This is a genomic window from Vibrio sp. Vb1554 (genome assembly GCF_033344235.1).
In genome coordinates this window covers 57,672-115,342 of the sequence record NZ_JAWPOJ010000002.1, presented here as the reverse complement: position 1 = coordinate 115,342, position 57,671 = coordinate 57,672, and the positions used below count along the sequence as shown (strand labels likewise).

The window sequence follows — 57,671 nt, the reverse complement described above, 5'->3', positions numbered from 1 at the left end:
ACCGCTTAAAAGCCGACCCTCGCAAATACCGTCACGTTATAGAGTTTCTCTATTTATTGCTTCAACTTGGTTTCCAAGGCAAGTACGGCCGTGAAGAGCGTGGTAACGAAAAGTTAGCGGAAATTGGCAGCACCATTTATCGATTAGTGCGAGATGACCGCCTAGCAGAACAAGAAAAAGTTTCTTTAATCAACCTTAAAGCTAAATATCTAAAGAAGCCGTTAAAAAGGGTAATTTCACCCAAGCTGATCTTAAGTCTTAGTGCGATGACGTTTGCGCTTATGTATGCGGCAACCTACATCGTCATAGACTTAAAATTTCAGCAACTGCTTGAAATGTATAGATAACCAGAGATCTAAAATGAGATCTTCTGCCAGTTTTAGGGCTTATTGTGAATATCACTGGTCTTTTAGTGAAATTCACTAGTTATTTAGAGAGATTGCAGTTTGCGATCTCTTTTATCATTCAATCAATAAAATTCAAATGGATTGGTTATGGGCGTAACAGTTGGTGCGAATGGACTTTCGATAGTTCATAAAGGCTCAGGTGGTGAAGCGAATGCAACGCTCCCAGATGTTTGTTTAACTAAGGTCGGCAAACCAGTCGTCCCTATCCCTTATGGCAACAATGCTAAATCAGCAGACCTTGCTGGTGGGACTACGACAGTCTCTATGGATGGCGGTAACAGTGTCGCTATCAAGGGCAGTACGTTCTCAAAAAGTACCGGCGATGCGGGCGGTGATAGAAAAGGCGTTGCCTCAGGCACGATAGAAGCCGAAGCAAAATTCATTTCAGCCTCACCAACGGTTAAATTTGAAGGTAAGGGCGTATGTCGTCTGTCCGATCAAATGACCATGAACAAAGCCAACACTATGTGTTTGGGTGGCGCACAAAACCCATCGGTTTCTGTGACTGAAGAGCAGGAAGGGACGTATACGCTGGATATAGAATGCAAATATCCAAATGGGCTCCCTTACTCTAATGCACAATTTTCTTTAGTCGAGCCTTCAGGTGCTGTCATTGGGAGTGGAGTGCTGGATTCTAGCGGAAAAGCATCTGTTAATGGTCTCGCTCTAAAAGAATGCAAGTTAGTGCTCAGCGAAACTCAAGACTCTTATACGCCGAACCAATCTTTAGCTGAAAATATTGTGACGGAAACTTACCCTGATCCGAATGATTTTTGTACGTTTGTCGCAGGTCGCCGCTCGCCATTTTGGGAGGATCGTGTTGGGGTTGCTAATGACTGGGGGATATTGATGTCCCCATCCTTCAGTGATGATGACTTTAAAGATATTGTGTTAGAGCAAAGCCGTATATCGTCTCCTTATGCGATTAGTCAAAATCACTCTAAAGATTTTTCTGATGCTTATGTTTCGGCACTTTATCACATCCAAACTGATACTACTGCGCTAGAGAAATATGAACCTTTAGTTGAACTGCTCTTGGAGCAAGTGCACGAAAATGGCGATATATTGAGAGTCTTATATCAAGCTGATGTGTTTGAGCCTCCCTATGAATTATTAGCGAAGCTTCGCTTTTTAGGGACTGGGAATACTGTGAAGTATTTGCAGTTTGTTTTATGGATGTTGATAAACAATCAAATCTGTTCATACATCGATGAGCTAAACAGTGAAATCATCGGTCGTTTAGATTTCATACAAAGCCAAGCTTCTGCAAGGTCGTTGAGTTCTGTTGAAGAGGGTATAAACGGTTATAAAAAAGCACTTAACCACTTCAAACAAGCACTTCCTGACGTCATTAGCCAAATTTTCGAAACCAAAAATGACACCCTAATTTCTATATCGGCAATGGCCCTTGGGAGTACCGTTAACATAGCGAGCCAATCTAGCTTTGCTACTAATTTAGGTAGGGTTAATGCGGTGGTGTACACGAAGTCAAACAACTTGAACCGCCCATCATTTGTCACTTTTGACGATAACTTTTCTGACTAGGACATTTAAATCATGGATGCAGTTTTTCCGATAGCGCAACGAGAAGGTGACGCTTACTACACGCTCAGTGATTTTACGAAATTGTTTGATCAAGCTAAGAGCGGTCGTTATTTAATAGGACAAGGGTACGGTTGGCATAGTGGCATTCACTTAACATCAAAAATGTTACCGTGGGGGAAAGGGCTCAGACCTATTCAAGCGATGCTTGATGGAAAAATAGTGGCATTTCGCATAAATCCTGATTACCTAACATCAACGTACCAAGAGCAAGAGTTTAAGTATAGTAATAACTTTGTGCTTATCGAGCATGAGGCTGTAAACCCCGAAGATAATGAAGATGTATTTAAGTTCTATACACTTTATATGCACCTTGCGCCACCTTCAGATATTGGCGCCAATTCATCTATAACCACGCGTTACCGTTTACAAGAAGCGAGAAATGTACGCACTTTCAAACATAGTGATGTGCCTACTAATTCTGGTGAAAAAAAACAGTCGATGTCTAAAGGAACATTACTTGAATACCTGTATGCAGAAGAGAAGGAGACCCATCCATACCAGATCGACAAAAATACCTACAAAATGATAAAGTGCCGTGTGGTAGAGAATGGTAAATCGGCAAGTGGTAGCGAAAAAGCACTGTTAAACAAGATTGTTTGGTTTGCTTCGGGTCTCAATAGTGACTTTGACATTTTAGAAGATTCCTCTGCTGTCCTATCAGAACCAGTTTCAGAACCTAAATGGATGTCGGACAAGGCGGCAATGATTAGGGACGGTAGTGTGGTTTCTTTACTCCCACTCCTATTTAGAGAGGGGATAAAGGTTTCAGCTGGGGAAGATATCGGTTACATGGGACTGCATGAGTACAGTAACGATGCAATTGGAACTAAGAAAGAAGATAATCGTGTGCATATCGAGATGTTCTCTTTTGAGGAGCCGCCCGAATTTTTCAAAAAACAGATTTCTCCCAAAAATGCGGAAGAAAATCCACTTGTTGTTCTCGATGGGGCCGATAGTAGCGGTGCCGTTGATATGAGTAATTCGTTTATTCAGCAATTACTTGAATCTGTGACAGAAGATCAAGTAACGGACTTCTCCTCGTTCACTGCTCGCGATGCCAAAGTATACTTAGACGGTAAGCGTAAACACTTTGAGCGATTTATTGTGAAACATCCTACAGATTGGCATACAGAGTCGTCACAAAGTCTTTATGAATCAATCCATCAGACCGCAAAGGAAGCTCTAGATATTAAGTGCTCCGCTGGTTTTGTGACTATAGAGGACTACCGTAACTCCCCATGGCGCGATCAAGTGATGGATAGCTTTGATCTTTTCTCGCAATTCGAACTGGAAAGAGCAGATAAGTTCTCATGGATGCAAGATTTACAAGGTGATTTGCAACTAAGCGATGATAAGAGCCTTTGGCATTATTGGCCTTTTGTTAATTCTTTTGTTTCGGGTTACTACGTGACTCAAAAGCAAATGAACCTGATGTTTCCAGATTCTTCCCTCAGTAAAAGAGAAGAAGTGCGTGACTTATTTAATAAATATGCTAGTAGCTTTGAAATAAATACCAATGAACGAGCAGCACAATTTTTTGCTCAGATAAGAGCTGAAGTTGGTTCGAAACTAGAAGGTAATGAAGAGGACTTATGGTATTCTGTCGATAGGTTAAAAGAAATGTTTAAGCGTTACTTCAATAAATACCCTGAAGAAGCAGTTAGTCTTGGCTATATACGAATTGATGAAAGTGAATACAAAGCACTTTCACAGGCGGATAAGAAAAAGTATGTGAGAAGAAGAAGCTATTATTATAGCCAGCTTCCTCAGGAAGATGAGATAGCGAAACGTGTTTATTCTTGTGACTCACCAGATGGCCATTTTGTACTCGTCAAGGGAGGGGACGTTTCTGGATTGAGGTATAAGGGGAAGGGGTTTATACAGTTAACTTGGAAATATAACTATGACGCTGTTCAAACTAGATTGGAAAATAAAATTCAAGACTTGGGTTTTAATATTTCAGATGACCCTTACTCGGTTTTGAAAACCAAAGAAGGTTTTTTAGCTGCTCTTGGCTTTTGGGATGTTAATAATTTGAATGAGAAAGTGTCCGGAACTATAGCTAGTACAAATAGTATCACTAATGTTGTTAACTCACGCCTTCCACGTTCTGACAAAGAAAAAAGAACAAAGTATTTTTTGGATATATATGAGGTTTTATGTAATGAATAAATTTTTAGTAAGGTTGATCGTATTTATATCCTCAGCTTTATTTAGCTTTAGTTCTTTTTCTCAAGTTGAAGATTTATTTTTAATAGATCTTAAAAATAAAAAAGTTGAAATTGAGGTAAATAAAATTGATGGAGATTATTACTTTTCAAAATCTGAGCAACGTTTTTTAGGTCAAGATATATTGCTTGGTGATAATCAAATATCAACGATTTCAGGCAATGAGAGTAATTATCCTGATATTTTAGAAGATGATATTAATTATAAATTGATTATATCAAATACTCTAGTAAAGAAACTGGGTTATTCAGTCGACCAAAATGTTGGAAACAATATTATATTAACAACAACACAGGAAGATAATTCTAATTATAGTTTTGTTTTGGTTTATTCTTACAAAAATAATAAAATTGTTCTAACCGATGTTTTATATCTCGAAGAGAGTTTTGATAAAAGAGAAGGAAAAAAAACGATATATAAAGTCAATGTGCAATCTCCAGAGAGTATTATTAATTTGGAAAGTTATGATAGAAGAGCACTCTCTGATTTTATAGTTAACAATTTATATAAATCTGTACAAGATATGACGATCGACATTAACTTATGAACAGTATAGAAGACTAGAGTAGTTGTTGATGAATGTTTCATTTTTTGGAATGTCCGATGTATGTTCGCGTTCTCTATTTTGACAAGGCTCAGTATTGTTTTTATTTTTAAATTCAGTCGATAAACTTAAGTTTAATATGGTTTGTAAATTTATTAAGGTAGTGGGGTTTTTATTTATTTTTCCGTTACCATTTTTTGTAAATGCAGACTGCGAACAAGACCCTGTTGTATTTACATGTAATTTGGAAAATAAAGACGGTGGCTTGAAAGCTTGTTTTAATCAAGCCGAGAATTCGATGTACTTCGTTGTTGACGAAAATGGGTTGAAAACAGTTTATGCCCCACGAAAGGGGAAGAGTTTAGATAACTATAAATGGATAGATATTTCTCTTGAAGAACCTGAATTCATTCCTTTGAAATTTGAAGTAAATGAAAACAAGAATGCGTACTTTTCATTGACTAGAGGTGGTGGACGGTTGAGTGTCGTTGCTAGCTTCGTTGACATGATTGAAGATGAAAATGCTGTTGAGTACTACTGTGAATTGGGAACTGAAACAGCTCTGGATCCCAACGTTAGATTAAAAATAAAACACGTAAAGCCTAATGAGTTTGAAGCTTGGGGTTAAATAGCAATAGATTCCGGTGAGAGCCTAAATAAAATTCATTGTAATAAAAAGTTAGCTTTTCTAGAAAATCTACTCGAGACGTTTGGATAAGAAATGTTCAGATAAAAAGCGCCGAAAGGCGCTTTTTATTTTCTTTAAAATAAAGTATGGTCTCCCTCCTTTTAAAATGGTAAGTGTTGAATAATTATACAGTGGTTAGGTAAATGAATAAAATAACTAAACTCGCTTTGGCTTTGTCCGTATTGACATCTGTTGTTGGGTGTCAACTGGTCTCAAATACGCCGATGCAATCGACAGCAACGAAGGAAATAATTGAAAAAGCAAAGGCAGAGTTTGATGGACAACGTTTTTATAAGTTGAATGAATATGATGAAGAAATCAACGTTTCAGATGACGGGGTCATTACCTTCAAGTCTTACTTACCACGCAGCGGCGGTTATGAATGGGTACCAATTGTTATACGCGATACTAGTTTTCGTGTTTCTTGCGATTATTTCAGTGAATATGTTGAAGCTGGAATGGTTGTTCAGGTTCAGTTTGTAGGTAAACGCGGGCGCATTGAAAATTACGACAAGCAACGTTGTGAAGAGTACGGTGAGCCAACATGGCAATAAGAGCTGTAGACAATTAAAGCGCCGAAAGGCGCTTTTTATTTACGTTTTAGTTAACTGTTAGAAAAGATGTAGACCAATCTTCGGAAGATTAGGCAAGCAATGTGTAGTATCTGGTCACAAGTTGGTATGAACTTGCCTTTTAGAAAACGCTAATAAAATCGCTAAACAGCTACATGATAATAGAACGACACCTAAGTTTTGTACTGTTCCAGCCATCGCTAATCCCGTCCCGATCATGATGTAGTACATGAGCCCAAATAAAGCGCCTGCGCTACCTACCTGTTGTTTATAATCAACGAGTGCGTCACTGAGTGTATTGGGTATCGCAATCCCATAAGACATGACGACTAACACCATTGGAGCAACAAACCAGATTGATTGGCTCAGAATCAACACACCGACTGATCCCAAACTAAGCAATACTGCTGAGAGCCAAAGTAGTTGGCTTTTTCGAACATTTTTAGACACTAGGGATTTGTTTAAATAACTCCCAAGCAGAGTGCCTAACCCCAGTACCATGCCACTGTATCCAAATTGTTCGGAGTTATACCCAAGTGCTGAGAAAGTAAATGCGCCAAGCTGGTAATAAGAAAATAGAGCAATGTTATACAAAGCAACCAATAATCCTGAGCGCCAAATTCGCGCGTCTCTTACCATTTTCCAGCTAAGTTGATGCAACCGTACTGGTGTCTGTTCCTTCTGTGTTTCAGGAAGCTTAATAACGTTATAAGCGAGCAATACTAACGCGATTAAAAACAAGGCAAAAAACACATAACGGTATCCACCAAGCGCTGTAAGCTGCCCGCCTAATAGCATGCCAACTACCGGGCTGATTGATATACCCATCCCCATTAAGCTAAAGACTTTACTCAGTTCTTGACCGTCAAACGCGTCACGAAGCATGGTCTGTGTGACAACGGATCCTACCGCGATACCAAATGCGCTTAGGGCTCGCGCGGCCATGACAACAGCAAAGCTTTCGGTTTGAGTTGCGAGTAAAGATGCGCAACCATAGATAAAGAGCCCAATAAGCATGGTGGGCCTTCTTCCCAGTTTATCTGCGAGAACTCCCCAAACTACAACGCCAATGGCAAAAGCTAGGAAGTAGATCGACAATGTTTGGGCTGCTTGTGCGTGGTTTACATCAAATGATAGAGCGATTGAGCTCAACGCTGGGCTATAGATGGTTTCTACAATTTGCGGAAACATCAACATAACCAGCATGAGCCATAAAGAGGGCTTAGTATTCATATTGTTACCCATCGTTAATGAAGTTGGCGGGCAGTATAAATGAGGCTATGATTGATCTAATAACAACATAAAAACCAAATACATCAATATTCGGACAAAATGGCGCTTATTAACGAAAGAACACAATTTGATGCAGACAAGATTACTAATTATGTAGTGGGAATTGCTGCGGATATTGGCAAGCACGACTCAGGTATGCATATGCACAAGAAAGGGCAGTTATTGTACGCACCTCAAGGTTGTATGAGTTTTGCTCTGGAAGACTCGATTTGTATTTTGCCACCGACAAAGGCGGTTTGGATCCCACCTAATACGCCGCATCGCGCACTAATGACGAATGTGGTGGCGTATCGATCTTTGTATTTTGATTGTGAGGAGTTTGCCTGTCCAAGTAAGATCACGATGATAGAAGTGAATAATTTACTCCAAGCTCTTATTGATAAAATGTCATTTTGGGAGTGGGATAAGCCTAGCAGCGAGATGGTAAATACGACGGCGCTTTTTTGGGAGGAGTTTTATGCTGCGAAACGTTATTCGTTTCAGTTGCCTTTGCCATCGCATCGGCGCTTAACAACGTTTCGTCGAGAGTTGGTTGAACCTTCATTTCTAGCTCCTTCGCTTATTACTCTTGCAAACAAAGTAGGGGCGAGCACCAAGACGGTAACACGATTATTTAAGTCGGAAACGGGCATGAATTATCAAGATTGGCGGCAACAGTGGAGGCTTTTAAAAGCATTTGAATTGTTATCAACGGGCATGCCAGTCAGCGCAGTTGCCGATTGGCTGGAGTTTTCGTCAGACAGTGCTTTTATTGCATTTTTCAAAAAGCAAACTGGACAAACACCTCTGACGTTTATGAAAACCAAGCCTTAAGCGTCAAAATGCTCACACTCTTTCTAGAACAAACCCCAGGTTCACAGGCTCAGCCTATAAAGCATACATAGACAGGTACCAACGTGCAGGTTACTTGTCTTTACTCTGCAGTTTGCGAAAGTATTGCGTAGTAAAATCAACAAAGGCTCGGATGCGTTTTGGTTGATGTCGGTCGTGATGATAAAGGAGTGAAAATTCCACACTCGGAATGCTCCAATTGGTAAACACTTCTTTTAGCTTGCCTGTCTGGAGTTCTTGTTGACAATAAAGTGCTGGCACACGGATGATGCCATTTCCCGCCAAGGCTGCTTTTATCATTACTCTGCCACTCTTACATCGTAACTGTCCACGTATCTGGTGTTCCGTTGACTGCTTTGTATTCGTGTTCTCAAATGCCCACCGTGTCACACTACCTGTCAAACAAACGTGTTTTTCTAAGTCCTTTGGATGAGAAGGATAGCCATATGTTTCTAAATAGTTTGGGCTTGCGTATGTCCCCATTTCCACATCGATCAGTTTGCGAGCGATAAAGTTGGAGTCGTCTAACTTTCCCATTCGAAAAGCGATATCGAATTCATCCGCGATTAAATCGACACGATGGCTACTAAAATCTAAGTTAATGCTCACTTGTGGGTGTTGGATTAGAAATTGAGCAACGATATCTGCGACAACGTCTTCTCCTAAATAGCCCCCCACACAGTTGATACGAATGTCACCTCTTAAGTCTTCTACATCATCAACCACTGCCATAACAGCTTGATCAATATTGTGAAGGGCAGTTTCACACTGTTTATACAGAACCTTGCCTGCTTCGGTGAGGTTCAGTGTTCGAGTGGTCCTTTGTAGCAAAGTGACACCAATCTGTTGCTCCAGATTTGTTATTTGACGTGAAACGTGTGAGCGAGAAACGCCAAGTTGCTCTGCTGCTTTCGTGAAGTTTCCTAGTTGAGCGATTAGGACGAAAGAGCGAATATCCGCAAGGTTGATGTGTGTTTGCATGATGACTTCTTCATAATTCAAAAAAGTATTGTTGCAGTATAACAACAGTGTTTCAACTAGGCCGGTATATATCAACAAACAAAGTTTTCTTAAACTTACCGCCACTGATGTAAACCGTTCGATTAAGGATTCAAAATGAAAAAGTTAATTGTTATTACAGGCGCTAGTTCAGGCATTGGTGAAGCGATTGCACGTCACTTCAGTGAACAGGGCCATGCTCTTCTTTTGTTAGCAAGACGTGTAGAACGTTTGGAAGCATTAAACTTACCAAATACGCTTTGTGAAAAGGTAGATGTGACCGACAAAGCTTCTTTTGAGGCTGCAATTGAGAAAGCTGAAGCGTTGTATGGTCCGGTAGATGCACTTGTAAATAACGCAGGCGTTATGCTTCTCGGTCAGATAGATACTCAGGAAGCATCGGAGTGGAAGCGCATGTTTGATGTGAACGTAATTGGTTTGCTCAATGGCATGCAGTCCGTCCTAGCACCTATGAAAGCACGTAACAGTGGTACGATCATTAACATCAGCTCTATCGCGGGCAAGAAAACATTCCCTGATCATGCTGCTTATTGCGGTACCAAATTTGCGGTTCATGCTATTTCTGAAAACGTACGTGAAGAAGTTGCGTCATCGAATGTTCGCGTTACGACGATTGCACCTGGTGCAGTGGAAACGGAATTACTTTCACATACAACGTCTCAAGATATTAAAGATGGTTATGACGCCTGGAAGGTGGATATGGGCGGTGTGTTGGCCGCAGATGACATCGCACGCGCAGTGCTGTTTGCTTATCAGCAACCGCAAGGTGTATGTGTTCGTGAAATTGCTTTGGCACCGACAAAACAACAACCTTAACATTGAGTTACGGCGATTTTAGGTCACTAAAGCCGTAAAACTTTGCATATCGATTCGTGATTGAGATGGCATCTTTAAACTAAGTTGCGTGAAAATTTAGGTCATCCATTTAAATCCGGACACTAAGTGTGTTATTGCTTATACCCAAGTTACTCAAGGTGAGAAAAAACTTTGAGTAATTTGGGTTTTTATTTGGTCTCAATTTTAGGTAGCGGAATTTATTTAGGTCGAAGGCGATAGTTGTGAAGAAAGGAGAGTGTGACGTAAAACAAAATGAAGCAATATCCGTCTCTTAATGAGAATTGATTTCATCAACGTCACAAGCCGTTACAATTATCCGTTAGGTATTATACTTTGTGGGTGGTTAATATTTAACCAAACAAGGAGGTGTGTATGAAACGATTCGCAAACATACTTTTTGCAACACAAGGATTGCCAGGCCATAGTGACGCCCTCGAACAAGCGATGAGGATTGCATCTAGCAACAAAGTGCCTGTCTCAGGGCTAATAGCGTGTCCTGATTTCCCAACAGACATGATCCAGTATCAGCAAAGTTATGAGCAATCGCTGCAAGACTCCCTCAAACAAAGTATTCACGAATACAGACAGAAGCTGGGACTCTCTGAAGAGGATCTCGCATTTCCTCTTACTGTGAAAAGCAGTGAAAAGCCCGCTGTCTGTATTATTCAAGAAGCATTAGCTGATAACAAAGATCTCATCATCAAAGAAGCTGAACCGCTCGGTGAAGGTGCTGAGGGTTTCAAAGCTATTGATATGACTCTGTTACGAAAATGCCCTTGTCCGCTTTGGTTGCACCGACCAATTGATAAGCCAAGAGATAAGCGCCGTGTTGCTGTGGCTATCGACCCATTAACGGCAAGCGATGAACAGCACTCATTAGCCGTGCGTTTACTCGAATTATCGCGTTCGATAGCCGACACCTGCGATAGTCGTTTACACGTGATTTCTTGCTGGGAGTATTACTTAGAAAACTACCTTAATGGTAACGCTTGGATTCAAGTCGATGATGCTGAGTTGAAACATGAACTCGACAAAGCAAAAGCCGATCATAAACAAGCTCTGCAACAGCTGTTGGAGGAGTCTGGGATTACAGGTGAAATTGTGATTCACCACCTGCATGGAAAACCCGACGAAAAGATTCCAGATTACGTAGAGAGTATTGAGGTAGACGTGCTGGTAATGGGAACCTTAGCGAGAACTGGTATATCTGGCTATGTCATTGGTAATACGGCTGAAAATATTTTGCAATCGATTAACTGTAGTTTGGTCGCTCTTAAGCCCGATGGCTTTGTCTCACCGATTCAGTAATTGGGGTGTAACAAAGTTGGGTTTAAGTGATGTTTTAGGTAAAGGAGGGAGATGGATCTCTAGAACATGGAATTATCAATGTATCAATAAGTTATCAGAGGAGAGTGACATGAAAAACCTATGCCCGAAATGCCACACAGAAATGATAGAACGTTCGAATGTTTATGTTTGTCCGAGAAATGATATCGGTGACTGCACCTACGATGCATTCGAGTTAGCTGATGACGATAATCCATATACATTCAGCCAAGAACACGTAAGTAGTGACCTACGTTCTTATGCCGTAGCAGACAGCAAATAGCGGTTTGTATCGGCGTTCCTCTAAGTAGCACTCAGTGATTACTGTTTGCTACTTTTCCCTTGGTTTCATGATCGTTTTTGAAGCGCTTGGGTTAAAACAATACAGTGGAGTTTGTCATTTGCGCCGAATAGGGCGTACCTTCTTATAATAACGAATGGGCTGCGATGTTGAATAACATAACGGGTAAAGAAAACCTGCCGAAAAACCTAGATAATCAGTTGGTCTTACTGATTTTCCCTGCGCTGCCAGTTTTAATCTTCTCTTTTCTCTTCTATATCTATACTCCTGCAGGCGTGAGCTGGAATGCGGAATGGATACCAAGCCTCGATATCAACCTTAGCTTTAGATTAGATGGTCTTTCATTTCTTTTTGCGGGACTGATCAGTGGGATTGGCGCACTGATTCAAATCTACGCTTTGGCTTATTTACGAGAAAGTGATAGCCGGTTTTCCTTTCATTTGTATCTAACCCTATTCATGCTTGCCATGCTAGGGATTGTGATGAGCGATAACATTCTGTTGTTATTTGTTTTCTGGGAACTCACCACCATCACTTCTTATTTACTGATCGGGTTTAATCACGAAAATAAAACGTCTCGGAAAAACGCCTTGCAGTCGCTGATTGTTACTGGTGCTGGTGGACTAGCGTTGCTAGCTGGTCTTATCTTGCTGGGAGCAATGGCAGGGAGTTATGAGCTAAATACCATTATCGAGCAGGCAGACACTATTGCGCAGCATGAATGGTTTATCCCATCTCTAGTGCTCATACTACTCGGTGCATTTACTAAATCTGCGCAATTCCCGTTTCATTTTTGGCTACCTAACGCGATGGCAGCTCCCACTCCGGTCAGTGCGTATTTACACTCGGCAACAATGGTAAAGGCAGGCATTTACCTATTAGCACGTTTATCGCCAGTTTATGCCCACAGCGAGATCTGGTTTTATGCTTTAGTCATCACTGGGAGTATCACGGCCATTTGGTGCACATTTGTCGCATTAAAACAAACTGACTTGAAGCTGATGCTAGCCTACAGCACGAATGTTGCTTTGGGTAAATTAACATTATTACTAGGTATGGGCACAGATTTGGCTGTTAGTGCAGTATTGATGTTTATTCTCGCTCACTCTTTCTATAAAGCTGCGCTGTTTATGGTGGTGGGTAATATCGACAAAGCGACAGGAACACGAGATATTGATCAATTGTACGGTCTGAAGTCAGTTCTCGTCATCAGCATGGTTGCGGGGAGTTTGGCTGCATTGTCTAAAGCGGGGTTCCCGCCGTTTTTAGGCTTTTTGAGCAAAGAATATATGTACAAGTCCGCAGTAGAGCTCAATAACTGGATCGCCTTTGTACTATTAATCGTGAATATACTGATGGTCGCGCTAACCATTATGCTTATTGCGAGACCATTCTTTGCTCGCCGTGATCTCGCGCCGATTGAAACTAAGCCAGTTGAGACAAAAAAAGCCATGTGGATCTCGCCTTTGCTCTTGGCAGTTGGCAGCCTCCTAGTTCCGTTATTCGGTTTGAATTGGTTAGATCGCAATATTATTTTTCCGGGCTCTGCTGACATTCTGCCCACAGCAACTCTTAAAGAGACATCACTATGGCATGGCGTGAATGTACCGTTAGTGTTAAGCGTTATTACGCTAGCGTTGGGGTATGTGGTGTACCGTGTTTATCCTACTGTGTCTGCATTTTTTCAGCGGCTACATCTATTCGTCCCCAAAGCGGAGAATATTTTTGAACGACTATTAGATGGCATGATGACAGTGGCGAAGTGGCAAACGGCGCGGTTACAGCAAAAGAAATTGAGTCGCTATGTCCTATTATTTTTCACGGTACTTGCCGTTGCGTTACTGAGTCAGGTAGCGCTTATTCCTCTGCCTTTGGTTGGCGAACTTTCAAGTGTCACTTTCTATGAGATTGGTATTGCCTTATTGTTGATTGGTGCTGCGCTCGTATGTACGTTGTCCCACGCAAGACTTCTTGCGATTTCTGCGCTTGGTATGATTGGCTTCATGACCACGCTTGTTTTTATGATTTATAGCGCCCCGGACGTTGCGAAGACTTTACTGTTAGTGGAAACATTAATGGTGGTCTTTCTTGCATTGTTAATGCGTCATATGCCACGTCTAACCACCGTGCCTAAGCATTCAATAAAACGTAAAGTAGCGAATATTTGCATAGCAGGTGTGATAGGTGTTTCGGTTACTTTACTTTTGTTAGGAATCACGTCTCAGCCGATGGACTCTTCGGTGTCAGATTTCTTTGCAGAAAACAGTGTCCCGGGTGGACATGGGCGAAACATTGTTAACGTTATTCTGGTCGACTTTCGCGCATTTGATACATTGGGAGAAGTTGTTGTCGTTGTTATTGCAGGGATTGCTGCAGTGAGTTTGCTTAAGACAAGAGCGAAAAAGCAAAATCGTATCCAATCATTAATTTTTGCAACCACGGCACACATTGTTTCGGCACTCATGCTCGTATTTTCAGTGTATCTGTTGTTACGTGGTCATAACGAACCGGGTGGTGGCTTTATTGGTGCGTTGATTGCCGTTATTGGTTTATCACTTCTCATGTTCGCGGAATCACCGAAATACGTTCGTTCTAGGTTGTATTTCAAACCGTTTCTCATTGCGTTATCTGGCATCGCATTGAGCTTAGTTTCTGGTGCTTTGAGCTTTGCGTTTGATAAACCGTTTTTGACCGGACTGTGGTGGAAAGACGTGATACCACTAGGGACGCCATTGGTTTTTGATGTTGGTGTTTACCTTGCCGTTATAGGTGGCGTGATGGGTATGCTGCTTCGTATTAATGAGGAGCTAGAGTGATGGAAATAGTCTGGAGTGTTGTCGTTGGAGTATTTGTCGCAGCAGGTGTTTATTTAATGCTTGAAAAGCATATCTTGCGCCTTTTGTTCGGCATCATGTTACTCAGTAGTGCGGTTAACCTTGCTATTTTTACCGCTGGAAGGCTGACGCCCGGAGAGCCGCCATTGATTGGCGATAATGCTCTTTTACCACCAGATAGCGCGGCAAATCCTTTACCTCAAGCGCTTATCTTAACTGCGATAGTCATCGGTTTTGGACTACTTATTTTTGCTTTAATGCTGTTCTATCGAGCTTATAAAGACACTGGAACTGCAAACGTCGATGAAATGCAACGTTCTGAGGAGGGTCAATGAGTTCGATTTTGCTTACGTTACCGGTTGTTCTCTCGCTGAGTACGGCGTTGACTATCTTCTTCGTCCGTCGCTCAACAAAAAGTGTTGAGTGGTTGAGCGGTGTAAGTGCGATTTCGAACCTTTTCGTTGCGGGCTTTCTCACAGAAAACATCATAAGTAATGGTATTCAAGCCGTTGCTTTTGGTCAGTGGAGTGCGCCATTTGGTATCGTGTTTGTCGCAGATTACCTCAGCGTTGCTATGGTGATGATAACGGCGGTGATTGGTGCGATATGTGTTTTCTACGCGATGGCGGACCTTCACCGAAAGCCCTCCTATAGCAATTACCATGCGTTAATGCACGTGTTGCTTGCTGGCGTTTATGGTGCTTTCCTGACTGGAGATATTTTTAATCTGTATGTTTGGTTTGAGGTCATGCTCATTTCATCATTTGGTTTAATGGTGTTAGATGCAACGAAAACTCAAGTTGATGGTGCAGTAAAGTACGTGATGTTGAACCTGATTTCGACGCTGGTATTTTTGCTTGCTATCGGTTTATTGTATGGAGCAACGGGCACCTTGAACTTGGCCGATCTCTACACCAAAGTAGGGGAAAATGAATTGAGCATCAACATGATGCTGTCCGCGCTATTTTTGTTTGCCTTTTCTATTAAAGCGGCACTCTTTCCTTTATTTGCTTGGTTGCCAGCTTCTTATCACACGTTACCAAGCGGTGTGGTGGCACTGTTTGCCGCGTTGCTTACTAAAGTCGGTGTATACGCGTTGATAAGAGTCTTTACCTTGGTATTTCCGCTCGCCGAGAGTGGTTGGCAACCGACGTTAATTTGGGTCGCAGGGCTAACCATGTTAACGGGCGTTTTAGGAGCGGCTAGCCAATTCGACATTAAGAAAATTCTTTCTTTTCATATTATTAGCCAAATAGGCTATATGATCATGGGGTTGGCTATTTACACTCCCTTAGCTTTAGCCGGTGCCATTTTCTACATTGTTCATCACATCATTGTAAAAGCGAATTTGTTCTTAATAGGTGGATTCATCGAGCGCAAATATGGCTCTAGTCAACTTGAACATTTGGGTGGGGTATACAAAGCTATGCCTTGGTTAGCGTTCTTGTTTCTTGTCCCTGCGTTTTCTCTGGCCGGTTTCCCACCGCTATCGGGTTTCTGGGGAAAGCTATTGGTCATCAAGTCGAGCATACAGGCTGAGTATTACTGGTTAGCAGGTACCGCGTTATTGGTGGGGTTGCTTACTGTCTACTCGATGACGAAAATTTGGAGTGAGGCATTTTGGAAAAAGCCATTTAGAGAGAAGCCAGAACAGACTCTGCAGGCCAAAGTACATTGGTTGTACTGCGTTCCAATTATTGTATTGACAACGTTGACGCTAATCATTGGCTTAGTGGCGGAGCCTTTTTATCAATTTTCCGTTCAAGCTGCAGAACAACTGTTAAATCCGACTGAATACATCAGAGTGGTGTTAGGAGGAAATGCATGATCTATCTATTCCTCAATTTTTTCTTAGCGTTAGCGTGGATGATGCTTAATGGCAGCTATTCGAGTCTGAATTTTGTTGTCGGATTTACGGTCGGCTTTTTTGCTTTAAGGTTGAGTCAACCATTTGGATTGAAAACGAGCTATTTTCAACGTTTTGCATCTGCATTGAAGTTATTGGTGTACTTCGCTTATGAAATGGTTATATCGGTTGCGAAAGTGGTGTGGGACGTCGTGACACCTACTCATTTGAGTCAGCCTGATATCGTTTATGTCCCTCTGGAGGTCGATTCTGACCTAGAAATCACATTACTGGCGAACATGGTTTCTTTAACACCGGGTACGCTTAGTTTGGATGTTACGGCTGATAAAAAGTATCTTATCGTTCATGCCATGTTTGCACCTGAACATGAAGAGGTTATTCGCGGAATTAAAGATGGGTTAGAGCATCGAATTTTGGAGGTGACGCGTGGATAGTTGGCTGCAAATAACGGTCACTTTTGCCTATTCTGGGCTACTACTCAGCTTTGTTATGGCTTTTGCTCGTTTAATTCTAGGACCAACGCTAGCTGATCGAGTTGTGGCGTTAGATCTGATTTCATTTATCACTATCGGATTTATTACGGTTTACACCTTAGACAGCGGTGAGGACGCTCTGTTAGACATCGCCATTACATTAGGTTTGGTCGCATTTCTCGGCACGATCGCATTTGCACGTTTGATCGTTAAAAGAAAGGAGAAAGAATAATGGACGTGTTGATTGGACTATTTTTATGCTTAGGAACATTGTTGACCTTGGTTGCAAGTCTAGGTGTCCTGAGGCTTCCTGATTTGTATACCCGAATGCATGCAGCGACCAAAGCTGGAACTGTCGGAGTGAGCTGCTTGTTATTAGCGGTCGCTTTCTCACTCCCTGAAGTTACCGTGATCTCTCGGGTTATCGGTACGATGTTGTTTATCGTTCTCACTGCGCCAGTCGCCTCCCACCTGCTCGGCAGAGCAATGCGAGAGGTCGGATATAAGATTTGGCGCAATGATTAACCATTAGCGTCGAATAGTACTACGTCCTAGTTGAAATAAACTCGAAGCTGTATTGATGAAGTCGGAAGTAATTGACGGTATATTCAAATGCACGACCATCTTCTAGGTAACCAGTGGACTCAACTTTTAGAATAGGGGAAGCTTCTGATTCATTCAGGTATGAGGCCGTCTCTGTATCTAACAAATACGGTTTGACAGACTGACTGCTTTTCGCAATTTTCAATCCTTTGCTATTTTCAATGTACTCATATTTAGAACCATTCATTATGGCTATGCTCAAGTCTGGAAATAACATTGCTGGCATATGAGTGACTTCGTAAATTTCAGGCTCATCATTAATACATCTGAGTCTATGTATTTCATATGTATCATCATTGGGCGAGAGATTTAACTGCTTAGCAACCTGCTCATTCGGCTTTTTAAGTTCGAACTTTATGACTTGAGAGCTAGGCGTTTTCCCCTGTTTACTGACTTCCTCGATAAAACCCAGCAAATGTAAGGCATCATGTTGGGCTTTTAGATCGTTTACATAAGTTCCACTACCTCTTGTCCGACTAATTAAATTATTGTCGACCAGAATTTGTAAGCTTTTTCTGATGGTTACGCGGCTTACGGAAAACTCTTCTTGCAAATCACTCTCTTTTGGAAGCATCGATTTAGGTTGTAGTTCCCCATCTTTGATCTTTTTTTCTAATCGTTCCGCAATGTCTATGTATTTGGGTTTCATAATACCTCGCTAAGTCTTGGATCATGATAGCAAGAATGTGATCTGAGATGTAGTTAATACTTTTCCTTAGGATCTTTGTGTGATTTTTATCTCGTATCTTTGTGCTTACACTTTAAATGTATCATAAAAGTATTAATACTTATTTTATACATTTGCAGGGTAAACATTTGAGGTAGCGGAATGAAACGTCAAAAATTAACGATTGTTGGTGCTGGCAGTACATACACACTTGGTATGATGAACAGCCTTATTGCTGAAAAAGATAACTTTCCACTCGCAAAAGTCGTGTTTTACGACATAGATGAGAAACGCCAAGAGTCGAATGCATTAGCTACTGAAATTCTATTGCGAGAACACTATCCAGAAGTTGAAGAGTTTGTTTATACAACGGATAAATCTGTCGCATTCTCAGATTCGGACTTTTTCTTTATACAGATCCGCACTGGTGGGTTGGCCATGCGCGAGCGCGATGAACAGATCCCGCTATCCAACTCTTGTGTTGGGCAAGAGACATGTGGCGCGGGAGGAATGGCATATGGACTTCGCTCTATCGGCGACATGATCCAGCTAGTGAACGAGATCCGACAAACGTGTCCAGATGCGTGGATTCTTAATTACACCAACCCGGCGGCAATTGTCGCTGAAGCTTTAAATCGTGAATTTCCGCATGATAAGCGAATTCTAAATATCTGTGATATGCCAGCAGCGATTATGGTCAGCTATGCGCAATTGTTAGGATGTGAAATTTGGGACTTCGTTCCTGAATATTTTGGGCTTAATCACTATGGCTGGTTTACCAAAATTCGTAACAAACAGGGTGAAGACTTAACGGACAAAATTAAAAATATCATCCTAAAAGAAGGGATCAGTGCGGTTGATGCGGAAATAGCGGATGACCCATCGTGGCAAGCCACATTCAAAAACATGAGAACAATGCTTGTTGATAATCCAGAGTTTTTGCCGAATACGTATCTTCAGTACTATTTGTACCCTGAAAAAATGGTGGCGAAAGAGGATATCAACAATACCCGCGCAAGGCAGGTAATTAACGGCCGTGAGAAACGAGTGTTCGAATTGAACGCAAGAATAATTGAAGCGGGCACCACGAAGCACGAAACACTGCATGCCGATATCCATGGTCGATACATGGTGAGAGTCGCGGCTTCGCTAGCCTACAACTTGAGCGATGTGTATCTCGTCATCGTACCGAATAATGGTGCTATTACAAATTTACAAAATGACGCCATGGTAGAAGTTCCAGCTGCGCTAACTAGTGATGGACCGAAAGCTTTTACTGTAGGAAAAATCCCAACCTTCCAAAAAGCCATGATTGAAAGCCAACTTGGTTACGAGAAATTAGTCGTGGATGCTTGGTACGAAGGAAGTCAGCAAAAGCTGATTAATGCACTCACACTTAACCGTACCGTGGTTAATGTGCCAAAAGCTAAAGAAATAACAAAACAATTACTAGAAGAAAATAAAGCCTACCTTCCTCAATTTTTTCAATAACAACTGGACGTTCGGGGCCTCCTTGTAGGCTCCGTGAATGAAACAAGAGGTTTATATGAAAGACATTATTCAAAGGTTCGGGGCCGCGATGTTTGTACCCGTTCTATTATTTCCAGCAGCGGGCATGTTATTGGGTTTCTCTGTTGTGCTGTTAAATCAAGAAGTGTTTCCTTGGGCACTAGAGGGGAGTGCTTGGGTTAAAGTCTCGACGATCATTTTACAGGCATCTCTCGCTGTATTTAAAAATATGGCACTTATTTTTGCCGTTGGGTTACCTATCGCTTTAGCTAAAAAAGCATCTGGTCGCGCTGTACTTGCAACACTTGTTTCCTACATTACGTATAACTACGTTATTGGTGGAATCCTTCAATTTTGGGGGCCAGAACTGGGCGTTAACTATACGGAAGGTGAGCGAGGTTTGACTGAAGTTGGTGGCATTCTAACGCTTGATACCAACTTGCTAGGTGCGATTTTAATTGCAAGTCTCTCTGTTTGGGTTCACAACCGATTCTTTGATAAAAAGCTACCGGATTGGGCGGCTGTATTTGGCGGAACGCCATTGGTTGTGATCATTAGCTTCCCAATTATGGTCGTGATGGCAATTCTAACTTGTTTGACTTGGCCAAGTATTCAGCATGGTATTAACAATCTGCAATCATTTTTGGTTTCTGCTGGATCGTTAGGGGTATGGCTATTTACGTTTTTAGAGCGAATCATGATACCAACGGGGTTGCATCATTTCGTATATGGTCCCGTTTTTTATGGGCCTGTTGCAGTCGATGGCGGAACGGTTTCCTATTGGATTCAAAATATACAGACATTCGCCCAGAGCTCGGAAAGTTTAACGACACAATTTCCTCAGGGTGGTTTGATGTTGACGGGAATGGGTAAAGTGTTTGGTTGTACGGGTATCGCACTAGCACTCTATTCAGTTGCGAAAAAAGAAAATAAAAAGATGGTGATGGGGTTAGTGCTCGGAGCCGCAATCACAGCAATTCTTACAGGGATCACCGAACCAATAGAGTTTACATTCTTATTTATCGCACCTGCGCTGTTTGCTTTGCATGCGTTGTTATCTGCGACAATGGCAACGATCGCCTTTATGTTTGGTGTTTCCGGTAACTTTCAGACTGGCTTGATAGACTTCATTTTCCAAAACTGGTTGCCTTTGGCTGGTAACCATGCAGGAACATACGTGATTCAGATTATTATTGGTCTCATGTTTACTGGTGTTTACTTTGTTACGTTTCGCGCGCTTATTTTAAAATACAACATACTTACTCCGGGACGTGAAGGTGCAGATAGTAAGTTGTATTCCAAAGCTGACTACAAAGAAGCGAAAGCGGTCCATAACAGTAGCGCAAGTCCGTCACAAGCTAGTGCCTTTATTGAAGGTCTGGGTGGAAAAGAAAACATTGAATTGTTAACTAATTGCGCGACGCGTTTGCGTGTTAAAGTTAAAGATGTCTCTCTTGTAAAGGAGAACGCATTTTTCACACAGCACGGAGCGGTGAATATTGTTAGAAATCAAGAGAGCCTTCAAATCATCGTTGGTTTAACGGTGCCACAAGTTCGCGAAGATATGAGCCAACTGATAAAAGCTTAACCCCCAAACTAATGCTCCAGCTCATATGGCTCAAAGGTGAGATATAATTATCTCACCTTTTTTGTGTACATGAAGCATATTTCGCGCAGTTTCCACGAAAGTGGGGAGGAGTTATCGAGCGAGCTAAAAATACAGTTAGGTTATACCCGTCTGTATTGTTGGAAGACTTGTTGAGTCTCTAATTGACAGTGGCGCCACTTTCTATGTTGAAAAGCGTTTTAATTTCTTCCAGCACTTCTGGGTTAGCAATAGCACCAATGTTTTTTACAGCTTGTCCGTTTACCAATTGTTTCACTGCTAGCTCAACCAATTTGCCTGAGCGCGTTTTAGGAATATCACTGATGGCAAAAATTTGTCGTGGGACATGGCGCGGTGAACATTTTGTTTTCAATGTTTGGCGAATTGAATCGGTGAGTTGTTGGGTTAACTCGACGTTGTGAGCGAGTTTTACTAGTAACCAGATTTCTTCAGACTGCTGGTTTAACTTGCCGACAGCGATGGAGTCTTCAACCTCGGGTAACGTGTTCACTTGCTGATAGATTTCAGCGGTACCGATGCGTACGCCGCCTGGATTTAAGGTTGCGTCACTACGGCCATAAAAAATGAAGCCGCCATGTTCGGTTTGCATCACATCGTCGCCATGGTGCCAGATATCGGTAAACTTGCTCCAATAAGTGTTGTGATAGCGTTCGCCGTTGTCGTGCCAGAAGCCAATAGGGAAGTTAGGTAGTGAGTTATTGCAAGTTAGTTCGCCGCGTTGCTGTGTAATGGTTTTTCCCTCGTCGTCCAAAACACGCACGTCGATTCCCAGCCCTGCGCCTTGGCATTCACCTTTGTAAACTGGTGAGATAGGGTTTCCCAGTACAAAGCATCCGCAAATATCCGTGCCGCCAGCGATAGAAGCGAGATGCAAGTCCTGCTTGATGTGCTGATAGACATAACTAAATTGTTCTGGGTAAAGCACCGAACCAGTTGAGCAAAGAGTTTTGAGTGACTTCAGGTTATGTTCTAGTTTTGGAGAGCAGTTTGCCTGTTCCAGTGCTTCTAAGTATTTCGCTGAAGTACCAAACAGCGACACGCTATGTTCTTCTGCTAATTGCCATAAGATGGAGTGATCAGGGTAAACCGGACTACCGTCGTAAATCACTAAGGCTGCACCACTCGCAAGAGCGGAAACATGCCAGTTCCACATCATCCAACCACATGTTGTGTAGTAGAAAACCTTGTCTTGCGATTTGATGTCGCAATGCAGTTGATGTTCTTTGAGGTGATTGAGCAAGGTACCGCCTGCGGAATGGACAATACATTTAGGTTGACCTGTTGTACCAGAAGAATACAAAATGAATAACGGGTCATTAAACAGCGTTGGTTGATATTGAATTGATTGTGGAGAAAAGTGGTGAGTAATATCGGACCAAGAAACAAACTCAGAAGTGCTAGCACTCTCAGCGTTTTGTAAATATTCGATTTGGCATACGCTAATAGTAGTCTCTTCGGAGGCACTGCTTAACTTACTACTAAGAGTGGTGTTCTTGTTCGTCATATCGAAAGCTTTGCCTCCGAACTGGTAGCCATCACAGCAAAAAAGAACTTTCGGTTTGACCTGACCAAAACGCTCTACGACGCTATCGATACCAAAATCAGGAGAGGTTGAAGTCCAAATGGCACCAAGACTGGTGGTGGCCAGCATGGCAATAACGGTTTCAGGAAGGTAGGGCAAATAACCCGCAACGACATCGCCTTTACCGACACCACAATTGAGTAGCCATTGTTGAATGGCAGAAACTTGTTCAAGCAACTGTTTACCGGTGAGTTGTCGGTGTTCACCGCTTTCATTGCTAAAAACAATAAACTCACGCTCTGGTGATTGTTCAGCCTGAGATAGGAGGTTCTCTGCGTAGTTCAGCGTGGCGTCAGCAAACCATACTGTGTCTCTATTTACATGATGATGATTAGAACCTGTTGGTGTCCATTTGGGACTGCCAAGGCTCTTGACTTGCGAACCCATATCTCCGATTACGTTGCAAAACTGCCAAGTATGTCGCCAAAATTCATCATTGTGCTCAATGGACCACTGGTGTAGAGACGTGTAATTGTTGATTACGGTACCTTCGGCTTTGTCTTTATTAACCTTTTCGATGAACCGTAATAAGTTGCTATTGCTGACGCGCTCAGCAGATGGTGACCAAATAGGTGCAGAATTTGGCATAGGTCCCTCTAATTTCAATTCTTTTGAATATGACCAAAAACAAAATAAAGAGGCGAACATAGCAGTGTTCGCCCCTTATCTGATCGTTTAAAGTTGTTCGGCAAGCTGAGGTAGTACCTCAAATAAATCACCAACCAATCCATAGTCGGCAACTTCAAAGATAGGAGATTCTGGATCTTTGTTGATCGCGACAATCACTTTGGATTCCTTCATTCCTGCAAGATGCTGGATGGCACCGGAAATCCCAACCGCTATATAAAGCTTAGGTGCAACGATTTTACCGGTTTGACCCACTTGTAAGTCGTTGGCAACAAACCCGGCATCAACCGCCGCGCGAGAAGCGCCAATGGCAGCACCTAGTTTATCGGCAACTTGTTCGATCAACGCGAAGTTCTCTTTGCTACCGACCCCGCGTCCACCTGACACAACCACCTCTGCCGCGCTTAATTCAGGACGTTCTGACACGGTTTTATCGACAGAAACTAATTCAACCATTGGAGCTGAGATAGTGACCTGCTGATGCTTAATATCAGCTTGGTTGTGACAAGTAACCGGCTCAAACGCAGACGCGCGCACGGTGATGACGCGAACCTTGTCGCTGGTGGTCACTTTGGCAAATGCGTTTCCTGCGTAAATAGGGCGGATAAAAGTGTTTTCATCGATAACTTGGACAATATCGGAAATTTGCCCAACGCCGAACTTCGCAGCTACTCGAGGTGCAAGGTCTTTCCCTTTTGATGATGAGCTAGCCCAGATTGCGTCAAAACCTTCAGCAATACTCACTACAATAGGTGCGATACTCTCGGCAAATTGATGCTTAAGTTGCTCATCATCGACACAAATTACGTTTGATATACCATCAACGCGACAAGCTTGCTGAGCGACTTCTTCACACTGGTGGCCCACTACGATCAAAACATTGTCTTGGCTGACTTGTTTTGCTGCATTAACCACTTTGAGTGTGTCCGCATGCAATTGGTTATTGTCATGCTCTGCTATGATTAAGTTCTTCATGAAATCACCTTCGCTTCGTTACGCAGCTTATCGAGAAGCTCTGAGACAGATTCAACCTTGATGCCACCTTTTCTTTGCGCTGGCGGTGTGACTTCTTGAATGGTTTGGCTAAATACCACTTCAACACCCAGACTGTCAGGTGTGATGGTATCTAACGGCTTGCGCTTAGCTTTCATGATATTAGGCAAAGAGGCAAAACGCGGTTCATTCAGGCGTAAGTCAGTACTGATCACCGCAGGTAAGTTCATCGCGACTGTCATCAAGCCGCCGTCCACTTCTCTCACGACCTGAACTTTTTGATCTTCAATCTTCACGTCGGAAGCGAAAGTTGCTTGAGGCCAGTCAAGTAGGGCGGCCAGCATCTGAGCCACTTGGTTGTTGTCCGTATCAATGGATTGTTTACCCGTAATCACAAGCTGTGCTTGTTCTTGCTCAACTAGAGCTTTGAGCAGCTTAGCAACAACTAATGGCTCTATTTTGTCTTCAGTATCGACATGAATAGCGCGATCGGCGCCTAATGCAAGCGCGGTACGTAGTTGCTCCTGACACTGGCTACCGCCGGCACTGACAACGATGACTTCATCTGCAATACCTTGCTCCTTTAGTCGTACGGCTTCTTCAACGGCTATTTCGCAAAATGGATTAATCGTCATCTTGACGTTATTGGTTTCAACATCGCTATGGTCCGCTTTCACGCGAACTTTAACGTAGGGATCAATGACCCTTTTGATTGGCACTAGTATTTTCACGTTAGATTCCTTTTACAGTGAAGACTATGTGTTAACAGTGAAGACGATGTGATGACGTCTTTAAAATGATGTTAATTTACCTTTACGTTTGCGTCAACTTTAAATATATTGTTGATTAACAAGTTGGCAACATGCAAAGAAAAAGGAATGCAATCATGGAAAGAGACTGCATGGAATTTGATGTTCTGATTGTAGGCGCAGGTCCCGCAGGCTTGTCTGCGGCATGCCGAATCAAACAATTAGCAGCAGAAAAAAAACAAGAGCTCTCTGTTTGCGTGGTAGAAAAAGGTTCTGAAGTTGGAGCGCATATTTTATCGGGTGCGGTGTTTGAAACGCGGAGTTTGGATGAGCTTTTTCCCGACTGGGAAGAGAAAGGCGCTCCGCTCAATACCAAAGTAAACCAAGATAAAACCTACTATCTAGGCAATGACATCAATGGTCATGAACTGCCTTCTTGGGCGGTGCCTAATACGTTACATAACAAAGGTAATTACATCATAAGTTTGGGCAGTCTATGCCGATGGATGGCGTTGCAGGCTGAGAACTTGGGGGTGGAGGTCTACCCAGGTTTTACCGCCAGTCAAGCGATCATCGATGAAGATAGTCGTGTTTGTGGCGTGATCACGGGCGATATGGGATTAGATAAAAATGGTGAACAAAAAGGAAATTTCGAACCTGGTATTGAACTACGAGCGAAGTTTACTTTATTTGCTGAAGGCGCACGGGGGCATATTGGTAAGCAGTTGATTAACCGATTTAATCTTGCTGAAGAGAAAACGCCTCAACACTACGCTATCGGTTTTAAAGAGCTGTGGGAAATCCCATCAGAGCAGCATCAGCAAGGTTTAGTAGTGCACGGATTAGGTTGGCCGTTATCAAATGAAGCTACAGGTGGCAGTTATCTCTACCATTTAGAGGGAAACCAAGTTGCCGTCGGGTTGATTGTTGACTTGAATTATAAGAATCCGCACTTGAGTCCATTTGATGAGTTTCAACGTTTTAAACACCACCCGTTGATTGAGCAATACCTCAAAAATGGGAAGCGTATTAGCTATGGCGCGAGAGCGATCACCAAGGGCGGCTTTCATTCGCTTCCCACGCAGCAGTTTGCTGGTGGCTTGTTAATTGGCTGTGATGCAGGAACACTTAACGGCGCTAAAATCAAAGGCACACACACCGCAATGAAATCTGGCATGCTTGCCGCTGAAGCAGTATGTGAAGCCCTTGAGAGTCAGTCAGTTACTGCTGATTATCAAAAGCATTTCAAACAGTCTTGGCTGTATGAAGAGCTTTATCAAGCACGTAACTTCTCAAGTGGTATTCACCGCTTTGGATCGTGGCTGGGCGGTGGTTTAGCGCTGCTGGAACATAACGTATTAAAAGGCAAAGCTAAGTGGCATATCCGCTGTGATAAGCCTGATCATCAGTCTCTGTTATTGGCGGAAAACAGCAATGAAATTGTCTATCCGAAGCCTGATGGCGTGTTAAGTTTCGATCGCCTCTCTTCTGTTTATCTATCCAATATCTTCCATGAGGAAGATCAACCATGCCACTTACGACTGGAGAACCAGCGGATTCCTATTGAGCAGAACCTTGAATTATATGCAGAGCCAGCACAGCGCTATTGTCCGGCTGGCGTGTATGAAATCGTACAGGGGGAGCAGCAGCCAGAGCTGCAAATAAATGCGGCCAACTGTATCCACTGTAAGACCTGCGACATCAAAGATCCAAGTCAAAATATTACCTGGACTCCACCAGAAGGTGGTGGTGGTCCGAACTATCCAAATATGTAAGCGTTTGAGAATAATTTTTATTAACAATTTATTTACTTAAAGTTTGCGTTAGTTCAAATCTTTCTCGATGAACTCGATTGCAACTTAATCTTTCAGGCACTATTCTGATTTTAAATTGACGTTTACGTAAACTGAATACAAAGTTGATGCATAGGTGTAAAAGCGGTTACCAGTATCAAAGTTAGGTTTGATCAAAATAGTGCTCAATGGAACGCACTTAAAATAACGAAAGGGAGATCAACTATGGTATCGGAATCGCCTCTGTTGCAGGTAAACGATATTTCATTGGCTTTTGGTGGGGTGAAAGCTTTAACTGACGTGAGCTTCCATGTGAATGAAAAGGAAATTTTTTCAATCATTGGTCCAAACGGTGCAGGTAAAACCTCAATGCTCAATTGCATCTCTGGTCGATACACACCAAACAAAGGCTCTGTAATCTTCGCTGGAGATGACGTAACTAAACGTACACCAAGCCAACGAGCTGAGTTAGGGCTGGGAAGAACCTTCCAAAACTTAGCGCTCTTTTCTCATATGTCGGTACTGGACAACATCATGGTTGGCCGACACCACCTACTGAAAAATAACTTCGTCACGGGGCCACTCTATTGGTTCTCCAATGCGCAGAAAGAAGAGATGGCGCACCGCAAATATGTGGAAGACGTGATCGATTTTCTAGAAATCCAGCACATCCGAAAAGCGACTGCAGGCACCCTATCTTACGGCTTACGTAAGCGTGTAGAGCTTGCTCGTGCCATTGCCTTAAAACCTAAGTTACTGCTGCTTGATGAACCAATGGCAGGTATGAACTTGGAAGAAAAGGAAGACATGGCACGTTACATCATGGATCTGAATGAAGAATTAGATATCACGATCATCATGATTGAGCACGACATGGGCGTGGTCATGGACATCTCTAATCGCGTTTTGGTTTTGGATTTCGGGAAACACATTGCTACGGGTGAGCCTGAAGAAGTGATGGCCAACCCACATGTGAAGCAAGCGTACTTAGGCGAAGAGCTACCGACATTAGAGGAGAGTGCATAATGGCACAGCAACATAATGATTGGGCAGATATAACCCGCTTAGATACCTTTCCAAAAGTGTTGCAACACAATGCCAAGAACTGGCCCGAACAAGTCGCAATGCGTGAAAAGGAGTTTGGTATATGGCGAGAGTTCACTTGGAAGGATTATGAAAACCGCGTCAAGTGGATGGCACTGGCACTACGAGATTTGGGTATTGGTGAGCAAGATGTCGTTGGTTTGCTAGGTGATAACCGCCCTGAATGGGTATGGGGCGAGTTAGCGGCACATGCGATCAAAGGTTTCTCGCTGGGCATCTATCAAGATTCTATGCACGAAGAGGTGGCGTACCTTATCAACTATGCAAAAGCAAAAGTCGTGATTGCCGAAGATGAAGAGCAATGCGACAAGCTGCTTGAGCTTGGTGATGAAATTCCTAGCGTTGAATACATTATTTACTGCGATCCTCGTGGAATGCGTAAATACGATGATCCAAGATTAATTGATGTTGAACAGGTCTACAAAAAAGGTCAGCTGATTGATAAAGCGGACCCAGACAAATATCTCAATATGGTTGTTGAAACCAAAGGCAGCGATCTTTCAATTCTTTGTACTACGTCGGGTACGACTTCTAAACCAAAATTGGCTCAGCTACACAGTGGCACGTTCTTGGATCACTGTGCGGCTTACTTGCGTGCAGACCCTCGTTCCCCAGGCGACAACTACGTTTCTGTTCTGCCTTTGCCTTGGATTATGGAGCAGGTTTACGTGGTTGGTCAGGCGTTGATTTCTCGTCAAATCGTTAACTTTGTGGAAGAACAAGAAACCATGATGTCCGACTTGCGTGAAATCGGTCCAAACTTTGTGCTGTTAGCGCCACGTGTGTGGGAAAACATTGTGGCAGACGTGTCTGCACGAATGATGGATTCGACACCGTTTAAGCAAAAGATGTACAAACTGGGCATGAGCTTAGCCAACAAAGCGCTGGAGCAGGGTAAACGCTCTAAGTTGGCTGAATGGATTCTTCTGCGTGCTCTGCGTGACCGTTTAGGGTTTTCGAACCTGACATCTGCGGCAACCGGCGGTGCGGCGATGGGACCGGATACTTTCCGTTACCTACAAGCTATTGGTGTGCCACTTAAGCAGCTTTATGGTCAGACCGAAATGTGTGGCGCATACACCGTGCACCAAGCGGATGATGTGGATTACGATTCCGTTGGTGTTGCGTTTGATAATGCAGAAGTGAAAGTCATCAACCCGGACAGCAATGGCGTTGGTGAAATCATCGCGAAAAGTACAGGCATGTTTACTGGCTACTTAAACAACCAAGCAGCATATGATGAAGATGTTCAAGATGGTTGGATGCACACAGGCGATGCGGGCTATTTTAAAGATTCCGGTCACTTGGTGGTGATTGATCGTCTGAAAGATATGTCGGAAACCAGCCATGGCGACCGTTATTCGCCACAGTTTATCGAAAACAAACTCAAGTTCTCGCCGTTTATTGCAGAAGCCGTGGTGGTAGGTAAAGGTCGACCTTGGCTGTCTGCCATCATCTGTATTCGCTATGCGATCGTCGCGAAGTGGGCAGAGCAACGCGGCTTGGCATTTACCAACTACACCAACTTATCTGCTCAACCAGAAGTGTACCAAGCGATTCGTGAAGAAGTTCAAAAAGTGAACGAATCCCTACCGGATGCACAGAAGATCAGCAAATTCATTCTACTTTACAAAGAGCTGGATGCCGACGATGGCGAGCTAACTCGCACACGTAAAGTACGCCGTGGTGTGGTTGCAGAGAAATACGGAGACATCATCGAAACCATCTACAGCGACGATCCAAAAGTCGATGTCGATACAGTGATCACTTATCAAGATGGCACCAAAACACGCATTCAAACGTCGCTAGTTATTGAAACGCTTATTGAGCATGAGCCAACACTAGTGGATAGCGAACAACGGAGGATCGCATAGTGAATACGGATTTATTACTGCAACTCGTCATTAATGGCGTGATCGTTGGCATGTTGTATGGCGTTGTCGCCATGTGCTTTGTATTGATTTACAAATCGACCCAGGTGGTCAACTTTGCTCAGGGTGAGTTCCTGTTGATTGGCGCATGGGTATGTTGGGCGGCATTGGTACACCTACAGTTACCGTTTTTTATAGGCTTTTTACTCACGCTCGCGTTCATGATGATTTTTGGTATCGCCGTGCAAACCATTGTGCTCAGACCGTTGATTGGTGAACCGATTATCTCTGTGATCATGGTGACCATTGGTCTATCGATGTTTTTCCAAGCGCTGATGAAGTGGATATTCGGTGTCTCTGCTGTGTCGTACCCGCAAGTGTTCGAAACCAACGTGGTGAATATCGGAGGTTTGAATGTTGAGTTTGCTTACATTCTGAGCTTGATCTTCTCAATGCTCATCATGGGCGCGTTCTACTGGTTCTTCAAATTCAGCAAAATGGGTCTGGCAATGCGCGCAACGGCATTCAACCAGCAAGTAGCCCAGAGTCTTGGCATTTCCATCAAGAAAGTGTTCGCCATCAGTTGGGCCATTTCGGCAATGGTATCTGCAACAGCAGGGATTGTTATCGGTATCGTTAACGGCGTATCTGACGCGCTATCCATTATTGGTATCAAAGTTTTCCCAGCCGTTATTTTAGGTGGCTTAGATTCGGTAGTCGGCGCAATTGTCGGTGGTATCACCATCGGGGTGCTAGAAAACTTGGCTGAGTTTTTTGATAGCCAATACCTGCAAGTGGGTAACTTATACAACATCGCACCATTCTATGTGCTGTTAATCATTCTTGCCTTCAAGCCATATGGCCTGTTTGGTACCAAAGATATTGAGCGTATTTAAGGAGAAATAACATGGCTCAACTTAGCATGCGCCCATGTGGGGATTTTCGAACCACATACAAAAGCGATACGCCAATTTTTGAAACCAAAACCATCAGAAGCCTTGCGATTGCAGGTGTCATCGCCATGCTGGCAGCACCGCTGGTCTTGGATATTTACTTCCTAAACCTGTTTATTCAGATTGCATACCTCGGTATCGCGGCATTGGGCTTAAACATTTTGGTTGGTTTTACCGGACAAATCTCGCTAGGTCACGGTGCGTTCTTTGGCTTTGGCGCCTTTGCATCGGCTTGGTTAAATAACCAGTTTAACATTCCAGTCGTGTTTGCGATTCCGCTCGCGGGTTACTTAACCATGATTGTGGGGATGCTGTTTGGTCTGCCAGCGGCTCGAATTAAAGGTTTATACCTAGCTATCGCAACGTTGGCGGCGCAGTTTATTCTAGAGGACTTCTTTGCTCGCGCAGATTGGTTCAGTGGCGGCTCATACGGTGCTAGCGCGAACCCAATTAATTTGTTTGGCTTTGAGTTTACGACTGACGAAAGCTTTTTCTATATCGCTCTGTTTGCGCTGATCTTCATGTATATGTGGGCATCAAACTTAATCCGTTCTCGTGACGGTCGCGCGTTTGTCTCAGTACGAGATCACTATCTGTCAGCAGAGATCATGGGCATCAACCTAACTAAGTATCGTCTGCTCTCATTTGGAGTGTGTGCATTCTATGCTGGCATCGGGGGCGCACTCTACGGACATTATCTAGGGTTTGTATCAGCAGAAGGTTTCACCATCATGATGTCTATCCAGTTTTTGGCCATGATCATCATTGGTGGCTTAGGCTCAGTCAAAGGTACGCTGATGGGTACGATATTTATCGTACTTCTGCCTGAAGTTTTAGAGTTTGGCGTAACGGGGCTTTCAGCGTTTGGTGATACCACCGCTTTCACTGATGGTCTGGCTTACTTCAAAGAGATGGCGATTGGTTTAGTCATCATGCTGTTCCTCATTTTCGAACCTCAAGGATTATCGCATCGCTGGCAACAGATTCGAGCATATTGGAAACACTATCCGTTCTCATATTAACGTGGAATTAAGTGGAATATACCTCAATAACAAGGACAACGAGTTATGAACAAAGGACATTTAGCGACAACGTTGGTGCTGTCATCTGCACTGTTTACTACCGCAACTTGGGCAAAAGATTCTGTGTTTGTCGGGCAATTAGTCGACTTTTCTGGACCAACTGCCTATGTGAGCAAGCCTTATGGTTCTGGCGTGCGAGACGCATTGCGTTGGATTAACCAAAACGGTGGCATTAACGGTACCGAGCTCGAATTTGAAACAGTAGACATGGCGTACAAAGTACCAGTGGCGATTTCTAACTATAAACGTTGGGTTGCGCGTAAAGACATGGTTGCGCTGCAAGGTTGGGGTACGGCGGATACCGAAGCGCTTATTTCGTTTGTTACCAAAGACAAAGTGCCGGTGTTCTCTGCTTCTTACTCTGGTCACTTAACTGACCCAACTGGCAAAAACCCAAAAACCGCGAAACCAGCGCCTTATAATTTCTTTTATGGTGCGTCGTACTCAGATGCGTGCCGTGCGCTAGTTAAGTGGGCGAAAGAAGATTGGGAATCTAAGGGCAATCAAGGTGCGCCGAAATTTACGCACATTGGCGATAACCATCCATTCCCGAATGCGCCAAAAGAAGCGTGTGCAGAGTACGCCAAAGAGCTTGGTTTTGATGTGCAAAACCCAGTCGTTGTGTCACTAAAACCAGGGGACTTTAAAGCGCAATGTTTGTCGCTGAAAGAGTCAGGCACCAACTACGGTTACATTGCCAATATCGGTAGCTCGGTTATCTCACTAGTGAAGTCTTGTAACACGGTTGGGACAGAGTTCCAGTACATGGCAAACATTTGGGGCGGCGACAAGCCAGTGCTTGAAGCAGCAGGCGATGGCCTTAAAGATTACGTTTTCCCAGGTATGACGGCGTTTTGGGGAGACGATAACGAAGGCATGAAGCTGGTTCGTGAGATTTCTAAGCAGTCTGAATCAGAGCCGGGCGAATTCAGAACTCACCATTACATTCGCGGTATCTGTTCTGCGTTCTATATGAAAGAAGCGATGGAGTGGGCGAAAGATAATGGTGGCATCACAGGTGAAAACATCAAGAAGGGCATGTATGTCCATGACAACTGGGTACCACAAGGCTTAGAAGGTGTTTGTGTCCCTGCGAACTGGAAACCGGAAGATCACCGAGGCACAACAACCGTGAACGTCTTTATGGGCAACAACGATGGCGGCGCAGTTGATATCAAGAAAGTATCACAGGTGACATTGTCACGTCGTGACGATTGGCTAGGTTACTAATCTACGACTTATTAATAACAAAGCTTACTGAAAATAAGGATGGGTGAGAGAACACTCTCACCCTAGCAAGGAGTAGCTTGATGGCTGAATTAGCAACGAATATCGAACCGGCAGAAATACTGCTTTCAGTGAACAACATTGAAGTCGTCTACGACGAAGTAATACTAGTACTTCGCGGTGTGAGTTTAGAAGTTCCAAAAGGGCAGATTGTGACCTTACTGGGGGCCAACGGTGCGGGTAAATCCACAACGTTGAAAGCCATTTCTGGTTTATTGAAAACCGAAGATGGTGAAGTGACGCGCGGCGAAATCAACTTCATGGGCGAGCGTATAGACAACAAAAGCCCGGAAGAGATCGTCCGTTCGGGCATCTTCCAAGTTATGGAAGGGCGCCGAATTGTTGAAGATATGACGGTAATAGAAAATCTTCGCTTAGGCGCTTATACACGCACTGACAACGAAGTTGAACAAGACATCGAAATGGTGTTTGACTATTTCCCGCGACTCAAAGAGCGCACTGGCCTGGCGGGCTATTTGTCTGGCGGTGAGCAACAAATGTTAGCGATTGGCCGAGCGTTAATGGCTCGACCGAAGATGATTTTGTTGGACGAACCGTCTATGGGGCTTTCTCCACTGCTAGTTAAAGAAGTATTCAGCATTATTAACAAGATCAACAAAGAGCAAGGTATTACCATGCTTTTGGTTGAACAGAATGCCAACTTCGCTCTTCAAGCGGCCGATTACGGTTACATCATGGAATCAGGCAAAATCGTACTAGATGGCAGCAAGCACGAATTGCTAAACAATGAAGACGTAAAAGAATTCTACCTTGGCGGCGGCGATGAAGATCGCAAGAGCTTTAAGAATCTGAAATCTTACAAACGTCGTAAGCGTTGGTTGTAAGGAGCAAGGATGAACGAACTATTTGATGCGAAAGAATCGTTGTCTCTACAGGCGCGAGAAGAGTCGTTGTTTCAACGTCTGCCAACGTTGATTGAAAATTCGAAAGTCAATAGCGAACATTACGCGGCGCATTTTTCTGGGTTAGAGCCTACATTGGCAAACAATCGTGAAGGGCTTGCTCAGTTCCCGATTACACGTAAGTTCAATGTACCTAATCAGCAGCAACTTAAACCGCCGTTTGGTGGCTTAAATAGCGTTGCCATTGGTCAAATGGCGCGTGTTTTTCAGTCTCCTGGGCCTTTATATGAGGCTCAAACGGATGAGGCCGATTTCTGGCGTATGGGGCGCGCGTTTCACGCTGCTGGGTTCTGTGCGGGTGATTTAGTGCATAACACGCTCTCTTACCATTTCTCTCCTGGCGGATTTATTATGGATGGTGGCGCAAGGGCTTGTGGCTGTGCGGTATTTCCGGCTGGAGTAGGCAATACCGAAGCGCAAATAGAGGCAATTAAACAGCTTCAACCTAATGGTTACACTGGCACACCTTCTTATTTGCTGACGTTGCTACAAAAGTACCAAGAGAAATACAATGAGCTGCCTAGCTTTGAGAAAGCTCTGGTCTCTGGTGAAGCGGTTACAGCAGGCATGCAACAGATGTTTGAGGAAAAAGGCATTGCAGTCTTTCAAGCCTACGCAAGTGCAGAGCTTGGTTTGATTGCTTATCAAGTGTCTGGTGAACAAGGATTAGTGATTGCCGAAGATATTATTGTTGAAATCGTTGATCCTGATGGTGTTCCTGTACAACCGGGAGAAGTCGGTGAAGTCGTTGTAACGTCGTTCGATGAGAAGTTCCCGCTGATTCGCTACGCAACGGGAGATTTATCGGCATATCTAGAGACAAGTTCTGATTCTTCACGCACGAATGCACGAATTAAGGGCTGGATGGGACGAGCAGACTCCGCGGTGAAAGTAAAAGGGCTGTTTGTTTATCCGCATCAAATCCAAGAAGTCTGTCGTCGCCACGATATTAAAGGCTCCTTGAAAATTGAGCGCGATGGCTTCAACGATGCCATTACTTTTTGTTGTCATGATGTGCATGTATCAGCAGAGGACATTCAAGCAACACTACAGTCAGTCACTAAACTGAAAGGCAATGTCCAGTTTGTACCGAACCAAGTGGAGCAGCCGTTAATCAATGATCTTCGCAGTTAACTCATTGGTGGCATAAGTGCAGTAGAAAGTGGTTGTCATAAAAAACTAACAACGTCAGACAAAAGGCTAGAAAAGGGATACCACATTGCGCTGCGTATCCCTTTATTTTTTACTACCGCAATCAGGGAGCGGGTAAATGAAACAGGCACCAATGATTAACACACAATTCTGGGATGATTTGTTTATCCGAGGCACTATGCCTTGGGATGCCCAATCGACACCTCAAGAACTCAAGGACTATCTCGACAATTCACTTCATGTAGGCCAGTCAGTGTTTATTCCTGGGTGTGGTGCCGCTTATGAACTGAGCACTTTTATTCAATATGGGCATGACGTGATCGCGATGGATTACAGCCAAGAAGCGGTAAAAATGGCGCAATCAGCGTTAGGTAACTACAAAGATAAAGTCGTATTGGGTGATGTATTTAATGCCGATTTTTCTCACTCGTTTGATGTCATTTACGAGCGGGCCTTTCTCGCAGCACTACCAAGAGACATGTGGTCAGAATACTTTGCTATGGTGGATAAATTATTGCCAAGCGGAGGTTTTCTAATTGGTTTTTTCGTCATTGATGATAATTACCTATCACGCTTCCCTCCATTTTGTTTGAGAAGTGGGGAACTGGCATCTTTTCTAGAGCCCACGTTTGAACTTGTGGAATCCTCAGTGGTGGTAAACAGTGTTGAGGTTTTTAAAGGCAGAGAGCAATGGATGGTGTGGCAGAAACGTTAGTCGTCACTGAGACTTCTTTAGAAAGTATTCGCGGAAACTGTCTGGTTCTTTGTGAATCGCTGATACATAAGTCTTCACTCTATACCTGATGGAATGCTCACATAGTTTGTCGGTTTGTGTGAAACATTAATTTCTCGTTGCTGGTTTAAGTTGTTGAGATATCTCTAACAGCGGTTGAGTGGTTGAGTTTATTGCTGGCATGGGTTGTGTGCTCAGAGCGTAAAGCGACAGATCAGCATCGATCCGAAAGGTAGTAGAACGTCTCTTACTGATCTGTCTATTTCATGCTTATACTATTTTAGGTTGACCATCTGATGCGGTGGCACCGCCGTCTACAGGTAGGTTTACGCCATTAATGACAGATGCGTCATCACTTGCCAAGAAAGTCACGACAGACGCAATTTCTTCAGGTTCGGCTGCTCGGCCAAGCGCAATGCGCTCATTGAATTTATCGCGGATGTCCTGCGGCCAGCCGTTTGTCATGTTGGTTTTTACTAAACTTGGGCATACGGCGTTAATTCTTACCCCATCCGCACCATGGTCCAATGCCATCGCTCGGGTAAGGTTCACCACTGCGCCTTTACTCGCGCAATAGAATGCGGCACCCCAGTCACCACCCAAACCGGAAACGGACGCGGTATTTACCATACAACCTTTCGTTTTTAAGAGTTCAGGCAAAGCAAACTTCGAGCAATAAACAACACCATCAATGTTTACACCAGAGATCTTCTTCCAGTCTTCCACACTACCTTCAATCACGGAACCTGGGACATGTACGCCAGCATTGTTTACTAAAATATCCAGTTTACCGAAACGGGTAACAACATCAGAAATCAGTGCTGCGACTTTGTCTGGATCAGAAACATCAATGGAATGTGCAGACACACGCTGCTTATCAAAGCCCTCAACGGCGTTTGCCAACTGTTCTTCATTCCAATCGGCAAGAGCGACGTTTGCGCCTTCTTCATACAAACGTTTTGCGATGGCCAAACCAATACCATTGGCAGAACCAGTGACGAGTGCGACTTTATTTTTTAATCCTCTCATGCGATTTCTCCTTCGAAACTTACAAAAACGGGATCTTGATTTTTCTCTGTGCGCGGCAACATCAGTTTGTCGTTGTCGCTGTAATCTACTGGGATAGCCACCACTGCTGGTCCTTCAACGTCCATGGCTTTATTCAATGTCGGTAGCAATTCGTGTTGACTAGTCACTGCGAAGCCTTTCGCGCCAAATGACTCGGCGTAGGCCTTGAAATCAATTGGTCCAAATTTCACACCAGAGCAGCGCTGATATTTGTTGATCTCTTGCATTTCTACCATGTTGTAGGCGTTATCAACCCACACAATATGGACTATATTGCAGTTCAGTCTAACCGCGGTTTCTAACTCCATGCTCGATTGCATAAAACCGCCGTCTCCCGATATCGATACCACTTTGCTACCAGGTTTTAGTAGGCTGGCACCAATGGCCCATGGTAGTGCAACGCCCATTGTTTGTTGGCCGTTAGACACCAGCATTTGGCGAGCTCGAAAACAGCTTAAGTAACGAGCGATCCAGATGTGGAAGCTCCCCATATCAAGGCATAGCGTGGTATCTGGTGTGATGATAGATTGCATGGCTTTAATTAGCGCCAGTGGATGAAACCCTTGCTTGTTATAGACATTGGGATAGGTCTTGATCACTTGCCGTTGCAGTGCTACCTCTTCCAGTACTGAAAGTGCCGTTGGGGAAAGGCGAGCATATTCAGAGATATAGCTGCCCATTTTGTCTAATGACTGCGCAATGTTTCCGACGATTTCAACACAAGGTTGATAATTAAGTTGGTATTCTGCTGGTTCAATATCGAGGTGAATCACTGGGTTGCGGTGGCTGTTCCAAAGCTCAGGGTCATACTCTATTGGGCTAAAGCCGATGGTGAGAATTAAATCGGCGTCCCGCAGTAAAACATCGCCAGGTTGGTTATTAAACAAACCGACACGCCCAGCAAAGTGATGATAGTAATTGATGTCTACCGTGCCGGCGGCCTGGTAAGTGCCGACAACGGGTAGCTGCGTATTTTGAAGAAATCGGGCGATAGCAGCAGCGTTTTGACTGCGGCTCGCGTGAAGGCCAAGTAAAACCACACAGCGCTTTGCTTTACTGATTCGACTGACCGCTTCTTCGATTGCTGCGATGTCTGCGCAACCAGGCTGTGTGTAAGGCGAGGGGACAATAATGTCCGTTTGGGTTTGCTCGGATAAAACATCTTGGGGGAGACTCAAAAAGCAAGCCCCAGGACGACCTGACTCTGCGATACGAAATGCGTTCGCCATGATCTCGCTTGCGGCGTCCACATGCTGCACTTCAGCACTGAACTTAGTTATAGAGCGAAAAATACTGACGGTATCCATGCTCTGGTGTGTTTGTTTTTGCTGGTCAGTTCGTTTCACCGCACCACCGATAGCAATCAGCGGATCGCCTTCGGAGTTTGCTGTTGCCACTCCCGTAACTAGATTTCCACAGCCAGGGCCTGACGTAACCATGGTGACGCCTGCTTTGCCGGTTAGTCTTCCCATAACGCCCGCCATAAATGCGCCGTTAGCTTCGTGGCGTACCGGAATCATTTGGATGTTAGTGTCTTCAATCGCATCGAACAGTCGATCGATTTTTGCACCGGGAATACCGAAAATGTACTTAATGCCGAGAGACTCTAGCTGTTGAGCGATCAACTGAGATCCATTTTTATTTGAAGGTTTGGATTGCATTTGTTGTCCTTATTATTTGCCTGACTTTGTTACTTTTCCGCCTTTTCTATGGCGGTATTTATATCTTCCGGAGCCAAATTGGCGTTGAGGAAGTCTGTCGATACCGGGGTATCAATCACTAGCCGCGAGACTTTGCCAATCTGGAGGAACCCTGACGAAATGCTGTAATCCTGAATATGACCACCTCCTTGGCGGTCATCGGTAATAAAGTGTTCGTGATAGCCGGGCACATTGATGCCAGTCGTATATTTAGGACTGCGAAAGCCGGCGACCACGCCTTGCTTATGCGTGAAGCGGAATGTTGGTTGTTCTTTGACCACTTCAAGCATTGGTCGATAAGGGCGTGTTTGTTTAGGTACGGTACGAGTACGAACTGAATCGAAAACACCATCAATGCGCACTGCGCAAAATAGGTTATCGCTTGGAACCAGGTCGTCTATGAGGCTATGGACTTCATGACGTGACATGCGCGATGTCAATGGCAGCTCGATATCAGGCTTAAAAAAAGTCATGACAGCAAAGGGCGTTTTTTGCGCTAGGTCTGCCGGGTTTGCGGAGCCATCCGACTTGAGTTGAAAAACTTCCTTATCAAAAGCAATCAACTCACCATCCAATTCATTGAACGTACCTAAACCAAAATCCCCATGTTTCAGCAGTTCTTTTATGGTTGTTGAGCCTTCGTAAACACCAGCGATCAAAGCACTCATTAACGAAGTCTGATAAATCTCACCATCTCCGGTAGCGTGATGGTATTCAGAAAATTCTTTCGCTACTTCAAGCGAACAAGCACATAGAGGGTTATAAAATCCACGCATGAGTAAGACCAGTTATGCAATGAAGAGTATATTTAGATTGACTTCTACACGGTGCTAAATCCAATATAAAAAAGATTTATTTTGATATGGAAAATATATGGAATTTCGCTACCTGAAGTATTTTGTCGCGGTCGCCGAGACTCGTCACTTTACCCGAGCAGCTGAACAGCTAGGGATTGCGCAACCTCCTTTAAGTCAACAAATCAAAAAGTTAGAGCACGAGCTTGGCGTAGACCTATTTAAGCGCTTGTCTAGAGGAGTAGAACTGACCCATGCAGGGCAAGTCTTTTATACGGATGCGGTAAATATTCTTGCTGATGTGGAACGCGCTAAAGCAAAAGCCCGACAGATTGCCCGTGGTGAAAATACGCAGGTTAAAATTGGGTTCGCGACGTCAACATCAACCTGCATTAAGGTATTGGAGAGGATTGGGCGTATTCAAGAGAATGGGGTTCATTTACAGACGGCGGAACTGTCAATGCCAGAGCTTGCCACTCAGTTAAAAAGCAAACAACTTGATCTCGCAATCATGCGGCTACCCTGTTACGCCAGTGAGCCTTTTGAGCACAAGGTGTTGTTTAACGACCCGTTTGTCGCGGTGATTCCGGCGGGCCACGAACTGGCAAAGTATCCCTGTATCCAGATGAAACAGTTGAGAGGCCATAAAATTTTACTGTTTCCACGAGAGACTGGACCCGCATTGTTTGATGGCATGAGTACACTTTTTGCCGACGCAGGAGTAAGGCTCGAACCACAGTTCGCAGCACCGCAACTTCGTACGACGATTGCCATGGCGCAGGCCGGGTTAGGTATTGCTCTCGTTCCGCGCTCACTGGCTGAACATCTCGATGATTCCGCGACAGTCGCCGAGATTGAGGATATCCCTCTCACTAGTCGTGTTGTTGTTGCTTGGGAGGCATCTAATCTCAATAAACAAGCGCTAAAAGTAGCCATGCACATCGGTCATGTTGAGGCTTAAAGATGAGTCATCGAACTGGCTCTGATAGCCACAGGCAAATGTGATACTCTCACTCGTTATATGCAAAGCTATGCTTTGGTTGAATAGACAAATCTTACTCAACGAATAGAACTTACTGAGGATGTACCAATGATATACGCTGCGGTCTTTGATATGGACGGGTTGCTGATTGATTCAGAACCTTTGTGGAAGGAAGCGGAAAAGCAGGTGTTTTCATCAGTTGGTGTCCAAGTGACCGAAGTGCTGTCAAAGCAGACTGCAACTATGACGACAGGTGAAGTAACAAGGTTTTGGTATGAACGTAATCCTTGGCAAGAAAAGAGCCTAGAGGAAGTAGAGAATGCTGTTGTGGATAAAGTGGAGGCATTAATAATTGAAAAAGGATGCGAATTAGAGGGTGTTACAGAAACACTCAAATTGCTTAAGGAAAAAGGGTTTAAGATAGGGTTGTCTACTAATTCACCTTATCAACTCATTCCCATCATTTTGAACAAACTCGGTATTGCCAGTTACTTTGACGCGATATCATCGTCAGACGATGTAGAGCAGGGTAAGCCAGAGCCAGATGTCTACCTTTTAACAATCAATAAACTAGGTGTAGATTCAAGTAACTGTATTGCCTTTGAAGACTCTTATTCGGGTATGCTTGCGGCAACACGAGCAAACATAAAAACAGTCGTGATACCTCAACCTGATAAGTTCTACCAAGAGTTTAATGAAGCCAGTCTAAAGCTGCAAAAGCTATCAGAGTTTAATGAAAGCCATTTGGCGAGTTTAATGGACTTGAATTTGAAAGAAACAATTGCACCAACACCGCATGAAAGTTTTTTAGAAGAAGGACTTGATTGTGAATAGTCGGTCGCTGAAAAAATACCTACTGCCAATGTTCTTATTGGTTTTACCTATAGAATCATTCGCAAAAGATACGACTATGTTGGACGAGCTCAATAATCGATTTGTTACATTTGAAAGGCGATTTGATGATTGTATCAACTCTGCTTCTCAAAATGATATGAGTGAAAACATTGTCGGTCAGATTCAAGCGCTTAATATTGATTTTGAAATTTCGGTTGGCTATTTATACAAACAATCACTTTATTTATGCTCTGATGATGAATTCAGTGATTTAGCAAGAATTATCATGATAATTGAAACCTCCGATAATGATGGATTGCAATTATCAAAGGCAAAAGCTAGTCAAATTAGAAAGCTACTTTTTAGCAAAGTGGATTTACGTTTAGAGTCGAAGTTTCAAAGTTTACCGCAAGATAAAAAGGAAGCATTACTGAGCATTGCGAAAAAGCTTGAACCTTTTGATCTCGTAAGCATGCATGAACGACTTCAGGCAATGTAGACTTATGAAAGAATGTTTTGAGTAGATTCTTAACGCTTGGCTTTTTCATTAAGATTGAGTATTAGGTTCAACGCCTCTAGCTCTTACACAAGATCTAGAGGCATCCATTTTTTATTGACTTAAACGTGTCGAGCTAAGATTTTAACCCTGCAGCGGTCATCATGACGCGAAATAACATAGACACTAACCCTAATGCAGCGACGCTAACGACCCAAATTCCAACCATCCAAGCCCACTGGCGGCACCAATTTTTGATTTTCATACTCACTCCTTATCAACTCGTTAATGGTACGCTTCGTCTTCTTTCACTTTTCCGGAGAAGACGTAGTAACTCCAAAAGGTGTAAGCCAGAATGATCGGGATGATGATCACCGCTCCAACGAGCATAAAGCGCTGACTGCTTGCAGGAGCCGCTGCTTCCCATATCGATATGCTAGGAGGAATGATATTTGGCCAGATACTGATGCCAAGCCCAGCGAACCCGAGAATCACGATCACCAATGCCATCACGAAAGGGCTGCGCTCTTTACGCTTTTTAACGGAGTCGGCAATCTTCAAACATACCAGCCCAGTAATGACAGGTACCGGCAGTAAGTAGAACAAATTAGGCAGAGAAAACCATCTTTCCGCAATGGCAGGGTAAGCAAGTGGAGTCCAAGCGCTCACAATGACTAATGCGGAGATCATCGCCAGTAGTGTTTTGTTAGTGAAGCGGTGCATCGTGTTTTGCAGTTCACCTTCCGTCTTCATGATGAGCCATGTGCTACCAAGCAGCGCGTACGTTGCGACTAAACCCAAACCACAAAAGATGGGAAAAGGGCAGAGCCAGTCGAGTTGGCTACCTACGAAGACGCGGTTTTCCACCGCAAAGCCTTGAATTACCGCGCCAACAACGATGCCTTGGAAAAACGTGGTTAAAATCGAGCCGACCATAAAAGAGCGATCCCAGAACTTTAAGTGGTTTTCCAATGCTTTAAAGCGAAACTCAAACGCTACGCCACGAAAGATCAAAGCAATCAACATCAACGTTAAAGGGATGGTTAGCGCTTCAATAATCACCGCGTAAGCCATCGGAAAAGCGCCAAATAGAGATGCGCCTCCAAGCACAATCCAAGTTTCGTTGCCATCCCAAACTGGCGCGACACTGTTGACCATGACGTCTTTTTGTTTTTCATCCTTGATGAAGGGCATCAGTATTCCAATACCCAAATCGAAGCCATCCATGATGATGTACATCAAAGTGGCAAAAACGATGATCGCGAACCAAATCACGGATAAATCAAAATGCATATTTTCTACCTTCACTTTGTGACAAATTCTAAATGCGACCTGAAACGGTCGTCATGTCGTGCTCATCGTGTTCGATTGCATCGGGGCCTTTCTTGATTTGGTGGATCATGTAGTAATAACCAAAACCAAATACCAAGCTGTATACAACAAGGAAACACAGCAGGCTGATGCTCATTTGTAGGTCTCCGTGTGCAGAAACCGCATCACGCGTTTTTTGTACGCCATAAACGACCCAAGGTTGCCGACCAACCTCTGTCGTAAACCAGCCAGCGAGTATTGCGATAAGACCAGATGGCCCCATAAACAATGAAAACTTGAGGAACCAACGCGAGGTATAAAGCGTGTTCTTTTTTCGTAACCATATGCTGTAGAAGCTCTGTAAAATCATCAGAAGTCCTAGCCCGACCATGATTCGAAATGACCAAAAGACGATAGGTGAGTTCGGTCGTTCCTCTTTCGGGAAGTCTTTCAGCGCCGGGATTGGCTCAGTTAAACTGTGGCGTAGGATCAAACTTCCTAAAACAGGAATTTCTAAGGCATAGTCTGTGCGTTCTTGTTCCATGTTTGGCATGCCGAACAATATCAATGGGGTTGGTTTGCCATCACTGTTATCCCAATGTCCTTCGATGGCAGCGATTTTGGCGGGCTGGTGTTCCAGAGTGTTTAGCCCGTGCACATCGCCAATCACGGCTTGGAGTGGCGCAAGGAACACTAAGATCCCGAGCGACATCGAAAACATGGTTTTTACCGCAGTCGATTGATTGCCTCTCAATAAATGCCAAGCGGCTGACGCGCCTACAAAGAGTGCCGAACTGACGAAAGCCGCGACGCTCATGTGCGCCAAACGATAAGGAAATGAAGGATTGAAAACGATAGCAAACCAGTCGGTTGGCACCACACGTCCGTCGACAATTTCATAGCCTTGTGGCGTTTGCATCCAACTGTTGGAGGCGAGAATCCAGAACGTCGAAATGATCGTGCCTAACGCCACCATCGAGGTTGCAAAAAAGTGCAGCTTTTCGCCGACGCGACGCCACCCAAACAGCATTACGCCAAGAAATCCGGCTTCGAGAAAGAAAGCCGTTAACACTTCATAAGTCAGTAATGGGCCTGTGATAGAACCAGCGAAGTCGGAGAAACCACTCCAGTTGGTGCCGAATTGATAGGCCATGACAAGACCAGATACAACACCCATTCCAAAGTTAACCGCAAAAATTTTCGACCAGAAGTGATAGAGCTTTTGGTAATCGGGATTACGTGTTTTTAGCCATAAGCCTTCCAGCACGGCGAGATAGGTGGCCAAACCTATGGTGATAGCGGGGAAAATAATATGAAAGGATACCGTAAAGGCGAACTGTATCCGTGCAAGCATAAATGCGTCGAGGCCAAACATTAAACTTCCTTTGATCTTTTAAGTTTTATGAGAGAGCTATTTTAAAAGGAGCGGAATGAGGGAAGTAGGTACAGACAGTGACTATAAACCTATAACAGATTAAATATTGAAGTGTTATTATTTTGAATTCGGCTTTATGGAAGGGGATTTGCGTTTGGCGAAGTATCAAGAGTTAGTGGAGCAGCTTAAAAGGCAGATAAAATCGGGGATATGGCATCCGGGTGACAAGCTGCCTTCGCTGCGTCGCCAATCTGAACACTCGGGTTTGAGCTTGATGACGGTGTTGCACGCGTATCAAATTCTGGAATCTCAAGGCTGGGTCACGTCACAGCCGCGATCTGGTTATCGAGTCGCGCCCAATATTAAGAGCTCAAATGAACCCCAAGCGCCAGCCGCGGTTTCGTGGACTGAGCAGGTAGACATCAATGAGTTTATCTTTGATGTTCTGCAGGCGAGTAAAAATCCATCCATGATCAATTTTGGCTTTGCCTATCCAGACCCAAGTTTGTACCCACGATATCACGTGAATCGGGCGATGAGCGCAGCCGCTCGCAATATGCCGATTTCCACCACCTTTGATAACTTACCGCCGGGAAACGAGCAATTACGCACCATCATCGCGAAGCGTTATGCTGCGAAAGGCATTGAAATTTCACCCGATGAAATTGTCATTACGGCAGGCGCGCTGGAGGCGTTAACGCTCAGTTTGCAAGCCTGCACAAGACCGGGAGATTGGGTGGTTGTGGAGTCGCCTGCATTTTATGGTGCATTGCAATCCTTAGAGCGGTTAGGTTTGAAAGCGCTCTCAGTAAGAACAGACCCAGTCACGGGCATTGACCTAGACTCATTGGAACGAGCGCTGCAAACACACGATGTGAAAGCATGTTGGCTGATGTCGAACTTCCAAAATCCTCTGGGTTTTACGCTCACCAACGAGAAAAAACAAAAGCTGATTGAGCTGACACAGCGATATAACGTGCCAGTGATTGAAGATGATGTGTACAGCGAACTGCATCCAGGGAATGACTCGGTTTACCCACTAAGAATGTTTGATGACACGGGCAATACCATGTTGTGCTCCTCGTTTTCAAAATCATTAATAGCAGGGCTACGTATTGGTTGGGTTGCGGCGGGAAAGCGGGCGCTAGAGGTACAGAAGTTACAGTTAATGAGTACATTAGCGACGAGTGCACCAGTGCAAATGACATTGGTGCACTATTTAACAAGCCGCAATTATGAATCGCATTTGAAGCAGTTACGGAAAAAGCTGTTTGAACGTAAAAGTAAGATGACGGATCTGCTTAGTGAGCTGTTACCTGAAGCAGTCAAAGTGTTAAGCCAAAGCGGTGGGTACTTTATTTGGTTAGAGCTTCCCAAGCATATTGATGCCTTGCAGATATATCGAGAAGCGCTAAAAGGTAATATCAGCATCGCACCGGGAAAGATGTTCAGCCTGACAGAACAATACGATCACTGTATTCGTCTTAACGCTTCTTTTGAGCTCAATGACAAATATGTTCATGCTCTCAATCTGCTCGCTAATATTATTCGCGAGCATTTGGCGAAATAGCGACTTTCTTCAGTTTTTTGGTTTAATGGAGCGCGCCGGATTTCCAACAACTCGATCGCCCGGCGCAACGTCTTTGGTTACAACAGAGCCAGCGCCGACGACGGCCTCATCGCCAATGGTCACGCCTGGCAGTATGATAGCGCCCCCACCAATCCAAACGTTATTGCCGATTTTTACCGGTTTGGCGATCTCATCTCCGGCTAAGCGTCTTTGTGTATCGAGTGAATGAGCGGCTGTGTAAATTTGCACTCTAGGCCCAATCATGACGTTCGCGCCAACCTCAACCTGCCCATTGTCCAGAATAATGGCATCCCAGTTGATGTAGGTGTTTTCTCCGATGGACAAGTGACAACCGTAGGTAAGTTGTAGCGGTGGCTCTATACAGGCGCTGTTCTTTAATTGGACGCCCATTTCCGCCAATAGTTGTCTACGGATATCTGGGTTTGGCTCTTGGTTAAATTGGAAGACAAGCTGCGCAGTTTTGGCGCGCATTAGCTTTAGTTCTTCATCCAGACAATTATAGGTTTCTCCAGAGCGCATCCGAGTCAGTTCTGACATGACAATCATTCCATCAATGTTATTTGCAATAAGGTGCATAATAGGTGAGAGTGATTCGAAGTGAAAATTTGATGCTTAAAAATCAGAAAGTTATCACTGATTTGCCTTGCGTATCCAGTTGGTTGATTGGCTCGTTTAGTTCACAAAGACGTCCCCCCTAAATGGCTTAATCGGTTGAAGCCAAAGTGGGAAACCACTCGAAGCGTTTTACGTAGATTACAATATAGTTAATAAGAAGAACTTAATTGAGCCGCTGCGCTATCGATTGATCCAAAAATTTACGACTTATGCGCTCTGGCTTGCTGGCAACGATGAATCAAGAGTGAGCACTTTATGTTCGAACGGGTCATTTCATTTTTAGAAACAACACTGTTTACCTTTAACGAACAACCTATCACGTTGTGGGCGATATTGATGGTGCCGACATGGGTGATTGTCGCTTTATGGTTGTCCAAAATTTTAATCAAAACCGTTACGTCAAGAATGTCCTCATCGGGGAAAGATCCAAACGTTATTCATTTGGTTAAACGGATATTATTTGTCATCGCTCTAGCCATTATTTTTATGACCACACTTTCGATGATCAATGTGCCAATCACCGCGTTCGCCTTTCTGTCTGGTGCCATCGCTATCGGCTTCGGTTTTGGTGCGCAAAACATCATTAACAACTTCATAAGTGGCTGGATTTTGATTGGTGAAAAGCCAATCCGAATTGGGGACTTTTTAGAGGTTGAGGGCGCCAAAGGCACTGTCGAGCAAATAAATACACGCTCAACGAGAATCAGACGAACCGATGGTGTTCATATGCTCATACCCAACAGTCAGTTGATTGAGAACGTGGTGATCAACTGGACGTTATGCGACAGATTAGTTCGTGGCTCTGTCGTCGTCGGTGTCGCGTATGGGAGCGATGTCAAACAGGTTGCTGCCTTAATGGCGGAAGTGACTTCGCAGCAAGCGCAAGTTCTGAGTTCGCCAGCGCCAGATGTGTTTTTTCAAGACTTTGGTGACAATGCTTTGATCTTCGAATCTTATTTTTGGATTAACTCAACGGTTGAGGGCGGTATTCGCTCGGTCGCAAGTGCCATGCGTTTTGAAATCTACGAAGCTTTCGAAAAGCACGGCATTGAAATCGCGTTTCCACAACGAGATGTGCACATTGATGGGCAAATCAAGTTGTCTAGGGAGAGAAACGGATAGGGCGATAAGCGGTATTGGTGTTCTTATCTTGGTGTCGAGTAACCATAGCGAGGCGGTCACAACACGGATTCACCTCGCTAGAAACCAGTTTGAAGGCGTTATTGGTTGTCCCACATGACTTCGCATTCTTCTTTGATTGCTGATTTTAGCAACTCAATCAGTGGAAACGCTCTGCGTCCTAGGCTTACCGCGGGCTCTGCTTGTTCTTCCTCTTCGTCTACATCAGTAGGGAGGTTTTCTTCAGCTGCATTTTTCGCAGATAGAGCAGAAGTTAATCTTGATAGCGCGTCAGGAACATCTTGAGCGGAAATTGATCCCGGCACCGTGCCGCTGTGACCCATCATTTTGAGCATATCTAATGCAATATCACCAAACATTGTGACGTTTGAGTGACTTCGACAACGAAATGTTATGAGCATTTACCTGATCCTGTTTTATATGTTCGGTTTGAAACTAAATTGTAGCTGAAATCAGACACTAATTAATGTGATGAAGACCGTTGAGCGTTAAGGTTTTTATGAGTAACAACAAAAAACGGGCACGTACGTCTGCATGCCCGTTGAAATACATTACCTGATTGGTTGTTGATGATTTACAAGCTATACGGATCGCCCAGAGCTAATGCGACCCTAGAAGCAGGAGACTTTCCTAACGCACGGCAAATTTGCCAACCCGCTTCATTGATGACGCTAAGGTCAACGCCCGTTTCAATCCCAAGTTGCTCACACAGATAAAGTACATCTTCCGTTGCAACATTACCACTGGCTCCTTTCGCGTAAGGGCAGCCGCCGAGCCCCGCTACTGCGCTATCAATGGTGTTGATGCCCATTAACAAGGCTTGATAGATATTGGCTAATGCTTGCCCATAAGTGTCATGAAAATGTACTGCGAGCGCGTCTTTTGGCAGTAGCGTTAACAACGAATCCAGCATGGCGATAACGCGATTAGGCGTTGCTTTACCGACAGTATCACCGAGCGAAATCTCATAACATCCCATATCAAACAACGTATTGGCGACCTTGGTAGTTTGCTCTGGCTTGATTACTCCCTCATATGGGCACACCATGGTACAAGACAAGTACCCGCGTACAGGAATGTTATGCTGGTTCGCCAATTCGATAACGGGCTCAAATCGAGCGAGACTTTCGGTAATGCTGCAGTTGATGTTCTTCTGGCTGAACGTTTCTGAAGCGGAGCCAAATACCGCAATTTGCTTTACACCGCTTTCCAGCGCACGTTCTAACCCTGCGAGATTTGGTGTGAGAGCGCTATAAACCACGTCAGGCTTTTTTGAGATACCAGCAAACACCTGATCGGAATCGGCCATTTGAGGCACCCACCTTGGAGAGACGAAAGATCCCGCCTCAATATGCTTTAAGCCACTGCTGCTTAGTTGGTTAATCAAACGGATTTTATCAACCAGCGTCACTGACGTTTCATTTTGCAGACCATCACGAGCGCCGACTTCGACGATATTAACCTTCGCTGGTAGCATATTCGCGCTCCTTATCTTCACTGACGTTATCCGATATCAAAGCCAAATTCAGCAGGATGGAACCGTGCTGTACTTGGTCCCCGTGCTGATAAAACAATTCGTCGACTTTTGCTGCTACCGGAGCCGTGATGGTGTATTCCATTTTCATTGCTTCGAGTACCAAAAGCGGATCGCCCGCCGCCACTTCGTCACCTTTAGCCACCATAACTGCTGAAATTATGCCGTTGAGTGGTGCGGTTGGACTTAGTTCATCATCTACATCTTTTGCAGAGTCAAAGTTAGGTTGATGAGCGAACGTGCGTTGCTGGCCAAGATAAAACGGTGTTGTCTGTTGCTCATCGCTAAGTGCATTAAAGGTGTAACGCACATTATCAATATCGACGATAAACTGGTTGCCACTTTCAAGCAGGATGACTTGATGCAATTCCTCGCCGCATCGGACAGTGACGTGAGAACCTGTATCTTGCGATGATTGTTGCAAACGTATCTGATGGTTGGCATTGGCATCCGTGAAGTTAAATCGATATACGTTGTCAACTGACAGTCTAAAACCTCGTTTGGTTGGCGCGGGTAACGTTGAGTTGACTGATTTTGAAATGAGATCATTCCAGTGAGCAACAGCCGCCAACGTTAGCCAAATAGAATCCGGCACGTCTTGCTGCTCATTTATGCCTTGTTGATGTGTGACGAGGAAACCTGTATCAAGCTCAACCTCGGCAAAGGCTGGCTGAGAAATAATGCTGTGCAGATAACCAATGTTTGTCGTTACGCCACGTACGTGATATTGATTTAACGCCTGCTTAAGCTGCTTGAGCGCGATATCACGAGTTTGCCCCCAGACGATCAGTTTGCTGATCATTGGATCGTAATATTCGCTGATGCTATCGCCTTGGGTAACACCACTATCAACGCGTACGCACGCTAGGCGCACATTACTGTCTGATACGGGTTCTTTTAAGTAGTCAATGCGGCCAGTCGACGGCATAAAGTCATTGTCTGTATCTTCTGCGTAAATTCGCAGCTCAATTGAATGGCCGTTGTGGGTGATTTCAGATTGCGAAATAGGTAAATGCTCGCCAGCTGCAACTTTGAATTGCCACTCCACCAAATCAACGCTGGTGATCAATTCAGTGACAGGGTGTTCAACTTGCAGACGGGTATTCATCTCCATGAAGTAGAATTGACCTCGGCTATCGAGTAAGAACTCCACCGTGCCCGCGCCAACATAGTCGATCGCTTGAGCGGCCTGAACCGCAGCTTCACCCATTTGTTTACGCAGTTCATCACTAAGACCGGGAGCTGGTGCTTCTTCCACAACTTTTTGGTGACGGCGTTGAATGGAGCAATCGCGATCAGAAAGATAGACACAGTTGCCATGTTGGTCAGCAAATACCTGAACTTCAACGTGGCGAGGCTGCAATATGCATTTTTCGATTAGAAGCTGCTTGTCGCCAAAGCTTGAAAGTGCTTCACGCTGCGCACCGTCGATGGCCAGCGGCATTTCGGCTGCGCTATTGACTACTCGCATGCCTTTACCGCCACCCCCTTGGGTTGCTTTAAGCATCACTGGGTAACCGATTTTTTCAGCTTCTGCTAATAAATGCTCTACGCTGTTGTCTGTGCCGTGATAGCCCGGAACCAATGGTACGTTCGCCTCTGACATGATGGCTTTGGCTTGCGACTTCGAACCCATTGCTTCAATTGCGCTGGTGGAAGGGCCAATAAAAACAATGCCATTTTCGCTGCACGCTTTCGCCAGTTTCGGGTTCTCGGAAAGAAAGCCATACCCAGGGTGGATAGCATCGGCTTGCCATTTTTTCGCAGCGCCGATAATCGCATCGATATCGAGATACGATTCACTCGCAGGAGCGGGGCCAATGAATTCAGCGAAATCCGCTTGTTTAACATGTAAGCTGCTGCGATCCGCTTCGGAATAGACGGCTACCGTCTCGATAGCCATGCTTTTTGCGGTTTTAATGATTCGGCAGGCAATTTCACCGCGGTTTGCGATCAGTATTCTTTTAAACATGATTCCTCCAATTGGCGGCGCGCTTTTCAAAAAATGCAGCTAGTCCTTCTTGTCCTTCACTGGACACGCGAGCGGTTGCAATAGCTTGGCTGGTGTATTCAATTAATGAATGATCGATAGGTTGGTTATCACAGCGTAAACAAAGTGCTTTTGCTGCCTGCATGGCTTGTGGACCGTTGTTGAGCAGGTGATCAATGGTGCGATTGACGGCTTCACGTGGTTGAGCGTCTATCTGATGAAGAATACTCATCGATAGCGCGGTTTCGGCATCAATCAGTTCCGCGGTTAAAAAGTAGCGTCGGCTTTGTCGTTGTCCAATCGCTCGGATTACGTAAGGTCCGATGGTGGCGGGTAACAAACCGAGCTTCACTTCACTCAAACAGAAGCGGCTTTCAGGTGTACCAATAGCGATATCGCAGCAGCAGATAAGCCCAAGTGCGCCGCCAAATGCAGCGCCATGCACCATAGCAATAGTCGGTTTGCTAAAGGTATCCAGCGTATGCAAAAGTTTTGCTAGTTGCTGTGCATCTTGCAGGTTTTCACTCTCGGTTTTGGTGGCCATTGACTGCATCCAGCCAAGATCCGCACCCGCAGAAAAGTGTTTCCCTTGCGCCGTTAGTACCAATGCACGTAGAGAGTCGTCTCTCTCAAGTTTTTCCAAGGTTTCGATAAGTGAAGCAATTAATTCATCATTAAACGCGTTGTGTTTCTCTGGTCGATTGAGGCTCAACCAAGCAACGCCATTGCTGTCTTTTTCAAGCAGTAGTCCGGTCATGTGACTTCCTTTGTCTGACATTTCAGTCTCTATTCCAATGCTCGCTAACCGTTACTTGTATAAACATCGGTATTCGCGAGGAGTTAAGGTTTGCCTTGCATCCGGCTACATACGGAAGATGCCAAATTTGCTGTCTGGTATTGGCGCATTAAGCGCAGCAGACAGAGCAATGCCGACAACATCACGGGTTTTCGCAGGGTCAATAATGCCGTCGTCCCACAAACGAGCACTGGCGTAATAAGCGTGACTTTGAGTCTGATATTGCTCCGCAATTGGACGTTTGAACGCTTCTTCTTCCTCCGCGCTCCAGCTTTCACCTTTGCGAGTTTTGATATCGCGGGTCACTTGCGCCATCACGCCAGCCGCTTGCTCTCCACCCATGACGGAGATGCGCGCGTTTGGCCACATCCACATCATGGTTGGATCATAAGCGCGGCCACACATGCCGTAGTTTCCTGCGCCATACGATCCACCAATAACCACGGTAAACTTCGGCACGTCTGCACACGCAACAGCAGTTACCATTTTCGCACCATGTTTGGCGATGCCTTCGGCTTCATATTTTTGGCCGACCATAAAGCCCGTGATGTTCTGCAAGAAGAGCAGAGGAATTTTGCGTTGTGCGCACAGCTCAATAAAATGCGCGCCTTTTTGTGCTGATTCCGAAAATAGAATGCCGTTGTTAGCGACAATGCCAATCGGCATACCGTGAATATGGGCAAAGCCACAGACCAAGGTTTCGCCGAACAAGGCTTTAAATTCATCGAACTGGGAATCATCAACAATTCGGGCAATGACCTCTTTAACATCAAACGGCTTTTTGAGATCGGTTCCGACGATGCCGTACAGCTCTTGGGCAGGAAAACGTGGTTCCTGTGGTGCTTTTTGCTTGAGTTGAACGGGTTTCAAGTGGTTAATTTGAGAAACGGCTTGTCTTGCCAACTCTAACGCGTGGTGATCATTTTCTGCGTAATAGTCCGCCACACCAGAGGTGCGACAATGAACGTCTGCGCCACCAAGATCTTCCGCGCTGACTTCTTCACCTGTCGCTGCTTTTACAAGAGGTGGACCTGCCAAAAAAATCGTGCCTTGTTCTTTGACTATGATGGATACGTCGCACATGGCAGGAACATAAGCGCCGCCAGCGGTACATAGCCCCATGACCACCGCAATTTGTGGAATGCCTTTGGCCGACATACGGGCTTGGTTGTAGAAAATACGGCCAAAATGGTCTTTATCTGGGAATACCTCATCTTGGCGGGGTAGGTTAGCGCCGCCAGAGTCGACTAAGTAAACACACGGCAGTTGGCATTTTTCTGCAATTTCTTGTGCTCTTAAGTGCTTTTTCACGGTGAGTGGGTAGTAACTGCCGCCTTTTACCGTCACGTCGTTCGCGACGATCATGCACTCAGTGCCGTCAATCACACCCACACCTGCAACCACTCCAGCACATGGAACGTAATCTGGATACACATCCCAGCCAGCAAATTGACCAATTTCTAGAAAGGACGAACCAGGGTCGAGTAGGGCAAGAATGCGCTCACGTACCGGAAGTTTGCCTTTCTTCTGCTGATGCTCGCGGGCTTTCTCACCGCCACCATCTTCTATTTGGGCAGTCACGGTATAAAGTTGATCTACAAGTGACGCCATAGAGCGGTAGTTTTCCTGATACTGCTCTGAATGGGTATTAATATTGGTCGTCAAACAAGCCATAAATAGCCGATCTCCATTCGGTAGACGGGTGACACCACCCGCCTTTATCTATGTTGAATAAGATTTAGGTTGAATAAGGAATTTATTTAGATTCAGAACGCCTAGGTATGTTGATTAGGCGCTTTCGTTAAACAATTCGCGACCAATAAGCATGCGGCGAATTTCTGAAGTGCCCGCACCGATTTCATACAGCTTGGCATCTCGCAACAAACGGCCCGTATCAAACTCGTTGATGTAGCCGTTACCGCCAAGTAGTTGAATCGCATCCAGTGCCATCTTGGTTGCCAGCTCTGCGCTGTAGAGGATCGCGCCAGCAGAATCTTTACGTGTGGTTTCACCGCGATCACAAGCGGCAGCGACGGCGTAAACATACGCTTTAGCGGCATTCATTTGTGTGTACATATCCGCGATTTTTGCTTGAACTAGCTGGAATTCACCGATGGATTTACCGAACTGTTTACGGTCGTGAATGTAAGGCACAACGATATCCATACACGCCTGCATGATGCCAAGTGGGCCGCCTGCAAGCACCACACGTTCGTAGTCGAGGCCGCTCATCAATACTTTCACGCCTTGGTTTTCTTCGCCGAGAATATTCTCCGCAGGGACTTCGCAGTTTTGGAAGACCAGCTCACACGTATTCGAGCCGCGCATACCCAACTTGTCGAGTTTTTGTGCTTGAGTAAATCCAGGGAATCCGCGTTCCACAATAAATGCCGTGATGCCTTTGGAGTGCTGGCTTGGGTCGGTTTTTGCGTAGACAACATAGGTGTGTGCATCAGGGCCGTTGGTGATCCACATTTTGTTGCCGTTTAGCAGGAAAATATCGCCTTTACGTTCGGCTTTAAGCTGCATAGAGACCACATCAGAGCCGGCGCCGGGTTCACTCATAGCAAGGGCGCCGATATGTTCACCGGAGATGAGCTTAGGTAGGTATTTCTCTTTTTGCGCTTGTGTGCCGTTACGGTGGATTTGGTTGACGCAAAGGTTGGAGTGAGCGCCGTAACTTAACGCAACCGAAGCGGATGCTCGGCTGATTTCTTCCATAGCGATAACGTGGGCGAGATAGCCCATGCCTGCACCACCAAACTCTTCGCTGGTGGTCACACCTAAAAGACCCATGTCACCTAATTTGGACCAAAGATGGTTTGGAAAGTCGTTAGTTTGGTCGATAGATTGCGCTAGCGGCGCAATTTCTCTTGCAGCAAAACTATTGATTTGCTCGCGAAGCAAATCGGTATTTTCGTCATAAACAAAGTTCAGGGAAGAGTAGGTAGATTTCATTGCGTGTCCTTGCCTTTACGTCACCTACATCCCAGAGTTGAGGTGTTAGGTGACTTTTTCGCCTTTCATGGATCTCAGTGTGTTTTGGCATCGCAACTGCGCAGCATTTAACTCCATCATTACCGCTTGAATGTCGTTTGCTTGCTGTTGCAATGCTGCCTTCTTCTCTTCGATCAACCGAATCATATAGTTCAACTGCTCAGTACTTTGATCGGTATCGTAGAGTTCAAATAACTCTTTGATATCTGCAAGAGAAAAGCCCAATCGCTTACCTCGCAAAATCAGTTTTAGTCTAATTCGATCACGACCATTGTAGATTCGAGTGTTGCCTTTACGTTCTGGAGTTAGGAGACCTAAATCTTCGTAGAAGCGAATGCTTCGAGTAGTAATGTCGAACTCTTTCGCGAGCTCGCTGATCTTAAATGTGTTCATTCCTTAACCTTACGACTTTCGTATAACATTTACATGAATATACAATTCGTTAACGTTAAAGTAAACAAACAACATTCACTCTTGAGCCTTGATATCACTCGCATTTACTCGAAATCAAAGAATCACTCGAACAAACAACAACCTCAAACTTGACGTTAACGTAAATGTTAGTATAGTTATGACGTAAACGTCAACAAAAGGTTAATGGAATGAAAAATGAAACATGGATTGTTGCCGCTAAGCGAACGCCTATCGGCTCTTTTCAAGGTGCATTAGCTTCAACAGATGTCACGGAACTCGGTGCGAAAGCCATTCAAGGGGCGCTAGCCGAAAGCCAACTCGATGTGCACAAAATAGACGAAGTGTTGATGGGGTGCGTTTTACCCGCCGGTGTGGGGCAAGCGCCGGCAAGACAAGCAAGCCTTAAAGCTGAAATGCCACAATCGGTTGGTTGTACGACACTGAACAAAGTTTGTGGATCGGGTATGAAAACCGTGATGCTGGCATATGACCTTATTCAATCTGGTAATGCGCATGCTGTCATCGCTGGTGGCATGGAAAACATGTCGTCTTCTCCTTATCTATTAAAGAAAGCGCGTGATGGTTTCCGTTTAGGTCACGAGCAAGTGCTTGATCACATGTTTTATGACGGGTTGCAGGATGCCTACCAAGGCGAGCTGATGGGTGTCTTTGCAGAACAGACGGCGCAAAAGTATCAGTTCAGCCGTGAAAGTATGGATGCCTGGGCGCAGCAGTCGGTGACTCGTGCGCAGCAAGCAATCGAGCAAGGTTTGTTCAAAGAAGAGATCGTGCCTGTTAACGTAAAAAGTCGGCGCGGCGAAACCTTGGTTGTAGATGATGAGCAACCGAGCAAACTCGACGTCACTAAAATTCCTACCTTACGCCCTGTGTTTGCCAAAGATGGCGGCGTAACCGCAGCAAACTCTAGTTCCATTTCGGATGGTGCGTCGGCAATGATCTTAGTCGATAGTGAGTTTGGTCGTCAGGAAAACCTTCAGCCTCTAGCCAAAATTGTCGCGTACAGCACGCATGCAAGACAGCCTGATGAGTTCACCATCGCACCAGTCTTCGCGATTGAATCGCTGCTGGAAAAAACGGGCTGGGACAAATCGGACGTGGACCTTTGGGAAATCAATGAAGCTTTTGCTGTCGTGACTCAATACGCGGTAAAAGCACTCGAACTGGACGAGAGCAAAGTGAACCCTCGCGGAGGGGCTTGTGCGCTGGGGCATCCAATAGGCGCAAGTGGCAATCGAATCCTTGTCACTTTGATTCATGCGCTAAAACAAACTGGTGGTAAGCGTGGCGTTGCATCGCTTTGTATTGGCGGCGGCGAAGCTACCGCTATCGCGATTGAAATCTGCTAAATCACTCTCAACAAAGTTTCACTTACATAACAGTAGTCAGTAACAAGCTGAAAAATACAAGGATGTCATCATGACAGAACAAGTAAAGCAGTATATCGGTGGTGAATTTGCCATCTCCGATTCAAAACAATGGCTAGATGTAACCAACCCGGCAACCAACGAAGTGATTGCACAAGTACCTTGTGCCACGGAATCGGAAATGAATGCGGCGATTGCCAGCGCAACAGAAACGTTCAAACGCTGGAAAGAAGTTGCAGCGCCGGAGCGTGCTAGATTGATGTTGCGCTACCAACATCTGTTAAAAGAGCAACACGATGAGTTGGCGATACTGCTTTCAAGTGAGACAGGCAAAACCCTCGCGGATGCAAAGGGTGACATTTGGCGCGGAATTGAAGTGGTAGAGCAAGCTGCAAACATTTGTAGCTCAATGATGGGCGAAACGGTTGAGAACGTCGCGACCAATATTGATGGTTACTCTTACATTCAACCGCTCGGCGTTTGTGCTGGCATTACACCGTTTAACTTCCCTGCGATGATACCATTGTGGATGTTCCCGATGGCGATCGCTTGTGGCAACACCTTTGT

At 44.6% G+C, this 57,671-nt stretch carries 53 protein-coding genes and 1 pseudogene (2 of these 54 cut by a window edge); 34 read left to right on the top strand and 20 right to left on the bottom strand.

Annotated elements, in window-relative coordinates:
- From icmH to R8N28_RS02460, 6 genes and pseudogenes are all read left to right on the top strand, one after another.
- Nucleotides 1-347, top strand: the 3' end of a protein-coding gene (icmH, locus tag R8N28_RS02485) for a type IVB secretion system protein IcmH/DotU (RefSeq protein ID WP_005373354.1). 445 nt of this gene lie to the left of the window's left edge; the window shows 347 of its 792 coding nt (coding positions 446-792); its start codon lies off the left edge, out of view; it ends in the stop codon at nucleotides 345-347.
- 147 nt (nucleotides 348-494) lie between these two features.
- Nucleotides 495-1,071: pseudogene (locus R8N28_RS27440) on the top strand (DUF4150 domain-containing protein); the annotation flags it as partial.
- Between the two features lie 893 nt (nucleotides 1,072-1,964).
- A complete protein-coding gene (locus tag R8N28_RS02475) occupies nucleotides 1,965-4,184 on the top strand; it encodes a hypothetical protein (protein ID WP_230818657.1) in 2,220 nt (739 codons plus the stop codon).
- A complete protein-coding gene (locus tag R8N28_RS02470; protein ID WP_065275211.1) occupies nucleotides 4,177-4,788 on the top strand; it encodes a hypothetical protein in 612 nt (203 codons plus the stop codon). Before R8N28_RS02475 ends, R8N28_RS02470 begins: the two co-directional genes overlap by 8 nt.
- 94 nt (nucleotides 4,789-4,882) lie before the next feature.
- Nucleotides 4,883-5,413 (top strand): hypothetical protein, encoded by a 531-nt coding sequence (locus R8N28_RS02465; protein WP_225477451.1) that lies wholly within the window; start codon nucleotides 4,883-4,885, stop codon nucleotides 5,411-5,413.
- Between the two features lie 203 nt (nucleotides 5,414-5,616).
- Nucleotides 5,617-6,027 carry a hypothetical protein gene (locus R8N28_RS02460; protein WP_054577796.1) on the top strand — a complete coding sequence of 137 codons (411 nt, stop codon included), beginning with the start codon at nucleotides 5,617-5,619 and terminating at the stop codon, nucleotides 6,025-6,027.
- Between the two features lie 114 nt (nucleotides 6,028-6,141).
- Here the strand turns inward: R8N28_RS02460 and R8N28_RS02455 are convergent, their stop codons facing one another.
- Nucleotides 6,142-7,278 carry a multidrug effflux MFS transporter gene (locus R8N28_RS02455; RefSeq protein WP_065275212.1) on the bottom strand — a complete coding sequence of 379 codons (1,137 nt, stop codon included), beginning with the start codon at nucleotides 7,276-7,278 and terminating at the stop codon, nucleotides 6,142-6,144.
- Between the two features lie 99 nt (nucleotides 7,279-7,377).
- On the opposite strand from R8N28_RS02455, the gene R8N28_RS02450 reads away from it, so the two are divergent.
- The gene (locus R8N28_RS02450; protein WP_065275213.1) at nucleotides 7,378-8,151 is read left to right on the top strand and encodes an AraC family transcriptional regulator; all 774 of its coding nucleotides are present in this window, start codon (nucleotides 7,378-7,380) and stop codon (nucleotides 8,149-8,151) included.
- A 90-nt stretch (nucleotides 8,152-8,241) separates the two neighbouring features.
- Here R8N28_RS02450 and R8N28_RS02445 read toward each other — a convergent pair whose 3' ends face one another.
- On the bottom strand, nucleotides 8,242-9,150 hold the full coding sequence (locus R8N28_RS02445; protein ID WP_005373334.1) for a LysR family transcriptional regulator: 909 nt from the start codon (nucleotides 9,148-9,150) through the stop codon (nucleotides 8,242-8,244).
- A gap of 135 nt (nucleotides 9,151-9,285) precedes the next feature.
- On the opposite strand from R8N28_RS02445, the gene R8N28_RS02440 reads away from it, so the two are divergent.
- From R8N28_RS02440 to mnhG, 9 genes are all read left to right on the top strand, one after another.
- On the top strand, nucleotides 9,286-10,005 hold the full coding sequence (locus R8N28_RS02440; RefSeq protein ID WP_005373333.1) for an SDR family oxidoreductase: 720 nt from the start codon (nucleotides 9,286-9,288) through the stop codon (nucleotides 10,003-10,005).
- A 393-nt stretch (nucleotides 10,006-10,398) separates the two neighbouring features.
- Entirely contained in the window at nucleotides 10,399-11,334 is a 936-nt protein-coding gene (locus R8N28_RS02435; protein WP_005373330.1) for a universal stress protein, read from the top strand.
- Nucleotides 11,335-11,443: 109 nt separating this feature from the next.
- Nucleotides 11,444-11,635, top strand: a complete 192-nt coding sequence (locus tag R8N28_RS02430) for a hypothetical protein (RefSeq protein ID WP_005373328.1) — start codon at nucleotides 11,444-11,446, stop codon at nucleotides 11,633-11,635.
- Nucleotides 11,636-11,799: 164 nt separating this feature from the next.
- Nucleotides 11,800-14,469 (top strand): hydrogen gas-evolving membrane-bound hydrogenase subunit E, encoded by a 2,670-nt coding sequence (gene mbhE / locus R8N28_RS02425; protein ID WP_114139526.1) that lies wholly within the window; start codon nucleotides 11,800-11,802, stop codon nucleotides 14,467-14,469.
- Nucleotides 14,469-14,822: a Na+/H+ antiporter subunit C gene (locus tag R8N28_RS02420; RefSeq protein WP_017633704.1), complete on the top strand. Its 354-nt coding sequence runs from the start codon at nucleotides 14,469-14,471 to the stop codon at nucleotides 14,820-14,822. Before mbhE ends, R8N28_RS02420 begins: the two co-directional genes overlap by 1 nt.
- Nucleotides 14,819-16,315 (top strand): Na+/H+ antiporter subunit D, encoded by a 1,497-nt coding sequence (locus R8N28_RS02415; RefSeq protein WP_053349220.1) that lies wholly within the window; start codon nucleotides 14,819-14,821, stop codon nucleotides 16,313-16,315. The genes R8N28_RS02420 and R8N28_RS02415 overlap by 4 nt, the downstream gene beginning before the upstream one ends.
- Nucleotides 16,312-16,788, top strand: a complete 477-nt coding sequence (locus R8N28_RS02410; RefSeq protein WP_005373320.1) for a Na+/H+ antiporter subunit E — start codon at nucleotides 16,312-16,314, stop codon at nucleotides 16,786-16,788. Before R8N28_RS02415 ends, R8N28_RS02410 begins: the two co-directional genes overlap by 4 nt.
- Complete coding sequence (locus tag R8N28_RS02405) at nucleotides 16,781-17,059, top strand: cation:proton antiporter (RefSeq protein ID WP_005373317.1); 279 nt, start codon at nucleotides 16,781-16,783, stop codon at nucleotides 17,057-17,059. The genes R8N28_RS02410 and R8N28_RS02405 overlap by 8 nt, the downstream gene beginning before the upstream one ends.
- Entirely contained in the window at nucleotides 17,059-17,352 is a 294-nt protein-coding gene (mnhG, locus tag R8N28_RS02400; protein ID WP_005373314.1) for a monovalent cation/H(+) antiporter subunit G, read from the top strand. Before R8N28_RS02405 ends, mnhG begins: the two co-directional genes overlap by 1 nt.
- A gap of 19 nt (nucleotides 17,353-17,371) precedes the next feature.
- Here the strand turns inward: mnhG and R8N28_RS02395 are convergent, their stop codons facing one another.
- Nucleotides 17,372-18,079 carry a GntR family transcriptional regulator gene (locus tag R8N28_RS02395; protein ID WP_047101298.1) on the bottom strand — a complete coding sequence of 236 codons (708 nt, stop codon included), beginning with the start codon at nucleotides 18,077-18,079 and terminating at the stop codon, nucleotides 17,372-17,374.
- A gap of 180 nt (nucleotides 18,080-18,259) precedes the next feature.
- Here R8N28_RS02395 and R8N28_RS02390 point away from each other — a divergent pair, with 180 nt between their 5' ends.
- The gene (locus tag R8N28_RS02390; protein ID WP_047101299.1) at nucleotides 18,260-19,588 is read left to right on the top strand and encodes a 6-phospho-alpha-glucosidase; all 1,329 of its coding nucleotides are present in this window, start codon (nucleotides 18,260-18,262) and stop codon (nucleotides 19,586-19,588) included.
- Nucleotides 19,589-19,643: 55 nt separating this feature from the next.
- Nucleotides 19,644-21,194: an alpha-glucoside-specific PTS transporter subunit IIBC gene (locus tag R8N28_RS02385; protein WP_047101519.1), complete on the top strand. Its 1,551-nt coding sequence runs from the start codon at nucleotides 19,644-19,646 to the stop codon at nucleotides 21,192-21,194.
- 178 nt (nucleotides 21,195-21,372) lie between these two features.
- On the opposite strand, the gene R8N28_RS02380 is transcribed toward R8N28_RS02385, so the two are convergent.
- The 3 genes from R8N28_RS02380 to R8N28_RS02370 form a co-directional block, all read right to left on the bottom strand.
- On the bottom strand, nucleotides 21,373-23,403 hold the full coding sequence (locus R8N28_RS02380) for an acetoacetate--CoA ligase (RefSeq protein ID WP_114139527.1): 2,031 nt from the start codon (nucleotides 23,401-23,403) through the stop codon (nucleotides 21,373-21,375).
- Between the two features lie 87 nt (nucleotides 23,404-23,490).
- Nucleotides 23,491-24,417, bottom strand: a complete 927-nt coding sequence (locus tag R8N28_RS02375) for an electron transfer flavoprotein subunit alpha/FixB family protein (protein ID WP_017820355.1) — start codon at nucleotides 24,415-24,417, stop codon at nucleotides 23,491-23,493.
- The gene (locus tag R8N28_RS02370) at nucleotides 24,414-25,166 is read right to left on the bottom strand and encodes an electron transfer flavoprotein subunit beta/FixA family protein (RefSeq protein WP_005386149.1); all 753 of its coding nucleotides are present in this window, start codon (nucleotides 25,164-25,166) and stop codon (nucleotides 24,414-24,416) included. Before R8N28_RS02370 ends, R8N28_RS02375 begins: the two co-directional genes overlap by 4 nt.
- 155 nt (nucleotides 25,167-25,321) lie before the next feature.
- Here R8N28_RS02370 and R8N28_RS02365 point away from each other — a divergent pair, with 155 nt between their 5' ends.
- The 9 genes from R8N28_RS02365 (at nucleotide 25,322) to R8N28_RS02325 (ending at nucleotide 36,064) form a co-directional block, all read left to right on the top strand.
- Nucleotides 25,322-26,959: an electron transfer flavoprotein-ubiquinone oxidoreductase gene (locus R8N28_RS02365; RefSeq protein ID WP_064354685.1), complete on the top strand. Its 1,638-nt coding sequence runs from the start codon at nucleotides 25,322-25,324 to the stop codon at nucleotides 26,957-26,959.
- 243 nt (nucleotides 26,960-27,202) lie between these two features.
- Nucleotides 27,203-28,003 (top strand): ABC transporter ATP-binding protein, encoded by an 801-nt coding sequence (locus R8N28_RS02360; protein ID WP_005373297.1) that lies wholly within the window; start codon nucleotides 27,203-27,205, stop codon nucleotides 28,001-28,003.
- A complete protein-coding gene (locus R8N28_RS02355) occupies nucleotides 28,003-29,955 on the top strand; it encodes a long-chain fatty acid--CoA ligase (RefSeq protein WP_005373296.1) in 1,953 nt (650 codons plus the stop codon). The genes R8N28_RS02360 and R8N28_RS02355 overlap by 1 nt, the downstream gene beginning before the upstream one ends.
- Nucleotides 29,955-30,848, top strand: coding sequence for a branched-chain amino acid ABC transporter permease (locus R8N28_RS02350; protein ID WP_005373295.1), 894 nt, complete (start codon nucleotides 29,955-29,957; stop codon nucleotides 30,846-30,848). The genes R8N28_RS02355 and R8N28_RS02350 overlap by 1 nt, the downstream gene beginning before the upstream one ends.
- A gap of 11 nt (nucleotides 30,849-30,859) precedes the next feature.
- Nucleotides 30,860-31,927, top strand: a complete 1,068-nt coding sequence (locus R8N28_RS02345; RefSeq protein WP_005382737.1) for a branched-chain amino acid ABC transporter permease — start codon at nucleotides 30,860-30,862, stop codon at nucleotides 31,925-31,927.
- Nucleotides 31,928-31,972: 45 nt separating this feature from the next.
- Nucleotides 31,973-33,217 (top strand): ABC transporter substrate-binding protein, encoded by a 1,245-nt coding sequence (locus R8N28_RS02340; RefSeq protein WP_005373285.1) that lies wholly within the window; start codon nucleotides 31,973-31,975, stop codon nucleotides 33,215-33,217.
- An 80-nt stretch (nucleotides 33,218-33,297) separates the two neighbouring features.
- A complete protein-coding gene (locus R8N28_RS02335) occupies nucleotides 33,298-34,119 on the top strand; it encodes an ABC transporter ATP-binding protein (protein ID WP_005373283.1) in 822 nt (273 codons plus the stop codon).
- A 9-nt stretch (nucleotides 34,120-34,128) separates the two neighbouring features.
- The gene (locus tag R8N28_RS02330) at nucleotides 34,129-35,331 is read left to right on the top strand and encodes a phenylacetate--CoA ligase family protein (protein WP_017820353.1); all 1,203 of its coding nucleotides are present in this window, start codon (nucleotides 34,129-34,131) and stop codon (nucleotides 35,329-35,331) included.
- Between the two features lie 136 nt (nucleotides 35,332-35,467).
- A complete protein-coding gene (locus tag R8N28_RS02325; RefSeq protein WP_017820352.1) occupies nucleotides 35,468-36,064 on the top strand; it encodes a methyltransferase domain-containing protein in 597 nt (198 codons plus the stop codon).
- 288 nt (nucleotides 36,065-36,352) lie between these two features.
- Here the strand turns inward: R8N28_RS02325 and R8N28_RS02320 are convergent, their stop codons facing one another.
- The 3 genes from R8N28_RS02320 to budA are packed head-to-tail and all read right to left on the bottom strand — an operon-like array spanning nucleotide 36,353 to nucleotide 39,626.
- On the bottom strand, nucleotides 36,353-37,111 hold the full coding sequence (locus R8N28_RS02320) for an SDR family NAD(P)-dependent oxidoreductase (protein WP_065275215.1): 759 nt from the start codon (nucleotides 37,109-37,111) through the stop codon (nucleotides 36,353-36,355).
- Nucleotides 37,108-38,811: an acetolactate synthase AlsS gene (gene alsS, locus R8N28_RS02315; protein WP_065275216.1), complete on the bottom strand. Its 1,704-nt coding sequence runs from the start codon at nucleotides 38,809-38,811 to the stop codon at nucleotides 37,108-37,110. The genes R8N28_RS02320 and alsS overlap by 4 nt, the downstream gene beginning before the upstream one ends.
- 29 nt (nucleotides 38,812-38,840) lie before the next feature.
- Nucleotides 38,841-39,626, bottom strand: coding sequence for an acetolactate decarboxylase (gene budA, locus R8N28_RS02310; protein ID WP_065275217.1), 786 nt, complete (start codon nucleotides 39,624-39,626; stop codon nucleotides 38,841-38,843).
- 97 nt (nucleotides 39,627-39,723) lie between these two features.
- Between budA and R8N28_RS02305 the strand changes: the two genes are divergently transcribed.
- The 3 genes from R8N28_RS02305 (at nucleotide 39,724) to R8N28_RS02295 (ending at nucleotide 41,959) form a co-directional block, all read left to right on the top strand.
- Nucleotides 39,724-40,605, top strand: a complete 882-nt coding sequence (locus R8N28_RS02305; RefSeq protein ID WP_065275218.1) for a LysR family transcriptional regulator — start codon at nucleotides 39,724-39,726, stop codon at nucleotides 40,603-40,605.
- 129 nt (nucleotides 40,606-40,734) lie between these two features.
- Nucleotides 40,735-41,460 (top strand): hexitol phosphatase HxpB, encoded by a 726-nt coding sequence (hxpB, locus tag R8N28_RS02300; protein ID WP_053349210.1) that lies wholly within the window; start codon nucleotides 40,735-40,737, stop codon nucleotides 41,458-41,460.
- Complete coding sequence (locus R8N28_RS02295) at nucleotides 41,453-41,959, top strand: hypothetical protein (RefSeq protein WP_020480907.1); 507 nt, start codon at nucleotides 41,453-41,455, stop codon at nucleotides 41,957-41,959. Before hxpB ends, R8N28_RS02295 begins: the two co-directional genes overlap by 8 nt.
- 133 nt (nucleotides 41,960-42,092) lie before the next feature.
- Here the strand turns inward: R8N28_RS02295 and R8N28_RS02290 are convergent, their stop codons facing one another.
- The 3 genes from R8N28_RS02290 to R8N28_RS02280 are packed head-to-tail and all read right to left on the bottom strand — an operon-like array spanning nucleotide 42,093 to nucleotide 44,642.
- On the bottom strand, nucleotides 42,093-42,221 hold the full coding sequence (locus R8N28_RS02290) for a DUF2474 domain-containing protein (RefSeq protein ID WP_005373267.1): 129 nt from the start codon (nucleotides 42,219-42,221) through the stop codon (nucleotides 42,093-42,095).
- A 20-nt stretch (nucleotides 42,222-42,241) separates the two neighbouring features.
- Nucleotides 42,242-43,249 (bottom strand): cytochrome d ubiquinol oxidase subunit II, encoded by a 1,008-nt coding sequence (gene cydB / locus R8N28_RS02285; RefSeq protein ID WP_065275219.1) that lies wholly within the window; start codon nucleotides 43,247-43,249, stop codon nucleotides 42,242-42,244.
- A 28-nt stretch (nucleotides 43,250-43,277) separates the two neighbouring features.
- Entirely contained in the window at nucleotides 43,278-44,642 is a 1,365-nt protein-coding gene (locus R8N28_RS02280) for a cytochrome ubiquinol oxidase subunit I (RefSeq protein WP_005382691.1), read from the bottom strand.
- Between the two features lie 136 nt (nucleotides 44,643-44,778).
- Between R8N28_RS02280 and R8N28_RS02275 the strand changes: the two genes are divergently transcribed.
- Nucleotides 44,779-46,212, top strand: coding sequence for a PLP-dependent aminotransferase family protein (locus tag R8N28_RS02275; protein WP_082240185.1), 1,434 nt, complete (start codon nucleotides 44,779-44,781; stop codon nucleotides 46,210-46,212).
- A 9-nt stretch (nucleotides 46,213-46,221) separates the two neighbouring features.
- Here R8N28_RS02275 and R8N28_RS02270 read toward each other — a convergent pair whose 3' ends face one another.
- Nucleotides 46,222-46,770, bottom strand: a complete 549-nt coding sequence (locus R8N28_RS02270) for a sugar O-acetyltransferase (RefSeq protein ID WP_053807851.1) — start codon at nucleotides 46,768-46,770, stop codon at nucleotides 46,222-46,224.
- A 333-nt stretch (nucleotides 46,771-47,103) separates the two neighbouring features.
- On the opposite strand from R8N28_RS02270, the gene R8N28_RS02265 reads away from it, so the two are divergent.
- Nucleotides 47,104-47,970: a mechanosensitive ion channel family protein gene (locus tag R8N28_RS02265; RefSeq protein ID WP_005373258.1), complete on the top strand. Its 867-nt coding sequence runs from the start codon at nucleotides 47,104-47,106 to the stop codon at nucleotides 47,968-47,970.
- Nucleotides 47,971-48,068: 98 nt separating this feature from the next.
- Here R8N28_RS02265 and R8N28_RS02260 read toward each other — a convergent pair whose 3' ends face one another.
- From R8N28_RS02260 to R8N28_RS02230, 7 genes are all read right to left on the bottom strand, one after another.
- Nucleotides 48,069-48,389 (bottom strand): DUF1840 domain-containing protein, encoded by a 321-nt coding sequence (locus R8N28_RS02260; RefSeq protein ID WP_005373256.1) that lies wholly within the window; start codon nucleotides 48,387-48,389, stop codon nucleotides 48,069-48,071.
- A 173-nt stretch (nucleotides 48,390-48,562) separates the two neighbouring features.
- Nucleotides 48,563-49,465 (bottom strand): hydroxymethylglutaryl-CoA lyase, encoded by a 903-nt coding sequence (locus tag R8N28_RS02255; protein ID WP_053349205.1) that lies wholly within the window; start codon nucleotides 49,463-49,465, stop codon nucleotides 48,563-48,565.
- Nucleotides 49,446-51,494, bottom strand: a complete 2,049-nt coding sequence (locus R8N28_RS02250; RefSeq protein WP_065275220.1) for an acetyl/propionyl/methylcrotonyl-CoA carboxylase subunit alpha — start codon at nucleotides 51,492-51,494, stop codon at nucleotides 49,446-49,448. Before R8N28_RS02250 ends, R8N28_RS02255 begins: the two co-directional genes overlap by 20 nt.
- Entirely contained in the window at nucleotides 51,487-52,269 is a 783-nt protein-coding gene (locus R8N28_RS02245; protein ID WP_017633676.1) for an enoyl-CoA hydratase-related protein, read from the bottom strand. The genes R8N28_RS02250 and R8N28_RS02245 overlap by 8 nt, the downstream gene beginning before the upstream one ends.
- Nucleotides 52,270-52,374: 105 nt before the next feature.
- A complete protein-coding gene (locus tag R8N28_RS02240) occupies nucleotides 52,375-53,982 on the bottom strand; it encodes a carboxyl transferase domain-containing protein (RefSeq protein WP_053349203.1) in 1,608 nt (535 codons plus the stop codon).
- Between the two features lie 114 nt (nucleotides 53,983-54,096).
- Nucleotides 54,097-55,266, bottom strand: a complete 1,170-nt coding sequence (locus tag R8N28_RS02235; protein ID WP_005373245.1) for an isovaleryl-CoA dehydrogenase — start codon at nucleotides 55,264-55,266, stop codon at nucleotides 54,097-54,099.
- A gap of 45 nt (nucleotides 55,267-55,311) precedes the next feature.
- Nucleotides 55,312-55,698: a MerR family transcriptional regulator gene (locus R8N28_RS02230; protein WP_005373242.1), complete on the bottom strand. Its 387-nt coding sequence runs from the start codon at nucleotides 55,696-55,698 to the stop codon at nucleotides 55,312-55,314.
- 209 nt (nucleotides 55,699-55,907) lie between these two features.
- On the opposite strand from R8N28_RS02230, the gene R8N28_RS02225 reads away from it, so the two are divergent.
- Both R8N28_RS02225 and R8N28_RS02220 read left to right on the top strand, forming a co-directional pair.
- Nucleotides 55,908-57,086, top strand: coding sequence for a thiolase family protein (locus R8N28_RS02225; RefSeq protein WP_065275221.1), 1,179 nt, complete (start codon nucleotides 55,908-55,910; stop codon nucleotides 57,084-57,086).
- A gap of 70 nt (nucleotides 57,087-57,156) precedes the next feature.
- Nucleotides 57,157-57,671 carry the 5' portion of a CoA-acylating methylmalonate-semialdehyde dehydrogenase gene (locus R8N28_RS02220; RefSeq protein ID WP_046264875.1) on the top strand. The gene runs 979 nt beyond the window's last position, so the window shows 515 of its 1,494 coding nt (coding positions 1-515); it begins with the start codon at nucleotides 57,157-57,159; the stop codon falls past the right edge of the window.

What these genes read in the sequence shown, in the direction of transcription:
- R8N28_RS02475 (WP_230818657.1), top strand. Translation starts at nt 1,965, where the DNA reads ATGGATGCAGTTTTTCCGATAGCGCAACGAGAAGGTGACGCTTACTAC.
- R8N28_RS02470 (WP_065275211.1), top strand. Translation starts at nt 4,177, where the DNA reads ATGAATAAATTTTTAGTAAGGTTGATCGTATTTATATCCTCAGCTTTA.
- R8N28_RS02460 (WP_054577796.1), top strand. Translation starts at nt 5,617, where the DNA reads ATGAATAAAATAACTAAACTCGCTTTGGCTTTGTCCGTATTGACATCT.
- R8N28_RS02455 (WP_065275212.1), bottom strand. Translation starts at nt 7,278, where the DNA reads ATGAATACTAAGCCCTCTTTATGGCTCATGCTGGTTATGTTGATGTTT.
- R8N28_RS02450 (WP_065275213.1), top strand. Translation starts at nt 7,378, where the DNA reads ATGGCGCTTATTAACGAAAGAACACAATTTGATGCAGACAAGATTACT.
- R8N28_RS02445 (WP_005373334.1), bottom strand. Translation starts at nt 9,150, where the DNA reads ATGCAAACACACATCAACCTTGCGGATATTCGCTCTTTCGTCCTAATC.
- R8N28_RS02440 (WP_005373333.1), top strand. Translation starts at nt 9,286, where the DNA reads ATGAAAAAGTTAATTGTTATTACAGGCGCTAGTTCAGGCATTGGTGAA.
- R8N28_RS02435 (WP_005373330.1), top strand. Translation starts at nt 10,399, where the DNA reads ATGAAACGATTCGCAAACATACTTTTTGCAACACAAGGATTGCCAGGC.
- R8N28_RS02430 (WP_005373328.1), top strand. Translation starts at nt 11,444, where the DNA reads ATGAAAAACCTATGCCCGAAATGCCACACAGAAATGATAGAACGTTCG.
- mbhE (WP_114139526.1), top strand. Translation starts at nt 11,800, where the DNA reads ATGTTGAATAACATAACGGGTAAAGAAAACCTGCCGAAAAACCTAGAT.
- R8N28_RS02420 (WP_017633704.1), top strand. Translation starts at nt 14,469, where the DNA reads ATGGAAATAGTCTGGAGTGTTGTCGTTGGAGTATTTGTCGCAGCAGGT.
- R8N28_RS02415 (WP_053349220.1), top strand. Translation starts at nt 14,819, where the DNA reads ATGAGTTCGATTTTGCTTACGTTACCGGTTGTTCTCTCGCTGAGTACG.
- R8N28_RS02410 (WP_005373320.1), top strand. Translation starts at nt 16,312, where the DNA reads ATGATCTATCTATTCCTCAATTTTTTCTTAGCGTTAGCGTGGATGATG.
- mnhG (WP_005373314.1), top strand. Translation starts at nt 17,059, where the DNA reads ATGGACGTGTTGATTGGACTATTTTTATGCTTAGGAACATTGTTGACC.
- R8N28_RS02395 (WP_047101298.1), bottom strand. Translation starts at nt 18,079, where the DNA reads ATGAAACCCAAATACATAGACATTGCGGAACGATTAGAAAAAAAGATC.
- R8N28_RS02390 (WP_047101299.1), top strand. Translation starts at nt 18,260, where the DNA reads ATGAAACGTCAAAAATTAACGATTGTTGGTGCTGGCAGTACATACACA.
- R8N28_RS02385 (WP_047101519.1), top strand. Translation starts at nt 19,644, where the DNA reads ATGAAAGACATTATTCAAAGGTTCGGGGCCGCGATGTTTGTACCCGTT.
- R8N28_RS02380 (WP_114139527.1), bottom strand. Translation starts at nt 23,403, where the DNA reads ATGCCAAATTCTGCACCTATTTGGTCACCATCTGCTGAGCGCGTCAGC.
- R8N28_RS02375 (WP_017820355.1), bottom strand. Translation starts at nt 24,417, where the DNA reads ATGAAGAACTTAATCATAGCAGAGCATGACAATAACCAATTGCATGCG.
- R8N28_RS02365 (WP_064354685.1), top strand. Translation starts at nt 25,322, where the DNA reads ATGGAAAGAGACTGCATGGAATTTGATGTTCTGATTGTAGGCGCAGGT.
- R8N28_RS02360 (WP_005373297.1), top strand. Translation starts at nt 27,203, where the DNA reads ATGGTATCGGAATCGCCTCTGTTGCAGGTAAACGATATTTCATTGGCT.
- R8N28_RS02355 (WP_005373296.1), top strand. Translation starts at nt 28,003, where the DNA reads ATGGCACAGCAACATAATGATTGGGCAGATATAACCCGCTTAGATACC.
- R8N28_RS02345 (WP_005382737.1), top strand. Translation starts at nt 30,860, where the DNA reads ATGGCTCAACTTAGCATGCGCCCATGTGGGGATTTTCGAACCACATAC.
- R8N28_RS02340 (WP_005373285.1), top strand. Translation starts at nt 31,973, where the DNA reads ATGAACAAAGGACATTTAGCGACAACGTTGGTGCTGTCATCTGCACTG.
- R8N28_RS02335 (WP_005373283.1), top strand. Translation starts at nt 33,298, where the DNA reads ATGGCTGAATTAGCAACGAATATCGAACCGGCAGAAATACTGCTTTCA.
- R8N28_RS02330 (WP_017820353.1), top strand. Translation starts at nt 34,129, where the DNA reads ATGAACGAACTATTTGATGCGAAAGAATCGTTGTCTCTACAGGCGCGA.
- R8N28_RS02325 (WP_017820352.1), top strand. Translation starts at nt 35,468, where the DNA reads ATGAAACAGGCACCAATGATTAACACACAATTCTGGGATGATTTGTTT.
- R8N28_RS02320 (WP_065275215.1), bottom strand. Translation starts at nt 37,111, where the DNA reads ATGAGAGGATTAAAAAATAAAGTCGCACTCGTCACTGGTTCTGCCAAT.
- alsS (WP_065275216.1), bottom strand. Translation starts at nt 38,811, where the DNA reads ATGCAATCCAAACCTTCAAATAAAAATGGATCTCAGTTGATCGCTCAA.
- budA (WP_065275217.1), bottom strand. Translation starts at nt 39,626, where the DNA reads ATGCGTGGATTTTATAACCCTCTATGTGCTTGTTCGCTTGAAGTAGCG.
- R8N28_RS02305 (WP_065275218.1), top strand. Translation starts at nt 39,724, where the DNA reads ATGGAATTTCGCTACCTGAAGTATTTTGTCGCGGTCGCCGAGACTCGT.
- hxpB (WP_053349210.1), top strand. Translation starts at nt 40,735, where the DNA reads ATGATATACGCTGCGGTCTTTGATATGGACGGGTTGCTGATTGATTCA.
- R8N28_RS02290 (WP_005373267.1), bottom strand. Translation starts at nt 42,221, where the DNA reads ATGAAAATCAAAAATTGGTGCCGCCAGTGGGCTTGGATGGTTGGAATT.
- cydB (WP_065275219.1), bottom strand. Translation starts at nt 43,249, where the DNA reads ATGCATTTTGATTTATCCGTGATTTGGTTCGCGATCATCGTTTTTGCC.
- R8N28_RS02280 (WP_005382691.1), bottom strand. Translation starts at nt 44,642, where the DNA reads ATGTTTGGCCTCGACGCATTTATGCTTGCACGGATACAGTTCGCCTTT.
- R8N28_RS02275 (WP_082240185.1), top strand. Translation starts at nt 44,779, where the DNA reads ATGGAAGGGGATTTGCGTTTGGCGAAGTATCAAGAGTTAGTGGAGCAG.
- R8N28_RS02270 (WP_053807851.1), bottom strand. Translation starts at nt 46,770, where the DNA reads ATGTCAGAACTGACTCGGATGCGCTCTGGAGAAACCTATAATTGTCTG.
- R8N28_RS02265 (WP_005373258.1), top strand. Translation starts at nt 47,104, where the DNA reads ATGTTCGAACGGGTCATTTCATTTTTAGAAACAACACTGTTTACCTTT.
- R8N28_RS02260 (WP_005373256.1), bottom strand. Translation starts at nt 48,389, where the DNA reads ATGCTCATAACATTTCGTTGTCGAAGTCACTCAAACGTCACAATGTTT.
- R8N28_RS02255 (WP_053349205.1), bottom strand. Translation starts at nt 49,465, where the DNA reads ATGCTACCAGCGAAGGTTAATATCGTCGAAGTCGGCGCTCGTGATGGT.
- R8N28_RS02250 (WP_065275220.1), bottom strand. Translation starts at nt 51,494, where the DNA reads ATGTTTAAAAGAATACTGATCGCAAACCGCGGTGAAATTGCCTGCCGA.
- R8N28_RS02245 (WP_017633676.1), bottom strand. Translation starts at nt 52,269, where the DNA reads ATGACCGGACTACTGCTTGAAAAAGACAGCAATGGCGTTGCTTGGTTG.
- R8N28_RS02240 (WP_053349203.1), bottom strand. Translation starts at nt 53,982, where the DNA reads ATGGCTTGTTTGACGACCAATATTAATACCCATTCAGAGCAGTATCAG.
- R8N28_RS02235 (WP_005373245.1), bottom strand. Translation starts at nt 55,266, where the DNA reads ATGAAATCTACCTACTCTTCCCTGAACTTTGTTTATGACGAAAATACC.
- R8N28_RS02230 (WP_005373242.1), bottom strand. Translation starts at nt 55,698, where the DNA reads ATGAACACATTTAAGATCAGCGAGCTCGCGAAAGAGTTCGACATTACT.
- R8N28_RS02225 (WP_065275221.1), top strand. Translation starts at nt 55,908, where the DNA reads ATGAAAAATGAAACATGGATTGTTGCCGCTAAGCGAACGCCTATCGGC.